General features: G+C 65.5%; 52 protein-coding genes and 1 riboswitch (1 of these 53 only partly in view). Of the genes, 20 read left to right on the top strand and 32 right to left on the bottom strand.

Annotation, left to right across the window (positions count from 1 at the left end):
• Together pnuC and aspS are read right to left on the bottom strand one after the other, a co-directional pair.
• Positions 1-294, bottom strand: the 5' portion of a protein-coding gene (gene pnuC, locus IWX62_RS11945; protein ID WP_196841643.1) for a nicotinamide riboside transporter PnuC. 390 nt of this gene lie to the left of the window's left edge; only the first 294 of its 684 coding nucleotides appear in the window; it begins with the start codon at positions 292-294; its stop codon lies beyond the left edge, outside the window.
• A gap of 103 nt (positions 295-397) precedes the next feature.
• Positions 398-541, bottom strand: a riboswitch (FMN riboswitch).
• Positions 542-682: 141 nt separating this feature from the next.
• Positions 683-2,449: an aspartate--tRNA ligase gene (aspS, locus tag IWX62_RS11940; protein ID WP_196841642.1), complete on the bottom strand. Its 1,767-nt coding sequence runs from the start codon at positions 2,447-2,449 to the stop codon at positions 683-685.
• Between the two features lie 117 nt (positions 2,450-2,566).
• On the opposite strand from aspS, the gene IWX62_RS11935 reads away from it, so the two are divergent.
• On the top strand, positions 2,567-3,850 hold the full coding sequence (locus IWX62_RS11935; RefSeq protein WP_196841641.1) for an APC family permease: 1,284 nt from the start codon (positions 2,567-2,569) through the stop codon (positions 3,848-3,850).
• A 28-nt stretch (positions 3,851-3,878) separates the two neighbouring features.
• On the opposite strand, the gene hisS is transcribed toward IWX62_RS11935, so the two are convergent.
• Positions 3,879-5,225 (bottom strand): histidine--tRNA ligase, encoded by a 1,347-nt coding sequence (gene hisS / locus IWX62_RS11930; protein ID WP_196841640.1) that lies wholly within the window; start codon positions 5,223-5,225, stop codon positions 3,879-3,881.
• 410 nt (positions 5,226-5,635) lie between these two features.
• On the opposite strand from hisS, the gene IWX62_RS11925 reads away from it, so the two are divergent.
• Both IWX62_RS11925 and IWX62_RS11920 read left to right on the top strand, forming a co-directional pair.
• Complete coding sequence (locus IWX62_RS11925; protein WP_196841639.1) at positions 5,636-7,354, top strand: DUF349 domain-containing protein; 1,719 nt, start codon at positions 5,636-5,638, stop codon at positions 7,352-7,354.
• Between the two features lie 139 nt (positions 7,355-7,493).
• Positions 7,494-8,117, top strand: coding sequence for a hypothetical protein (locus IWX62_RS11920; protein WP_196841638.1), 624 nt, complete (start codon positions 7,494-7,496; stop codon positions 8,115-8,117).
• Between the two features lie 12 nt (positions 8,118-8,129).
• Here IWX62_RS11920 and IWX62_RS11915 read toward each other — a convergent pair whose 3' ends face one another.
• From IWX62_RS11915 to pdxT, 9 genes are all read right to left on the bottom strand, one after another.
• A complete protein-coding gene (locus IWX62_RS11915; protein ID WP_333483397.1) occupies positions 8,130-10,379 on the bottom strand; it encodes a RelA/SpoT family protein in 2,250 nt (749 codons plus the stop codon).
• Between the two features lie 401 nt (positions 10,380-10,780).
• Entirely contained in the window at positions 10,781-11,791 is a 1,011-nt protein-coding gene (gene secF / locus IWX62_RS11910; RefSeq protein WP_196841636.1) for a protein translocase subunit SecF, read from the bottom strand.
• Positions 11,792-13,531 (bottom strand): protein translocase subunit SecD, encoded by a 1,740-nt coding sequence (secD, locus tag IWX62_RS11905; RefSeq protein WP_196841635.1) that lies wholly within the window; start codon positions 13,529-13,531, stop codon positions 11,792-11,794.
• 89 nt (positions 13,532-13,620) lie between these two features.
• A complete protein-coding gene (locus IWX62_RS11900; protein WP_333483389.1) occupies positions 13,621-14,157 on the bottom strand; it encodes a preprotein translocase subunit YajC in 537 nt (178 codons plus the stop codon).
• Between the two features lie 103 nt (positions 14,158-14,260).
• A complete protein-coding gene (ruvB, locus tag IWX62_RS11895; protein WP_196841634.1) occupies positions 14,261-15,388 on the bottom strand; it encodes a Holliday junction branch migration DNA helicase RuvB in 1,128 nt (375 codons plus the stop codon).
• Complete coding sequence (ruvA, locus tag IWX62_RS11890) at positions 15,388-16,014, bottom strand: Holliday junction branch migration protein RuvA (protein WP_196841633.1); 627 nt, start codon at positions 16,012-16,014, stop codon at positions 15,388-15,390. The genes ruvB and ruvA overlap by 1 nt, the downstream gene beginning before the upstream one ends.
• Positions 16,015-16,102: 88 nt before the next feature.
• The gene (gene ruvC / locus IWX62_RS11885) at positions 16,103-16,675 is read right to left on the bottom strand and encodes a crossover junction endodeoxyribonuclease RuvC (protein ID WP_196841632.1); all 573 of its coding nucleotides are present in this window, start codon (positions 16,673-16,675) and stop codon (positions 16,103-16,105) included.
• Between the two features lie 48 nt (positions 16,676-16,723).
• Positions 16,724-17,482 (bottom strand): YebC/PmpR family DNA-binding transcriptional regulator, encoded by a 759-nt coding sequence (locus tag IWX62_RS11880; RefSeq protein ID WP_196841631.1) that lies wholly within the window; start codon positions 17,480-17,482, stop codon positions 16,724-16,726.
• Positions 17,466-18,170: a pyridoxal 5'-phosphate synthase glutaminase subunit PdxT gene (pdxT, locus tag IWX62_RS11875; protein WP_196841630.1), complete on the bottom strand. Its 705-nt coding sequence runs from the start codon at positions 18,168-18,170 to the stop codon at positions 17,466-17,468. Before pdxT ends, IWX62_RS11880 begins: the two co-directional genes overlap by 17 nt.
• A gap of 69 nt (positions 18,171-18,239) precedes the next feature.
• Here pdxT and IWX62_RS11870 point away from each other — a divergent pair, with 69 nt between their 5' ends.
• On the top strand, positions 18,240-19,511 hold the full coding sequence (locus IWX62_RS11870) for a Mur ligase family protein (RefSeq protein WP_196841629.1): 1,272 nt from the start codon (positions 18,240-18,242) through the stop codon (positions 19,509-19,511).
• On the top strand, positions 19,511-20,233 hold the full coding sequence (locus IWX62_RS11865) for a type 1 glutamine amidotransferase (protein WP_196841628.1): 723 nt from the start codon (positions 19,511-19,513) through the stop codon (positions 20,231-20,233). The genes IWX62_RS11870 and IWX62_RS11865 overlap by 1 nt, the downstream gene beginning before the upstream one ends.
• Before the next feature lie 16 nt (positions 20,234-20,249).
• Here the strand turns inward: IWX62_RS11865 and IWX62_RS11860 are convergent, their stop codons facing one another.
• A complete protein-coding gene (locus IWX62_RS11860) occupies positions 20,250-21,551 on the bottom strand; it encodes a CapA family protein (protein ID WP_333483388.1) in 1,302 nt (433 codons plus the stop codon).
• Positions 21,552-21,657: 106 nt separating this feature from the next.
• Between IWX62_RS11860 and IWX62_RS11855 the strand changes: the two genes are divergently transcribed.
• Both IWX62_RS11855 and IWX62_RS11850 read left to right on the top strand, forming a co-directional pair.
• Positions 21,658-23,667, top strand: a complete 2,010-nt coding sequence (locus tag IWX62_RS11855) for a M3 family metallopeptidase (RefSeq protein ID WP_196841627.1) — start codon at positions 21,658-21,660, stop codon at positions 23,665-23,667.
• Between the two features lie 6 nt (positions 23,668-23,673).
• Positions 23,674-24,387: a GNAT family N-acetyltransferase gene (locus IWX62_RS11850; protein WP_196841626.1), complete on the top strand. Its 714-nt coding sequence runs from the start codon at positions 23,674-23,676 to the stop codon at positions 24,385-24,387.
• A gap of 41 nt (positions 24,388-24,428) precedes the next feature.
• Here IWX62_RS11850 and IWX62_RS11845 read toward each other — a convergent pair whose 3' ends face one another.
• From IWX62_RS11845 to thrS, 6 genes are all read right to left on the bottom strand, one after another.
• Positions 24,429-24,905 (bottom strand): DUF4262 domain-containing protein, encoded by a 477-nt coding sequence (locus tag IWX62_RS11845; RefSeq protein WP_196841625.1) that lies wholly within the window; start codon positions 24,903-24,905, stop codon positions 24,429-24,431.
• Between the two features lie 100 nt (positions 24,906-25,005).
• Positions 25,006-26,268 (bottom strand): CapA family protein, encoded by a 1,263-nt coding sequence (locus IWX62_RS11840; RefSeq protein WP_196841624.1) that lies wholly within the window; start codon positions 26,266-26,268, stop codon positions 25,006-25,008.
• Between the two features lie 198 nt (positions 26,269-26,466).
• Positions 26,467-27,381 carry a pyridoxal 5'-phosphate synthase lyase subunit PdxS gene (gene pdxS / locus IWX62_RS11835; protein ID WP_196841623.1) on the bottom strand — a complete coding sequence of 305 codons (915 nt, stop codon included), beginning with the start codon at positions 27,379-27,381 and terminating at the stop codon, positions 26,467-26,469.
• Between the two features lie 67 nt (positions 27,382-27,448).
• Entirely contained in the window at positions 27,449-28,069 is a 621-nt protein-coding gene (pgsA, locus tag IWX62_RS11830; protein WP_196841705.1) for a phosphatidylinositol phosphate synthase, read from the bottom strand.
• A complete protein-coding gene (locus tag IWX62_RS11825; protein ID WP_196841622.1) occupies positions 28,059-28,682 on the bottom strand; it encodes an HIT family protein in 624 nt (207 codons plus the stop codon). Before IWX62_RS11825 ends, pgsA begins: the two co-directional genes overlap by 11 nt.
• A 5-nt stretch (positions 28,683-28,687) precedes the next feature.
• Positions 28,688-30,703 carry a threonine--tRNA ligase gene (gene thrS, locus IWX62_RS11820; RefSeq protein ID WP_196841621.1) on the bottom strand — a complete coding sequence of 672 codons (2,016 nt, stop codon included), beginning with the start codon at positions 30,701-30,703 and terminating at the stop codon, positions 28,688-28,690.
• A gap of 128 nt (positions 30,704-30,831) precedes the next feature.
• Here thrS and IWX62_RS11815 point away from each other — a divergent pair, with 128 nt between their 5' ends.
• Together IWX62_RS11815 and IWX62_RS11810 are read left to right on the top strand one after the other, a co-directional pair.
• Positions 30,832-31,269 carry a VOC family protein gene (locus IWX62_RS11815; RefSeq protein ID WP_196841620.1) on the top strand — a complete coding sequence of 146 codons (438 nt, stop codon included), beginning with the start codon at positions 30,832-30,834 and terminating at the stop codon, positions 31,267-31,269.
• A 188-nt stretch (positions 31,270-31,457) separates the two neighbouring features.
• Positions 31,458-31,715 carry a mycoredoxin gene (locus tag IWX62_RS11810; protein ID WP_196841619.1) on the top strand — a complete coding sequence of 86 codons (258 nt, stop codon included), beginning with the start codon at positions 31,458-31,460 and terminating at the stop codon, positions 31,713-31,715.
• Positions 31,716-31,827: 112 nt separating this feature from the next.
• Here IWX62_RS11810 and IWX62_RS11805 read toward each other — a convergent pair whose 3' ends face one another.
• Positions 31,828-33,438, bottom strand: a complete 1,611-nt coding sequence (locus tag IWX62_RS11805) for an HNH endonuclease (protein ID WP_333483387.1) — start codon at positions 33,436-33,438, stop codon at positions 31,828-31,830.
• 252 nt (positions 33,439-33,690) lie between these two features.
• Between IWX62_RS11805 and IWX62_RS11800 the strand changes: the two genes are divergently transcribed.
• Positions 33,691-34,776 carry an S-(hydroxymethyl)mycothiol dehydrogenase gene (locus IWX62_RS11800; RefSeq protein ID WP_196841618.1) on the top strand — a complete coding sequence of 362 codons (1,086 nt, stop codon included), beginning with the start codon at positions 33,691-33,693 and terminating at the stop codon, positions 34,774-34,776.
• Complete coding sequence (locus IWX62_RS11795) at positions 34,776-35,405, top strand: MBL fold metallo-hydrolase (RefSeq protein WP_196841617.1); 630 nt, start codon at positions 34,776-34,778, stop codon at positions 35,403-35,405. The genes IWX62_RS11800 and IWX62_RS11795 overlap by 1 nt, the downstream gene beginning before the upstream one ends.
• Before the next feature lie 122 nt (positions 35,406-35,527).
• On the opposite strand, the gene IWX62_RS11790 is transcribed toward IWX62_RS11795, so the two are convergent.
• Positions 35,528-36,334: a PIG-L deacetylase family protein gene (locus tag IWX62_RS11790; RefSeq protein ID WP_333483386.1), complete on the bottom strand. Its 807-nt coding sequence runs from the start codon at positions 36,332-36,334 to the stop codon at positions 35,528-35,530.
• 45 nt (positions 36,335-36,379) lie between these two features.
• The gene (locus tag IWX62_RS11785; protein WP_196841616.1) at positions 36,380-37,123 is read right to left on the bottom strand and encodes a lipoate--protein ligase family protein; all 744 of its coding nucleotides are present in this window, start codon (positions 37,121-37,123) and stop codon (positions 36,380-36,382) included.
• 19 nt (positions 37,124-37,142) lie between these two features.
• Between IWX62_RS11785 and IWX62_RS11780 the strand changes: the two genes are divergently transcribed.
• The 4 genes from IWX62_RS11780 to IWX62_RS11765 are packed head-to-tail and all read left to right on the top strand — an operon-like array spanning position 37,143 to position 43,232.
• Entirely contained in the window at positions 37,143-37,526 is a 384-nt protein-coding gene (locus IWX62_RS11780; RefSeq protein WP_196841615.1) for a DUF2177 family protein, read from the top strand.
• Positions 37,523-37,954 (top strand): DUF2177 family protein, encoded by a 432-nt coding sequence (locus tag IWX62_RS11775; RefSeq protein ID WP_196841614.1) that lies wholly within the window; start codon positions 37,523-37,525, stop codon positions 37,952-37,954. The genes IWX62_RS11780 and IWX62_RS11775 overlap by 4 nt, the downstream gene beginning before the upstream one ends.
• A 38-nt stretch (positions 37,955-37,992) precedes the next feature.
• Positions 37,993-41,865: a Pls/PosA family non-ribosomal peptide synthetase gene (locus tag IWX62_RS11770; protein WP_196841613.1), complete on the top strand. Its 3,873-nt coding sequence runs from the start codon at positions 37,993-37,995 to the stop codon at positions 41,863-41,865.
• The gene (locus tag IWX62_RS11765) at positions 41,862-43,232 is read left to right on the top strand and encodes a M1 family metallopeptidase (RefSeq protein WP_333483385.1); all 1,371 of its coding nucleotides are present in this window, start codon (positions 41,862-41,864) and stop codon (positions 43,230-43,232) included. Before IWX62_RS11770 ends, IWX62_RS11765 begins: the two co-directional genes overlap by 4 nt.
• Here the strand turns inward: IWX62_RS11765 and IWX62_RS11760 are convergent, their stop codons facing one another.
• From IWX62_RS11760 to IWX62_RS11730, 7 genes are all read right to left on the bottom strand, one after another.
• Positions 43,233-43,517, bottom strand: coding sequence for a DUF427 domain-containing protein (locus IWX62_RS11760; protein WP_196841612.1), 285 nt, complete (start codon positions 43,515-43,517; stop codon positions 43,233-43,235).
• A gap of 94 nt (positions 43,518-43,611) precedes the next feature.
• Positions 43,612-44,643: an aldo/keto reductase gene (locus IWX62_RS11755; RefSeq protein WP_196841611.1), complete on the bottom strand. Its 1,032-nt coding sequence runs from the start codon at positions 44,641-44,643 to the stop codon at positions 43,612-43,614.
• A 57-nt stretch (positions 44,644-44,700) separates the two neighbouring features.
• Positions 44,701-45,477 (bottom strand): thioesterase family protein, encoded by a 777-nt coding sequence (locus IWX62_RS11750; RefSeq protein WP_196841610.1) that lies wholly within the window; start codon positions 45,475-45,477, stop codon positions 44,701-44,703.
• Positions 45,478-45,586: 109 nt separating this feature from the next.
• Positions 45,587-46,216, bottom strand: a complete 630-nt coding sequence (locus IWX62_RS11745; RefSeq protein ID WP_196841609.1) for a DNA alkylation repair protein — start codon at positions 46,214-46,216, stop codon at positions 45,587-45,589.
• A gap of 48 nt (positions 46,217-46,264) precedes the next feature.
• Entirely contained in the window at positions 46,265-47,086 is an 822-nt protein-coding gene (locus tag IWX62_RS11740; protein ID WP_196841608.1) for a GAF domain-containing protein, read from the bottom strand.
• Between the two features lie 29 nt (positions 47,087-47,115).
• Entirely contained in the window at positions 47,116-47,736 is a 621-nt protein-coding gene (locus tag IWX62_RS11735) for a sigma-70 family RNA polymerase sigma factor (RefSeq protein ID WP_196841607.1), read from the bottom strand.
• 147 nt (positions 47,737-47,883) lie between these two features.
• Positions 47,884-48,141, bottom strand: a complete 258-nt coding sequence (locus IWX62_RS11730) for a metal-sensitive transcriptional regulator (RefSeq protein ID WP_196841606.1) — start codon at positions 48,139-48,141, stop codon at positions 47,884-47,886.
• A gap of 125 nt (positions 48,142-48,266) precedes the next feature.
• Between IWX62_RS11730 and IWX62_RS11725 the strand changes: the two genes are divergently transcribed.
• The 3 genes from IWX62_RS11725 to IWX62_RS11715 are packed head-to-tail and all read left to right on the top strand — an operon-like array spanning position 48,267 to position 51,066.
• The gene (locus tag IWX62_RS11725) at positions 48,267-48,884 is read left to right on the top strand and encodes a rhodanese-like domain-containing protein (protein WP_196841605.1); all 618 of its coding nucleotides are present in this window, start codon (positions 48,267-48,269) and stop codon (positions 48,882-48,884) included.
• Entirely contained in the window at positions 48,881-49,654 is a 774-nt protein-coding gene (locus IWX62_RS11720) for a sulfite exporter TauE/SafE family protein (RefSeq protein WP_196841604.1), read from the top strand. Before IWX62_RS11725 ends, IWX62_RS11720 begins: the two co-directional genes overlap by 4 nt.
• A 29-nt stretch (positions 49,655-49,683) precedes the next feature.
• Positions 49,684-51,066, top strand: coding sequence for an MBL fold metallo-hydrolase (locus tag IWX62_RS11715; RefSeq protein ID WP_196841603.1), 1,383 nt, complete (start codon positions 49,684-49,686; stop codon positions 51,064-51,066).
• A 1-nt stretch (position 51,067) separates the two neighbouring features.
• On the opposite strand, the gene IWX62_RS11710 is transcribed toward IWX62_RS11715, so the two are convergent.
• From IWX62_RS11710 to IWX62_RS11700, 3 genes are read right to left on the bottom strand one after another with little or no spacing between them, the layout of a single operon-like run.
• A complete protein-coding gene (locus tag IWX62_RS11710) occupies positions 51,068-52,594 on the bottom strand; it encodes a carboxyl transferase domain-containing protein (RefSeq protein ID WP_196841602.1) in 1,527 nt (508 codons plus the stop codon).
• Between the two features lies 1 nt (position 52,595).
• Positions 52,596-53,810: a CaiB/BaiF CoA transferase family protein gene (locus IWX62_RS11705; RefSeq protein ID WP_196841601.1), complete on the bottom strand. Its 1,215-nt coding sequence runs from the start codon at positions 53,808-53,810 to the stop codon at positions 52,596-52,598.
• 47 nt (positions 53,811-53,857) lie between these two features.
• Positions 53,858-55,237 carry an SLC13 family permease gene (locus tag IWX62_RS11700; protein WP_196841600.1) on the bottom strand — a complete coding sequence of 460 codons (1,380 nt, stop codon included), beginning with the start codon at positions 55,235-55,237 and terminating at the stop codon, positions 53,858-53,860.
• 147 nt (positions 55,238-55,384) lie between these two features.
• Between IWX62_RS11700 and IWX62_RS11695 the strand changes: the two genes are divergently transcribed.
• The gene (locus IWX62_RS11695) at positions 55,385-56,086 is read left to right on the top strand and encodes a FadR/GntR family transcriptional regulator (RefSeq protein ID WP_196841599.1); all 702 of its coding nucleotides are present in this window, start codon (positions 55,385-55,387) and stop codon (positions 56,084-56,086) included.
• Between the two features lie 65 nt (positions 56,087-56,151).
• Positions 56,152-56,619, top strand: a complete 468-nt coding sequence (locus tag IWX62_RS11690; RefSeq protein ID WP_196841598.1) for a pyridoxamine 5'-phosphate oxidase family protein — start codon at positions 56,152-56,154, stop codon at positions 56,617-56,619.
• Positions 56,620-56,817: the final 198 nt, after the last annotated feature.

The raw sequence follows: 56,817 nt of genomic DNA, 5'->3' as shown, positions 1-56,817 counted from the left end.
CTGGGTGCTCGCCCGCCATTGGCCCCAGCCGTAGACGGCGACGGCGATGAACATGATTTGGCGGCCGGCCTGACCCAGGAGGTTGGCGGCGTCAGCCCCGCCGAAGAATGATCCAAGGAAGACGGTGAGGAGTAACAGGTTGCCGATGATGCCGACGGGCCAGGCCCACAGCTTCCGGCGCATCCCGCCAAGCGCGCTGAGGAGACCGAAAATGTTGCCGATCACCTCGCGGAGCAGCAGAGCGCTTCCGGCAACAGGGATCTGAGCGTCGAACAGCCACCTCAGAAAGTCCATGTCGTTCCCTTGTCTCGAGCGGTGCGCTCCGGGGGTAACGACAGGAACGGCCGGTGCCAGGTGTCGGCGCAAAGGCGCCAACAAACCAGCACAGCCAAAGCTGCACGCGCTTCTCCCATCCAGACTTTAACTGTCGGTCCCGGAATTTCACCGGCTCAACCGCCCATTCCAGCGCGGGTAGCGCTGGCACGGACGGGTCGCGGACTATAACCGCCGGTTCGGAATTACACCGACCCCGGAGCACGTTTGTGTGTATCAGTATTTCATAACCGAATTAAGTGTGTGTCCATTCCCGTGACAAACCAGTTCAGCCCCAGCACCCCTCCCCGAATGCCCCTCCCCGGACGGAACCTCTCTGCCGTCGAACGGGTGGGGTGTGAAGACCTTCCTAGTTCTTCTTCTCCGGCTTGAAGTCCACTCCGGCTTCCCTGCGCTGCTGCGCGGTGATGGGAGCGGGGGCGGCTGTCAGCGGATCAAAGCCGCCACCCGACTTCGGGAACGCGATGACGTCGCGGATCGACTCGGTTCCGGCCATCAGCGCGACGACGCGGTCCCAGCCGAAGGCGATGCCGCCGTGAGGGGGCGCGCCGAACTTGAACCCTTCGAGCAGGAAGCCGAACTTCTCCTGAGCGTCCTCCTGGCTGATGCCCATCACCGAGAACACCCGTTCCTGCACATCGCGCTGGTGAATACGGATCGAGCCGCCGCCGATTTCGTTGCCGTTGCAGACAATGTCGTAGGCATAGGCCAGTGCGGTCTCGGGATCCTTGTCGAAGGTGTCCATGTATTCGGGCTTCGGCGAGGTGAACGCGTGGTGCACCGCCGTCCAGGCTCCCCCGCCGACCGCTACGTCGCCGGCTGCAACAGCCGCCGACGCCGGTTCGAACATGGGCGCGTCGACGACCCAGACGAACGCCCAGGCCTTCGGGTCGATGAGCCCAGTGCGGTGGCCGATCTCGACGCGAGCGGCGCCGAGCAGTGCACGGGACGGTGTCTTCTCGCCGGCGGCGAAGAAGATGCAGTCGCCGGGGTTGGCGCCGACGGCGGACGGCAGGCCCTCCCGCTCGGTGTCGGTGAGGTTTTTGGCGACGGGGCCGCGGAGGCTGCCGTCGTCATCGACCAGAACATATGCGAGCCCCTTGGCGCCGCGCTGCTTGGCCCATTCCTGCCAAGCGTCAAGCTGGCGGCGCGGCTGGGAAGCCCCGCCGGGCATGACGACGGCGCCGACGTAGGGGGCCTTGAACACGCCGAAGTCGGTGTCCTTGAAGAACTCGGTCAGCTCGGTCAGCTCCAGGCCGAAGCGCAGGTCGGGCTTGTCGGAGCCGAACCGGGCCATCGCGTCGGCGTAGGTCATCCGCTGGATCGGGGTGGGGATCTCGACGTCAATCAGCTGCCAGAGGGCCTTGACCAGGCTCTCGCCGAGGGCAATGACGTCGTCCTGCTCCACGAAGCTGGCCTCGATGTCGAGCTGCGTGAACTCGGGCTGGCGGTCCGCACGGAAGTCCTCATCGCGGTAGCAGCGGGCAATCTGGTAGTACTTCTCGAAACCGCCGACCTGCAGCAACTGCTTGAACAGCTGCGGGGACTGCGGCAAGGCGTACCAGGAGCCGGGCGCCAGACGTGCGGGCACCACGAAGTCACGGGCACCCTCGGGAGTGGACCGGGTCAGGGTGGGGGTCTCGATCTCGACGAAACCGTCCTGGTGCAGCAGCTCGCGGGCCACCCGGTTCGCCTCGGAACGCAGCCGGAGGTTGGCGTTGGGTGCTGGCCGGCGCAGGTCGAGGTAGCGGTGCTTCAGGCGGGCTTCCTCGCCCACCTCCACGTGCTCGTCGATCTGGAACGGCAGCGGGTCGGAAGTGTTGAGGATGGTCACCGTCTCAGCGATGACTTCGATGCCGCCGGTGGCCAGCGCCGGGTTCTCGTTGCCCTCGGGCCGCTTCTCGACGGTCCCGGTGATCTGCAGCACGTACTCGTTGCGCAGTCCGTGGAACACTTCCTCTTCACGGACCACTACCTGGGCGAAACCCGAGGCGTCGCGCAGGTCAAGGAATGCTACCCCGCCGTGATCTCGGCGGCGGGCTACCCAGCCTGCCAGGGTGACGGTGTGTCCAATGTGCTCAGTCCGTAGCGAACCGAGGTCATGTGTGCGCAGCACAGCATTCCTTCCGGGTGGAGGTGCGGGGCAGAAAAGCGCTACCCGCGTATGAAAAGATCGTCTCGTTCGAGTTTACCGGTGATACCGGGACCTACCCGCCACGGCAGGGAATCACACATGGCAACTGCTGAACCACCAGAGACCAATCCGAAACCGACCATTCAGCCAGGACTCCGGCGGCAGCTGGGCGGCTTCGACGCCACGACCGTGGGGATCGGCTCCATGATCGGCGCCGGCGTGTTCGTGGTCTTCGCACCGGCCGCAGCGTCGGCCGGAAGCTGGCTTCCCCTCGCCGTGGCCATCGCCGGTTTTGTCGCCTACTGCAACGCGGCGGCGTCCGCACAGCTTGCCGCAGTGCACCCGCAGAGTGGCGGCACCTATGTCTACGGGCGACGCCAGCTTGGTCCCTGGCCCGGGTTCATTGCGGGCTGGAGCTTTGTCACCGGGAAGATCGCTTCCTGCGCCGCGATGGCCCTGACCTTCGGGCTGTACGCCGCCCCCGGCTTCGAAACCGCAGCAGCAGTCGCCGCCGTGGTGGGCTTGACGGCGGTGAACCTGCTGGGCGTCAGCAGGACCGCCCTGATGACCCGGATCATCGTGTCCCTGGTGGTCCCGGTGCTGGCGTTCGTGGTGGTGGCGGCCTTCGCCTCACCAGCACCGGCCGATGCCGTGGCATTGCCCACCACCTGGCTCGGCGTACTGCAGGCCGCCGGGCTGCTGTTCTTCGCGTTCGCGGGGTACGCGCGGGTGGCCACCATGGGCGAAGAGGTGCGCGAGCCGCAACGCAACATTCCGGCGGCCATCTTCGGATCTCTCGCCTTCACCCTGGTGCTGTATCTGCTCCTCTCCGTGAGCCTGCTTTCGGCGCTCGGCCCGACGGCGCTCGCCGGGTCCGCTGCGCCCTTGCTTGAGGTGTTCGCCGCCTCAACCTCAGGGATCCCGGCGACGGCGGTCACCATCGCGGCAGCCCTTGCCAGTCTCGGTGCCCTGCTGGCCCTCATCGCCGGGGTGGGCAGGACCACGCTGGCCATGGCCCGGGAGGGAGATCTGCCCAGGGCTTTGGCTGGCATCTGGCAGCGCTTTGGGGTTCCCTACGCCGCGGACCTGGCGACCGCCGCCGTCGTCATCGGCCTGCTCCTGACCACCGATGTCCTGACGGTGGTGGGGTTCTCCAGCTTTGGCGTGCTGATCTACTACGCGGTCGCCAACCTGTCGGCTTTCACCCTCACGCAACGGCCGTGGCATTCGCCGCGGGTGCTGAACGTGGTGGGGTTCGTGGGGTGCGTGCTGCTGGCGCTCACGCTGCCGGTGATTTCGGTCGTCACGATGCTGGCCGTGCTGGCGGCAGGAGTGCTGGGCCGCGCCGTCGTCGTCGGAGTACGACGACGACGGCGAGCCTAGCGAGCCGGGCAGCCGCGGGGCGCACCGCCTAGCCATCAGCGCGGAGCACGGTTGGCACCAGGTCCACTGCCGGAGGGGTCCAGGTGTCGGGATCGGCTGGTTCCTGGGCACCGGTGCGGATGTCCTTGACCTCATGGGTGCCGTCCTCGGCGGTGAACCAGACGAAGGGGATGCCGCGCCGGTCAGCGAACTTGATCTGCTTGCCAAACTTCTCGGCGGACGCCGCCACCTCGGCGGAAATGCCGCGGCCGCGGAGGGACGCGGCAATGTCCTGCGCCGCGGACCACGAGCTGTCATCGGTCAGCGAGATCAGCACCGCGGTGGGTACCTGACGGGATACCGCGGTGAAGTCCTGGCTGAGGATCCGCGACACCAGCCGGGTCACGCCAATCGAGAGTCCGACGCCGGGGAAGGTGCGGTTACCCTTGGCGGCGAGGCTGTCGTAGCGGCCGCCGGAGCAGATCGAGCCCAGCGATTCGTGCCCGTTGAGCACCGTCTCGTAGACGGTGCCGGTGTAGTAGTCCAGGCCGCGGGCGATGCTGAGGTCCGCGACCACCCGGGCGGGAGCACGCTTCGACGCCTCGGCGATGACCTGTTCCAGTTCACCGAGCCCCTCTTCGAGCAGCGGGTGGGTGACCCCGAGGGCGCGGACCTGGTCGACGAAGGACACATCTGCGGTCCGGATGGAGGCGAGGCGGAGGGCGAGTTCGGCCTGCTCCGCTGTGGCGCCGAGCTCGGTCTGGAGGAGCGCAGTCACCTTCTCGGCGCCGATTTTCTCCAGCTTGTCGATGCTGCGCAGCACCCCTGCAGTGTCCTCGATGCCGATGCCGCGATAGAACCCCTCGGCGAGTTTCCGGTTGTTGACCCGCACAGTGAAGTCGGGGATGGGCAACGCCGACAGGGCATCCACCACCACCAGGGCCAGTTCGACGTCGTACCGGAACGGGAGGACGCCGTCGCCCACCACGTCTATGTCCGCCTGGGTGAACTCACGGAACCGGCCGTCCTGGGGGCGTTCGCCGCGCCAGCACTTCTGGATCTGGTAGCGCCGGAAGGGGAAGGCGAGGTGTCCCGAGTTTTCCACCACGTAGCGGGCAAACGGGACCGTCAGGTCATAGTGGAGGGCCAGTCCGTCGTCGGCGCCTGCCGCGCGGCCGCCGTCGTCGTCGGCCTGTAACCGGGACACGGCGTAGACCTCTTTGTCGATGTCGCCTTTACGCAGCAGGTGGGACACCGTCTCGACAGCGCGGGTCTCAATGTTGGAGAATCCGTGCAGCTCGAAGGTCTTCCGCAGCGTGTCCAGCACATGCAACTCCACCAGACGCTCCTCCGGCAGCCATTCTGGAAAACCTGACAGTGAGGCCTTGCGTGCCATGCGGCTGAGCTCCTTGCAGTACGTAGCTTTCGGGTGACTGGTGCGGCACTCATTTTAGGGGTTGCGGTGGACCCTGGCGAAACGCTTTACCGCTTCCCGGTCGCTGAACCCCACCCGAGAGGGTCAACCTGGACATCGGTGGGCACCATTTCCAGCACCGCCGACGAGGTTGACCCCTGCGGTCCGGATTCCTCACCCCCGCAGTCACCCCGGGCAGACGCCACAAGATTCCGCTGCTGACCCCTTATGCGTAAAGTAGCCTCTTAGGCTGCGCAGCACCGGGATACCGGGCAAAAGCCGGTAGACGATAGAGAACGGTCCCCCGGCAAGTGCTGTGACGATAGACTCAGTAGCCCTGAACTAATTGCCGCGAGGTAGCAGGCAAACCAACGAGCGAAAGACTTCTAGCGGTGACACAAAGTCAGCAATCCGACGAAACACCCCGTAGCGACGAGACGACAGGCGACGAGGTACCCCCCACCAGCCAGGAGCAGGCGGTTGAGGCAGAGCCGGCGACGGAGCCCGCACAGGCAACGGAGCCAACCCCAGCGGAGCCCGCACAGGCACCTGCGGCTGAACTCCAGCCTGAACCGGTAGTTGAGCCTGAGCCAGCGGTCGAACCTGAGCAGGCTGCACCAGCCGAGCCAGCTGCCCCGGCAGCCGAAGCAACCCCCGAAGCCGAAGCATCCCCGGCTCCTGAGGCCCCCAAGGCAGCACCGGCTCCCGCGGCTCCTCCCGAAGCCGGCCGCCCGGCTCCCCACCCGAGCGCGGCCCCCAGCCCCGCCGCGATGGCTCCGCGTCCCGGTGCCAAGCCTGGCGGCAAGCCAGGCGCGAAGCCGGGGGCAGCAGTCGCTGCTCCCCCGGCGCACAACACCCCGCTCAGCGAAGCAGCCAAGTTTGCCCGCGTAGAGGACGACGGCCACGTCTTCCTCATCGTCAACGGCGAAGAGCACGCCGTGGGCCAGTACCCGGATGCATCGAAGGATGAGGCGCTGGCGTACTTCGTCCGGAAGTACGACGACGTCGCCAGCCAGATTGTGCTCCTTGAGCAGCGGGTGCAGGCGAAGGCACCGTCTGCCGACATGCAGAAGACTGCTGATCACCTGCGCGAACAGGTCGCCGAGAAGAAGATGGTCGGCGACGTGCTGGCTCTCGAGGCCCGATTGGATGCCCTGACCGGATCAATCTCCGAACTTGTTGCCGCCGAGAAGGCAGTCCAGGATGCGTTGAAGACCGCCGAGCTGGCGGCCCGTGAAGCGATTGTTGCCGAAGCCGAGGAAATCGCTGGCCGCGACCCGTCCACCGTTCAGTGGAAAGCCTCCAGTACCCGGATGAACGAGTTGTTCGAGACCTGGAAGGCCGCGCAGAAGAATGGCATTCGTCTGGGCCGCGGCACCGAGGATGGCCTGTGGAAGCGGTTCCGCGCAGCGCGCACCATTTTCGACCGTCATCGCCGCGCCTACTTCTCCCAGCTGGACACCGACAATGCGTCAGCCAAGCAGGCCAAGGAATCACTCATCCAGCAGGCCGAGGCGCTGTCCACATCCACCGACTGGGGCCACACCGCTGGCGAGTACCGCCGGTTGATGGACGAATGGAAGGCCTCCAAGCGGGCCAGCCGCAAGGACGACGACGCCCTCTGGGCGCGCTTCCGTGCCGCCCAGGACCGGTTCTTCACGGCGAGGAAAGCCACCAACGAGGCGATCGACGAGGAGTACGGCGCCAACCTGGTGGTCAAGGAGGCATTGCTGGTGGAAGCCCGCCAGCTGTTGCCCATCAAGAACCTTGCCGCGGCGAAGAAATCGCTGCAGTCGATCCGCGACCGCTGGGAAGAAGCTGGCAAGGTGCCGCGCGCCGATATGGGCCGCATCGAGGCTGGTATCCGTGAGGTCGAGGACGCTATCAAGTCCGCCGACGACGCCCACTGGGAGCGGACCAACCCGGAGACTCAGGCCCGCACCAACAGCGCGCTGAGCCAGCTGGAGTCCACCATCGCAGCGCTCCAGGAGGATCTGGGAGCGGCTGAGAAGGCAGGCGATGCGAAGCGTATTGCCGCTGCCAAGGAGGCGCTGGCCGCACGCGAGCAGTGGCTGGACATGCTCCGCAAGTCGGCGAAGGACTTCTCCTAGGGTCCACCCCGCCCCCTGTCTGCAGGGATGACGTTCCGAAAGCCCGGTCAGCCAGAGTCTGGTTGACCGGGCTTTTTGGTTATCCACATCCCGACGCCCGGGGCTTTCGTTTTACCGGTCAAGTAGGAATGCTTGGGCTATGTCCCAACACCTGCAGGGCGCGGAGTCCACGGTGGACAGGGCAGAGCCGGTGACCTCCACCGGCGGCGTCCTGTTCCGTGCCAATGACATTTTCAGCACCGTTGAGCTGCAGGCCATGTGCATTGATGGCCTGCTCCACCGGGTGTGCGGGGAATCGTATGCGCGTGCCGACCTTAAGCTCGATCCGGTGTCCCGCGCGCAGTCGGCCATCCTGTGCGTTCCGGAACCGCTGCGCCCCAAGGTGGCCCTGGCCCGGCAGAGCGCTGCCTGGGTGTATGGCTGCTCGAGCTTGCCCGGCTCGGTCAATCTCGTGACTGATCACCGGCGGCGCACCACAGCACTGCCGCCGTTCAGCGACGCCCTGATGCACCAGGTCACCCTCGGTCCCTGCGACGTCACGGTCCTGGGTGGTGTCGGAGTCACCTCGCCCCTCAGGACTGCCCTGGACGTGGCAGTTCACGGCCATGAATCCTGGGCACTGCCAAGCCTGATCAGGCTGGCCACCCAGCCGTCGCTGGGCTGCGACCTGGTCCTGGTGGTCAGGGCGCTTGAGGCCACCCGGCGTGTTCCCGGCAAGAACCGCGCTCTAGCTCGCCTGCAGACCGCCCTGCACTCGGGGTAAGGGCGTGACCGCTTAGAGCCGCCGCTGGGCGCCGGTGGTCCGATAGACGTCAAACACGCCGTCAATTCGACGGACGGCGTTGAGGATGTGCGTCAGATACTTCGGATCACCCATTTCGAAGGCGAACCGCGACAACGCAACCCGGTCTGTCGAGGTATTGACGCTCGCCGCAAGGATGTTGACGTGGTTCTCCGAGAGGACCCGGGTGACGTCGGAGAGCAGACTCTTCCGGTCAAGTGCCTCCACCTGGATTTCGACCAAGAACACACTCGACTGGGTGGGAGCCCATTCGACGTCCACAATCCGGTCCGGCTGGTCGCGCAGTTCCTCGACGTTGCGGCAGTCGTTGCGGTGCACGGAAACACCCGACCCGCGGGTGACGAAACCAATGATCGGGTCCGGTGGGACCGGGGTACAGCAGCGGGCAATCTTCACCCAGACGTCCCCCACGCCGCGCACCGTCACCCCGGAATCGGAGAATTTGGGCCGCCGGGGGGTGGTGGCAACCGTTGACTCGGCGATGCTCTCTTCGGCACCCTCGTTGCCGCCCATCAGCGCCACCAGGTGTTCGATCACGTTCTGCGCTGATGAATGCCCGTCCCCGACGGCCGCGTACAGCGCCGCGATGTCCGCGTGCCTGAGCTCCTGGGCGACGGCCATCAGCGCGTCGTGGGTCATCATGCGCTGCAACGGCAGGTTCTGCTTGCGCATCGCGCGCGTCAGCAGTTCCTTGCCCTTCTCAATCGCCTCTTCACGGCGTTCCTTGGTGAACCACTGCCGGATCTTGTTGCGTGCCCGGGGGCTCTTGACGAATCCCTGCCAGTCCTGGCTTGGCCCGGCGCCCTCGGCCTTGGAGGTGAAGATCTCCACCCAGTCGCCGTGGTTGAGTTCGCTGTTCAAGGGGATCAGCTTGCCGTTCACCCGTGCGCCGATGGTCCGGTGGCCCACCTCGGTGTGCACGGCGTAGGCGAAGTCGACCGGCGTCGACCCGAACGGCAACGCCATCACCTCGCCCTTGGGGGTGAAGACGAAGACCTCGCGTGCATTGATTTCGAAGCGCAGCGAATCCAGGAACTCATCAGGGTCGGAGGTTTCCTGCTGCCAGTCGACCAGGCTCCGCAGCCACCCCATGTCGCTGTTGTCGGGTCCATCCCCGACCCTCGCGCCCGTGCCCTTGTACTTCCAGTGCGCGGCCACACCGTATTCGGCGCGGCGGTGCATGTCGTGGGTCCGGATCTGGATTTCCACCGGACGACCGCCCGGCCCGATCACCGTGGTGTGCAGGGACTGGTACATGTTGAACTTGGGCATCGCGATGTAATCTTTGAACCGCCCGGGGAGCGGATTCCAGCGGGCGTGCAGCTGACCGAGGGTGGCGTAGCAGTCCCTGACACTATCCACCAGGACCCGGATCCCCATCAGGTCGTGGATGTCATCGAAGTCCTTGCCGCGGACAATCATCTTCTGGTAGATCGAGTAGTAGTGCTTCGGGCGGCCGGTGATGGTCGCCTTGATCTTCACCGACCGGAGGTCCTCACCGATCTGGGTGCGCACCACTGACAGATGCTTCTCGCGTTCGGGGGTGCGGTCCCCCACCATCCGCACAATCTCTTCGTAGACCTTCGGGTGCAGCGCAGCGAAGGATAAATCCTCAAGCTCCCACTTGATCGTGTTCATGCCCAGCCGGTGGGCGAGGGGGGCGAAGATCTCGAGTGTTTCCCGCGCTTTCCTGGCTGACGATTCGGGTGAGACGAACCGCCAGGTCCGCGCATTGTGGAGCCGGTCGGCGAGCTTGATCACCAGCACCCTGATGTCCTTGGCCATGGCGACCACCATCTTGCGGACCGTCTCAGCCTGGGCTGCGTCACCGAAGGACACCTTGTCCAGTTTGGTGACACCGTCCACCAGCATCGCCACCTCGGGACCGAAGTCCCGCTTGATGTCGTCGAGGGTACACGCGGTGTCTTCGACGGTGTCGTGCAGCAGTGCGGCGGCGAGAGTGGTCCCGGTCATCCCCAGTTCGGCAAGGATGGTTGCGACGGCGACCGGGTGGGTGATGTACGGGTCCCCACTTTTTCGCTTCTGGCCCTCATGGCTGCGCTCGGCTACCAGGTACGCCCGCTGGATGAGGTCCAGGTCCTCTTTGGGGTTGTTGGCCCTGACGGTCCTCAGCAAGGGTTCGAGCACAGGCGAGTAGCCCGGCGCTCCCCTGCCCGTCAGCCGCGCCAACCGGGAGCGGGTCCGGACCTTCCGCTCGGGCAGCGCGCTGTGGTCGGCACTGCCCGCTGAGGGTGCCGACGACGACGACGCGGCGTCACTGCGAACGGGTGGAGTGGCAGCCGGGGGCGCCGGAACCTGTTCGAGCTGGGCGGTCGACGGGCGCGAGACTGCCCCACGGCGCTCCTCACGGCTGTCCGTGTCTGGCCGCTCTGCTGGACCACTGGCTTCTGCCACGTACCACTCCGATTCCTCACCCGTCAGACGGCTGAAAAGAATTACACCACGCCACTTCTCCGGCGCGCATATTTAAGTCTAGACGTGCAAACCAAACCGTGCGGCACAGTTTCCCGGCGGCGGACGGATTGCGGCAATAAACAGCCGTGTCCTGGACCCCCGATGGGGCCCAGGACACGGTCGGTCACACTCGAAGACGGTCGGGGCGCCTAGCTGGCAGCGACGGCCTCCGCCGCCTCCACCGACCGGCGCTGCAGGACCCGCTTCTCCTGCCGCTTGATGTCAGGTTCCCGCATCCGCAGCCACGCGTACATGGGTGCAGCCACGAACAGGGTGGTGATGGTACCCATGATGATGCCGATGAAGAGAGCCAGGGAGAGGTCCCGCAGGGTGCCCGCTCCGAGGAGCAGCGCCCCGATGAACAGGATCGAGGCGACCGGCAGCACCGCGACCACCGAGGTGTTGATGGAACGGACCAGGGTCTGGTTGACCGCGAGGTTTACCTGCTCGGCGAAGGTCCGCTTTGTTGAGACATCAAGGTCTGCCGTGTTTTCCCTGACCTTGTCGAAGACCACCACCGTGTCGTAGAGCGAGTAACTGAGCACCGTGAGGAACCCGATCACCGCTGACGGGGTGACCTCGAAGTCACTGAGCGAATACAGCCCGGCGGTCACGGTCATCACCACCACCAGCGCCGTGAGTGCCGCGACGGACATCTTCCAGGTCCTGAAGTAGATAGCCATCAACACGGCAGCCAGGGCCACAAAGACCACCAGGCCGATTAGCGCCTGCCGGCTGACGTCCTCACCCCAGGTGGGTCCCACGAACGTTGAGGTGACTTCCTCAGCCGTGACGTCATACGCGCTGATCAGTGAATCCCTGACGCTGAGGGTCTCATCGTCGGAGAGCCGTTCGGTCTGGATGCGCATGGTTTGCGGGGCGATGTTTGTGACGCTGGGAACGGCGTCGGCGACGACGTCGGTCACTGCCTGCTCGCCCACCGCAACGTCGGTGTTCTCCACGCTGGAGACGGTAAACTCCGATCCGCCCCGGAAGTCGATCCCGAGATTGAATCCGCCTTTGACCACGGGGATCAGGATGGACACCAGGACTGCTACCGCGGCAATGGTGAACCACAGCTTGCGCTTCCCCACGAAGGGGTAGGACCGTTTGCCCGAGTAGAGGTCGTTGCCAAACTTGGCAAAGCTAAAGCCCCGCATTTACTTGTCCTTCTCGTCGGTGCCATTGCTGCGCGCGGCAAGGGCTTTTTGTTCAGCCAGCCGCCGCTCTGCGATGGTGGTGCGTCGGGCGATTTCGCCTGACACTGCCTTGTTCTTGGTGCGGCCGGCGGCAGCCGTCTCGGGGGTAGCGGAAGGCATCCGGATCCTGCCGGCACCCCGGTACAACGGCATGACGCCGAGCTTCTTCGGATCGAGCCCCGAGAACCGGTGTCCCTCGCCGAAGAACTTGGTCTTGGCCAGCAGCCGCATGACCGGCTGAGTGAACAGGAAGACCACAATCAGGTCGGCCACAGCCGTCAGGCCGAGGGTGAAAGCGAATCCTCGCACGTTGCCCACTGCCACGAAGTACAGGACGACGGCGGCCAGCAGGTTGACTGCCTTGGAGGCCAGGACCGTCCGTTTGGCCCTGCGCCAGCCGTTCTCGACCGCTGACACCAGGCCGCGACCGTCCCTGAGCTCATCGCGGATTCGTTCGAAGTACACGATGAAGGAGTCGGCGGTCTGCCCGATGGCGACAATCAGGCCCGCAACACCCGCCAGGGACAGACGGTAGTTCTCGGTCCAGCCGAGGATGCAGATGGCCAGGTAAGTGAGCAGACCGGCGACGACGAGGGAGGCGATGGTGACCAGCCCCAGCATCCGGTACTGGAAGATCGAGTAGACGGCCACCAGGATGAGGCCGATGATGCCGGCGATCAGGCCAAGCCTCAGCTGGTCGGCGCCCAAGGTTGCCGAAATCTGCTGTTCGCTCTGGATTTCGAAGCTGATGGGAAGAGCGCCGTACTTCAGCTGTTCGGCGAGTGCTGCTGCCGACTCTTCGGTGAAGCTGCCACTGATGGAAGGCCGGCCGTCCGGGATCACAGCGTTGGTGGTGGGAGCGGAGATGATGGTGCCGTCCAGCACAATGGCGAACTGGTTCCGCGGATCGCCCTGCCCGAAGGCGAAGAGGCGCTCAGTGACTTCGCGGAAGGTCTCGCTGCCTTCGGCGTTGAACTGAATGTTGACGGCCCAGGTGTTCAGCGACTGACCCTGTGCGCTGCGCTGCATCCCAAAGTCCGCTGTGTCGATGTCAGTGCCCGGCACCTCGACCGGCCCGAGGATGTACTTGCCCTGGGTGCCCGGCTCGCAGGCAACCATCGGCTCGTCGGCTGGTACTGCCTCTTCTGCAGGCTCCAGGGCTTCAGGGGAGGTGCAGTCCAGTGCCTCGAATGCTGAGAGAACCTCGCCGGTAATCCAGTTGGGGTCGCTCGCGTCGGTCGGTTCGGCAGTGGGAACGGGCAGTTCCTCTTCGGGGGTCGGTGTCTCGGCTGCGGGCGCCTGGCCCGGGCCGCCGAACAGTACCGGACGGAATTCCATCTGCGCCGAAGCCTGGATCAGCTCACGGGTCTCGGCATCCGGGATACCGGGGAGGGACACGATGACGTTGCGGCCCGACTGGGTGTTGATCTCGGCCTCGGCCACACCACTGCCGTCGACGCGCTGCCGGATAATTTCGACCGCCTGGTCGAGCTGCTCCTCGGTGATCTCTTCACTGCCGCCCTGGACCTGCGGCGCCAGGATCATCTGGGTTCCGCCCTCAAGGTCGAGTGCCAGTTTGGGGCTCCAGCTCGCGGTGCCCCAGATGGACCCGCTGCCCAGGAGAACTGCGAGTAATGCAAACATAACGCCGAGCCATACGAGGGTCCGTTTGGCTGCCGTGCCTGGGCCGGTACGAGGCATGTGGAATTTCCTTTTATCGAGAGAGCGCGCTGGGGTGGTGCTGGTGGCAGTGGGGCCAGCACCGTCACGGTGCTGGCCCCACCCGGGCGCTAGTTGTCTTTGTTATCCCGCTTGTTGTCATAGTCCAGACGCATCTCGTCGTCCGGGCGGGCGACGGGGCGCTCGGCGTCCGTGCCGGGAAGTGCGTCATCCCGACGATTCTGGTCCGGGCCGTCGACGGCGGTGGTCCGGGTGTTGGTGACTGGGGTATCGGCAACCGGGCTGGTCAGCGAGGAGGCGTCGTCGGGAACGGCCGGCGTCTCCTCGTCGTCGTCCGCGGGCTCTGGCTGGACCACCTTGGTGAGGGTCTGCATGTGGACCGTGGCAGTGGCACCGGGGCCGAGCTGCAGGAGGGCCTTGTTGGCCTCTTCGTCAAGCGAGATGACAGTACCGAACAGGCCGAAGTTGGTCATCACTTCGGTGCCGGGAACCATCTGGGTGCGCTGCTCCTTGATGGTCTTCTGGGTCTTCCGCTGCCTCCGGAACATCATGAAGATCAATACACCGAGTGCTACCGGGAGGAGCAGGCTGAAAATGTCAAAGCCTGGTTCTTGGGCTGCAGTCTGGGCTATAAGAGAGGGGAACACAGAGTAATTCCGTTTCTATATCTGGGGATCCGCACGCACCTGACGTGCCGCACGTCATATCAGTGTAAAGGGAAACGGGATTCGGCGCGTGCCTCCGGCCCACCTATCGCTCGGTGTTGACCCAATCCGTTACCCCGCCGTTGCCGCTCAGGTTGTCCTCCTCCAAGAGCACAGCGAACAGATCTTCCGGCATGGCTGCTGCAACAGTGGCGGGCATCACCAGGCCAAGATGATCCCAGGCAGCCCGGGTGGCGATCCGGCCGCGGGGGGTCCGTCCCAGCATTCCTTCCCGCACCAGGTAGGGTTCGGCGACCGTCTCGACCGTCTCGGGTTCCTCGCCGACGGCGATGGCCAGGGTGGACAGGCCCACGGGGCCGCCGTTGAACTTGGTGATCAGCGCGGTCAGGACCGCCCGGTCGAGCCGGTCGAGGCCCTTGGTGTCCACCTCATACATGTCCAAGGCCGCCCCGGCGCAGCGCGCGTCGATCAGGTCGACGCCGTGCACCAGCGCCCAGTCCCGGACCCGGCGCAGCAGCCGGTTGGCGATGCGGGGCGTGCCGCGGGACCGGCCAGCCACCTCCGAGAAGGCTGCCGAGTTGACCTTCATATCCATCAGCATCGCCGACCGCCGCAGCACCAGCTCAAGCTCCGCCGTCGAATAGAACTCAAGGTGACCGGTGAACCCGAACCGGTCACGCAGCGGGCCAGGAAGCAGCCCGGCGCGGGTGGTGGCACCGACCAGGGTGAACGGCGGCAGGTCGAGCGGGATGGCCGTTGCCCCGGGCCCCTTGCCGACGATGATGTCCACCCGGAAGTCTTCCATCGCCATGTACAGCATTTCCTCGGCGGGCCGGGACATGCGGTGGATTTCGTCGAGGAACAGCACCTCACCGTCGGTGAGGGACGAAAGAATTGCGGCAAGATCACCGGCGTGCTGGATGGCCGGTCCGGAGCTGATCCGCAGCGGTGCGTTCATCTCGGCGGCAATAATCATGGCCAGCGTGGTCTTGCCGAGCCCCGGGGGGCCGGACAACAGCACATGGTCGGCAGTCCTGCCGCGCAGCCGTGAGGCCTCCAACACCAGCGAGAGCTGCCGGCGGACCCGCTGCTGCCCCACAAAGTCGTCGAGGTTCTTGGGGCGCAGCGCCGCCTCGACCGCACGGTCTTCAGGATCGCCCGAGGGTGAGACCACCGGGGTCTCCTCCCCCGCTGCAGCGTCGTCGACGGCCATCAGCTGACCCGGCTACGTGCTGACGCCCGGGCACCGTCCTGGCCGAGCCTGCGCAGGGTGAGCTTGAGGATGGCTCCGACGTCGCCCGTCGCGGCCACCTCGGGTGCTTCGGCAGTCGCGGCATCGATCGCGGCTGTGGCATCCTTTTCCGACCAGCCGAGGCCCATCATCGCCGTCAGGACCTGCCCCTGCCAGGTGTTCTTCGGCGTCGTACCGGCGGTGCCGAGGGGAACCAGCTTGTCGGCCAGCTCAAGCACAATCCGTCGGGCACCCTTCGGTCCGATGCCGGGCACCTTGCTGAACGCCTTGTCGTCGCCGGATGACGCGGCCACCCGGATGGCTTCCGGCGTGTGCACGGCCAGCACCGCCAGGGCGAGCCGGGGCCCGACGCCGCTGACACCAAGCAGCGTCTCGAACACCTCGCGCTGGTCGGCTTCCTCGAACCCGAACAGCGTCATGGAATCCTCGCGGACAATCATTGCCGTGAAGACCTGGGCTTCCTGCCCGGTGCGGAGGGTGGCAAGGGTCTGAGGGGTGGCAAGGATCTGCATGCCAAACCCGTTGACGTCCAGCACGGCCGAGTTGAGGCCAACGTGGCTAACGGTGCCGCGGAGGGAACTGATCATGCGCGCTACTCCAAAATTTCTATCCGAACATATCTACGAACAGCGTACTGGTGTTCACTGACTTTTTCCGGAGCGCCACACCGTCGGGTTACCGGCGTCGTCGGGCTTTCGCCTCGGCCTCAGCCCAGATGCGCTGGGCTGAGGTCGCTGTGCCGCCGCTGGCCGACGCCCGGTTGGCGGCGACCCCCTGCCGCCAGGCATGGGTGATGGCCAGCGCCAGAGCATCGGCGGCGTCGGCTGGTTTCGGTGCCGCGTCGAGGCGGAGGATCTTCGTCACCATCTTGGTGACCGCCGCCTTGTCCGACTGCCCGTTGCCGGTCACCGCCGCCTTTACCTCGGTGGGTGTGTGGAGCGCCACCGGGATGCCCCGCCTGGCCGCTGCGACCATGACGACGCCGGAGGCCTGGGCCGTGCCCATCACCGTGCTGACGTTGAGTTGGCTGAACACGCGTTCGACGGCGAGCACGTCCGGCGAGTGGGCCTCGAGCCATTCATCGACGGCATCGGAGATGACGAGGAGCCGGCGGTCCAGCAGCTGGTCGGCGGGCGTACCCACCACCCCCACAGCAACGAGGGTTGACCGCCGGTTGGGTTCAATATCGACCACGGCCAGCCCACACCGGGTCAGGCCCGGGTCCACACCCATCACGCGCAGGGTCATGCGGTGACCCGGCGGTGACACGGCAGGGCTGGAGGGGTAGGCACTGGGTTAGTCGTCGCCGTCCAGCTCAGCCAGAACCTCATCGGAGAGATCGGCGTTGGAGTACACATTCTGGACGTCGTCGAGGTCTTCCAGCGCGTCGACCAGGCGGATGAACTTGCGGGCGCCGTCGGCGTCCAGCTCCACCTGCATGGACGGGACAAACTCGGCCTCGTCGGTGTCATACTCAATACCGGCTTCTTCAAGGCCCGACACCACGGCACGCAGATCCTGAGGTTCGGAAATGACCTCGAAGCGACCTGCCGTCTCCTTGACTTCCTCGGCGCCGGCGTCGAGGACGGCCAGCAGCAGGTCATCCTCGGTGAGCTCGTTGGCGGGCAGCGTCACCACACCCTTGCGGGTGAAGAGGTAGGCCACGGAACCGGGATCGGCCATTGATCCGCCGTTGCGGGTGACCCCCAGCCGGACTTCCGAGGCGGCGCGGTTCTTGTTGTCGGTGAGGCACTCGATCAGCAGGGCTGATCCCTGCGGTCCGCGGGCCTCGTACATGATCGTCTGGTACTCGACGGCGTCGCCCAGCAGACCGGCGCCGCGCTTCACTGCGCGGTTGATGTTGTCGATCGGTACCGAAGTCTTCTTCGCCTTCTGTACCGCGAGCTCCAGGCCCGGGTTTCCCGCCAGATCGGCGCCGCCCGCACGGGCGGCCACCTCAATGTTTTTGATCAGCTTGGCAAAGGATTTGGCACGCTTCGCATCAATCGCGGCCTTCTTGTGTTTGGTGGTTGCCCATTTAGAGTGCCCCGACATGATCTACCGTTCTCCTTAGGATCATCTGCATAAACAATTGGTGAATCCGCCGCTCCCCGGTTACCTCGGGATGAAAGCTGGTGGCGAGAAGGTTTCCCGACCGCACCGCAACAATCCTAGCGACCCGGTGGGTTTCCGGATGCTGCGTGTCTGCTGCGGGCACCTGGGCCAGCACCTCGACCGAGTCCCCCACCCGTTCAACCCAGGGTGCGCGGATGAAGACGGCGCGGACCGGCGTCACGTTGCCGGAGCAGTCAGGGGCCAGCCCGGAAAACTCCAGATCGGTCTCGAAGGAATCCCGTTGCCTGCCGAACGCGTTGCGTCTCACCACGATGTCGAGCCCGCCCAAGGTCTGCTGGGGGCGGCCCTGCAGGTCTGTCGCCGGGTCCGCGATGGCGTCGGCGAGCATGATCATGCCGGCGCAGGACCCGTAGACGGGCAGCCCGGACCTGATCAGGTCGCGGAGCGGTTCGGCCAGGTCGAAGGCCCGGGTGAGCTTGTCCATGGCGGTGGATTCGCCGCCGGGGATGATCAGGCCATCAAGCCCAGCCAGTTCCGTCGGCCGACGGATGGCGCTGGCACGGCCCCCCAGGGACTCGATCGTACTGATGTGTTCTCGCACGTCACCCTGGACGGCCAACACGCCTACGTGCACGCCGGATGAGTCCGGTGCGGGGAAAGAGGTCATCAGACCATTCTAGGTTGGGGCACCCCACTGGGGATAAACAGCAGGCCCGACTGCGATAAGTTAGGTGTCATGTTTCCCTTTAGTGTGCTGGTCGGCAAGGCCGTGCGTCGCGTCTCGCGGCTGCGCGGCGGAGGCTCGGCCTTGCCGGGCCTCGTCGTCGAAAAAATTGATCCAGGTTTCATGGGACGGGCGCTCACCGGCCTGCCGCATGGCGTGGTGGTGATCAGCGGCACCAACGGGAAAACCACCACCACCAAGATGGTGGTCGAACTGCTGCAGGGTCAGGGCCTGACGGTCTTCACCAACCGCACCGGCAGCAACTTCACCCGCGGCGTGGCCGCCGCCCTCTTGGGCGAGGTGAACTGGCGGGGCAGGCTCAAAGCCGACATTGCCGTCCTGGAACTGGATGAGGCGCACGCCGTCCACTTCGTGAAACTGGTCCCGCCCACCCACAGCCTGCTGTTGAACGTCCTCCGCGACCAGCTGGACCGGTTCGGCGAGATTGACCAGACCACGCGCCTGCTGGAGCAGATCGCCGCGAAAACCACCGGCACCGTGGTGCTGAACCGTGAGGACCCCCGGGTGGCAGGGATTGCCGCAACGGTGCGTCACGCGGAGATCGCCTACTTCGGTCTTGACTCCTCGCTGCGCAGCACCTTCCCCAACGACGACGAGCTGCGCGGCGATATCGGCGTGGCTCCCCCGTCGAGCATTCCTGCCGACGTCATCCTGGAGCACGTCGACGGGAACTCGGCGTCGTTCCTGACCGACGGCGAGTCGACCAGCGTCGACCTGCGGCTGCGCGGCGTCTACAACATTTTCAACGCGGCGGCAGCGCTGGCCACCGCCAGGGTGGTCCTCGGTGACACCATCAACCGTGCGGCGCTGTTCGCGTCACTCGCGACCGTGGAACCGGCCTTCGGACGCGGCGAGTCGCTGGTGGTAGACGGCAAACCGCTGGAACTGGTGCTGGTGAAGAACCCCAGTGGGTTCCGGTTGGGGCTGAAGTCGTTCGACGCCGCCGGCTACGCCACGATGATCGCCATCAACGACAACTACGCCGACGGCCGTGACATGTCCTGGCTCTGGGACGTCGACTTCGATTCCCTCGGGCTCGCTGGCGTCGACATGGTGAGCGGGGTCCGCGCCTACGACATGGCCCTGCGGCTGAAGTACGACGACGTTGAGGTGCGCGCCGTCGAACCCGATACCACTGCGGCGCTGCGATCCTTCATCAGCGCGACAACGGACCAGCCCAAACGCATTTTCTGTACCTATACGGCCATGCTCGCTGTCCGGCGCGACCTCTCCAAGATCACAACCGTCGAGGTGGTTTCCTGATGTCCAAAGGCACGCTGAACATCCTGCAGCTCTACCCCAGGGAAATGAACATCTACGGCGACTGGGGCAACGTCCTGGTGCTGAAGCAGCGGCTCGCCTGGCACGGGTACACCGCCTACATCCTCGAGCATTCCGCCGGGGACGAGTTCCCGGCGGACGTTGACCTGATTATCGGCGGCGGTGGGCAGGACAGTGGGCAGCTGGTCATCCAGGAGGATCTGCAGGCCATCGCGCCGAGACTGAGGGAACTCGCCGAGGATGGACTGCCCATGCTGGTCATCTGCGGGCTATACCAGCTGTTCGGCAAGTTCTTCAAGACCCACGACGGGACGGTCATCCCCGGCATCGGGATCCTCGACCTCGAAACCCACGGCACCAACGAGCGTCTCATCGGCAACGTGGTGGCTGACAGCGAAGAGTTCGGTGAGATCCACGGGTATGAGAACCACAGCGGACAGACCCGGCTGGGACCCGGTGTCAGGCCGCTGGGCACGGTCACCAAGGGTGCTGGCAACAACTCCCAGGACGGCCATGAGGGTGCCCGCCATCTGAACGTCGTCGCGAGCTACCTGCATGGGTCGCTGCTGCCGAAGAACCCGGCAATTGCCGATTTCCTGCTCCGGAAGGCCGCGGAACGGAAGTTCGGGTTCTTCGAGCCGGGCGTCCTCGATGACAGTCTCGCTGACCTCGCCCGCCGCCACGCCGGAGCGCGTCCACGCTAACGCCAGCCCGCCGGCGTCACCTGTCGGCGGCGAGATCCCAGAGGTGGGCGCCGTCGTCGACCGCCCCATAGGTGTCGACCGTTGCCCGGATGCGGGAACTCACTTCGGCCTCCCGCTCGGGTGAGGTGCAGGTGCCGGGCGCCTGGTCCGGCGCGAGCGGGCACCAGCGGTACGGGTCGCTGACGATAATCGACGGCACCCAGGCCAGATCGCTGACACTCCAGTCGCCGTCCACGTGCGCGAACTGGGCCCTGATCATCAGCCCTTCGTTGTTGACGGCATGCACCAGTGAGAGCTCGCTGACCCCGTTGCCGAGGCCGTAGACAATCCAGGTGCCGTTGTACTTCTCGAGCGGGAGCACCGAGTGGGTGTGGTGGCCGTAAATGAAGTCGACCTCCCCGCTGTCGGCCAGGGCATGGGCCACCCCGACCTGTTGTGCGTTGGGCACCGACGCATACTCCTCCCCGGCGTGCAGGGCGGCAATGACGACGTCGGCCCCCTCGTCCCTGGCCTGCCGTGCTTTGGCGATCATCACGTTGGCGTCGATCAGGTCCACCTGCCAGGGCTGCTCGGGGATCAGCCCGTTGAGACCGTAGGTGGCCCCGATGACCGCCACCCGTGCGGCAGGGGTCTCGAGGATCAACACCTCCCGGGATGATGCCTCGTCGGCGTAGGAACCGGTGTACTCAAGACCAAGGCCGTCGAGGACGTCCAGTGTTCTGACCAACCCCTCAGTGCCGGCGTCGATGGTGTGGTTGCTTGCCGTGGTGCACGCGTCGTAGCCGACGGCTTTGGCGGCGTCGAGGATCTGCGGCGGCACATTGAACTGGGGATACCCGGTGAATGGTCCTTCGGGCACCGCCACCGGGGTTTCCATATGACAGAGTCCCAGATCGCTGTGATCAAGGTAGTCACGTTGCCTGGCCAGCAGGGGCTCGAAGTCGAAGGCTGCGACGGGATCGGAGGTGGCGGGGTTGACCTGCGCGTCCGCAGCTGCCTGTTCCCAGAGACCCGGGTGAACCAGGAGGTCGCCGGTGGCTGCCACAGTGAAGCAACGGTCCGCCGCACACGGTGGCCCTTCGCCAGGGATCGGTTCGGGGGTCGGTTCAGGGGTCGGTTCGGGGATCGCTTCGGGCGCAGGAGCTGGTTCGGTTGATTCGGCTGGCCCAGTTGGATCGCTCGTCGCAGGGCCGGACACGGTGGCCGACGCCGTCGTTCCTTCTCCTGCGGTGGGCGTGCCGCCCTCCCCTCCTGAGCAGCCGCACAGAATCCCGAAGGCCAGCGCCATCGCTGCCACCCTGTTCAGCCTTGCTGCCACAGCAGACTCCTTCAACGGACGTACCCCATGATAGGCCCCGCCGCGTCACCGCCGGGGTATGCCGCGTGCTGGAGAGCGGGTCCCCGGTGTGTAAGGGTTAGTGGTTATGAGCAACCCCTTCCTTGCACCCAGTACCCTGCCGTATCAGCTCCCCCCCTTCGGGCTGATCAAGGACGACCACTATCTGCCGGCCTTCGAAACGGGCTTCGCCGAGCATCTCGGGGAGATCGACGCCATCGTCTCCTCGCGGGAGCCAGCGGACTTCGACAACACGATTGTCGCCCTGGAACGCGCCGGAGACACCCTGCGCCGGGTGGCACTGGCCTTCTACAACAGCTCTTCTTCCCATTCCACCCCAGCGATTCAGAAGCTGGAGACCGAAGTTGCCCCCCGGTACGCAGCCCACGAAGACAACATTTTCCTGAACCGGGCGCTCTTCGAGCGGGTCAACGCGGTATCGGCTGACGGCCTGGACGCTGAGGCAACCCGCCTGGCCGAGGAATACGTCAAACGGTTCATCCGGGCAGGTGCCCAGCTGGACCACGAAGCCCAGGGCCGGCTGCGGGAGTTGAACACCGAGCTGTCCCAGCTGAGCACCGATTTCCAGCAGCGGCTCCTGAAGGACACGAACCGTTCAGCCCTCCTCGTTGATACTGCCGATGAACTGGCTGGCATGTCAGCCGATGACATCGGCTCGGCTGCCGCGGCGGCCGAGTCGGCCGGTCAGCCGGGCAAATACCTGCTCACCCTGATCCTGCCGACCGCTCAGCCGGCGTTGGAGACCCTGACCAACCGCGCCACCCGCCAGCGGCTCTACGAGGCGTCGGTCAACCGGGGCTTCACCGACAACGAGTTCAACACCCTGGGCATTGCGGCCCGGATGGCCGAGCTGCGGGCCGAACGGGCGGCCCTCCTTGGCTTCGACAGCCACGCTGCCGCAGCCACCGATGACCAGACAGCACCCTCGCTCGACGCCATCCACCGGATGCTGGGGCAGCTCGCACCGGCGGCAGTCCGCAACGCTCGGGCCGAAGCGGCCGAGCTGGAGGCCGCTGCTGGCCACCCGATCGAGGCCTGGGACTGGGCCTACTACTCGGAGCAGGTTCGCACCTCCAAGTTCGACGTCGACCTCGCGTCGCTGCGTCAGTACTTCGAACTGGAGCGGGTGCTGCAGGACGGGATCTTCTTCGCCGCCAACCGGTTGTATGGGCTGACCTTCACCGAGCGGGACGATCTTGAGGGTTACCACCCCGAGGTGCGGGTCTGGGAGGTCAAGGACGCCGACGGCGAAGGGCTGGGGCTGTTCCTCGGCGACTACTACACCCGGGACACCAAGAACGGTGGGGCCTGGATGAACTCCTTCGTGGAGCAGTCAGGCTTGAACGGGACCCGCGCCGTCGTCGTCAATAACCTGAACGTCCCCAAGCCGCCGGCGGGCGAGCCGACCCTGCTGACCTTCGATCAGGTGGTGACCACCTTCCACGAGTTCGGACACGCGCTGCACGGGCTGTTCTCCTCGGTCACGTACCCCACGTTCTCGGGGACCAGTGTGCCTCGGGACTTCGTGGAGTACCCGTCACAGGTGAACGAGATGTGGATCCTGTGGCCCGAGGTGGTGGCCAACTACGCCAAGCACTACCAGACCGGCGAGGCGCTCCCCACCGAGACCATCGACAAGCTGCTCGCAGCCCAGACCTGGGGTGAGGGATTCGCCACCACCGAGTACCTCGGTGCCGCGCTGCTGGACCTCGCCTGGCATGCCCTCCCGTCGGGAACCACGGTGGCCGACCCAGCGGCGTTCGAACGGGAGGCACTCGCTGCCGCAGGGCTGGACTTCTCCCCCGTCCCGCCGCGCTACCGTACCGGCTACTTCAAGCACATTTTCGCTGGCGGGTACTCGGCGGCGTATTACGCGTATATCTGGAGTGAAGTGCTGGACGCTGACACCGTTGAGTGGTTCAAGGCGTCCGGTGGGTTGACCCGCGAGAACGGCGACCACTTTAGGACCGAGCTGCTCTCCCGCGGCAACAGCATTGATCCCCTGCAGGCGTTCCGCAACTTCCGTGGCCGCGACGCCCTGATCGATCCCCTGCTCACCCGCCGCGGGCTGGCCTAGGCCACCATGGTGACCATCGCGGCGTGCCAGCGCCTGCAACGATCCTGGTTTGCGGCGGTGTCCTCGGCCACCGGCGGCCGCACCTTCACGACCCACGGGTCCGACTGGGTGTGGCTGCCGGCGCGCCGCGAACTGATTCTGCTCTTCCCGCAGGAGATTTCCCCCGCCGGGATCCGGCCCGCCCTGGCGGAGGGCGTCCGGCTGGGCGCGCAGAGCGTAGGCGCGTGGCTTGGCGGCGGAGTGAAAGGGTCTCAGCTAACGGGGCTGGGGTTCAGCCCCGGCTGGCAGCCCTGGTGGATGGCCGCTCCGGTGGAGGAGCCATCAGCGTACGACGCCGCCGGCATCTCCTTATCGACCGAGGTCCCCGAATATGGAGGTCCCCTGGCGCAGGAGCTGCGTGTGGTGCGGTCCCAGCCCCGTCAGGCGTGGCATGCGGAGGCGCGGTTGGATGGCAGCGTTGTCGGCGCCGGGTATTCGTTCTACCCGTCAGGCGTTTCCGGCCTTAAAGGGTTGGGCGGGATCTTCAACATGGAGGTGCTGCCGGAGTATCAGCGGCGCGGCCTGGGGACTGCACTGCTCAGCAGGCTTTCCGCGGCTGCTGCCGCGTCGGGCGCGGAGCATCTGGCGTTGAACGCCACACCGCAGGGCTATGAGCTGTACGCGAAGCGCGGCTTCGAGCTGATCGGTAGAGGGCAGACCTACTGGCTGCGGCTCACCTAGAAACGGATTGGACACACGGGCCAGCTGGGGCAAACCCGCCGTCAACCCGTGTTGACGCTCTCCCATCCGCGGGCGCGGGCCGCCTCGGAAGGTGTTCCCCAGACGGGTTGCGTCAGGGAGTCAGGGACATCCTGCTCCCAGGGCAGATGGTCCGAATCATCCGCCCACACCGCCTGGAGCGCCCGAAGTTTCGTACCGTACACAGAATGTCCAATGAGGAGAATACCCCGGGGACTCTCGAGCGGCGCGAGGTGGATCCTCCGCTGTCGAAGCCGTAACTCCGTGCCTGGTTCAAGGATATGACCGTGGCCAACCACCATCGAGGCCATTTCCGAGAGCAACCCGTAGGTTTCCTGCTCGTCCCGGCCAGCGACCAGAATTTCGGGATGGCGCAGTTCGGTGAGACCAACCGTGTAGCCGATAGCGGGCTGGGTGAAGTCACCTTCCACGATGATGGCCTCCCAGCCGTGCCTGACTATGTTGAGCCTGGTTTTCTCGACCAGCTGACGCTTGGACATCCCCCCGCATTGATTGCACATGGTGATCACTCCCTGGTGAAATTACCCGGCGGAATTACCTGGTGTGATGAGTCTGGACCCGACCACTGACATTCTCGGTTCAGGGCTCCGGCCATTCGACCGCACCGTCTGCCGCCGCTCCCATGGATTCCACAACAGTCATGGTTCTGGCGCGGCTGGCGGCGTCTGCCTCTGGAGAAACGCACACCACACCCGTCCGGGATATCTTCTCCAGCGCAGCGATGGACACCGGGCACCAACGGTGCTCCGGCCCGTTCCACGTAGCGGGCAGCCAGGCGAGTTCCGAAACGTCCCAGCTTTCGCCGTCGTCGTCCCGGCTGAAGCGGGCCCGCACCATCAGGCCCTCGGTATTGCGAATATCAGGTGTTGCGTGTGCGGCTATGGTGTTACCCAGACCATAGATAATCCAGGTGTCCCGGTATTTTTCAATGGGCAGAACTGAATGGCTGTGGTGACCGTAGATCAGGTCAAATTCCCCGCTGTCCACCAGGGCATGGGCTACTGACTGTTGCTGGTTGTTGGCGTAATCGGCGTACTCATCACCTGCATGGACTGCACCGATGACAATCTCGGCGCCCTGCGCACGCGCCTGCCGTGCCTTGCCAATCATTACGGCGGTGTCCAGCGTGTCCACCTGCCAGGGCTGCTCCGGAACCAATCCATTCAATGCGTAGGTGCCGGTGACCAGTGCTACCGCGGCAGCACCGGCGGGGGCGATCAAGATATCGGCAGCGTCGGCAGATGTCTTGTAGGAACCGGTGTGCCCTAGTCCGGCGGCATCCAGCGCGTCAAGGGTCCGGTTGAGCCCAGTGGTTCCTGCATCAAGGGTGTGATTGCTCGCTGTCGTGCAGGCGTCATAGCCGGTGTCTTTGACCGCCGTCAGGATTTGGGGAGGGACATTGAACGCAGGATAAGTGGAGAATGGTCCATCCGGCGATGCAACAGGAGTTTCCAGGTGGCAGATCGCCAGATCGCTTGGCGCAACATACTCTTTCTGGGCCGCAAGCATGGGCCTGAAATCAAGCTCACCGGGTACTTCTGCGTCCAAAGCTGCCTGGTCCCACAATGCGCCATGAAGCAGCAGGTCCCCCGTCATCACCACCGTGGCGCATGCGCCACCTGGGCAGTCCGGATCGGTTTCCCCGGTGGGTCCGGATTCAGCAGGCGGCGACGGGACGGCGGACGCGGTCACCGTCGCTGGTGCTGACGGCGCTGAGTCAGAGCCCTCAGACCGGTCGGGAGAATGAGGAGCCGCTGAGCACGCCACAATGACCAGTGATGACATCATCGACAGCAAACCCGGGAGTAATCGCGACCGGGTTGTGCGGGACGGCTGCACCATGTGGACAGTGTAGCCGCAGGGTGTGTCCGGCGGTGATGAGCCCATTCCAGGTTCTACGTTGCGCGCCCCCCGTTGGTGTCGGAGACGGAGCAGATCAGAAACACAGTTGCAGCCGTTTCGAGCATGCCCGGATGATGAAATGCACAGGCAACCGCCGTTAAGAGGTTGCCTGTGCGTTTCTCCTGGGGTGCTGCGAACTTACCAGCCGCGCTCGGCGAGGCGGTGAGGCTCAGGGATTTCGTCGACGTTGATGCCCACCATGGCTTCGCCGAGGCCTCGGGAGACCTTGGCGATCATGTCGGGATCGTCGTGGAAGGTGGTCGCCTTCACGATGGCTGCTGCGCGTTCCGCCGGGTTGCCCGACTTGAAGATACCGGAGCCAACAAACACGCCGTCTGCTCCGAGCTGCATCATCATTGCTGCATCGGACGGGGTGGCAATACCGCCGGCGGTGAAGAGTACGACGGGGAGCTTGCCGGTCCGCGCTACTTCCTTGACCAGGTCAAACGGTGCCTGCAGCTCTTTGGCTGCAACGTACAGTTCGTCCTCGGCCATCGATGACAGCCGCAGGATCTCCGACCGGATCTTCCGCATGTGCATGGTGGCGTTCGAGACGTCGCCGGTGCCGGCCTCGCCTTTGGACCGGATCATCGCGGCACCCTCGTTGAGGCGACGCAGCGCCTCGCCCAGGTTGGTTGCACCGCAGACGAAGGGAACGGTGAACTTCCACTTGTCGATGTGGTTGGCGTAGTCGGCTGGGGTCAGTACCTCGGACTCGTCGATGTAATCGACGCCGAGGGACTGCAGAACCTGCGCCTCTACGAAGTGACCGATCCTGGCCTTGGCCATCACCGGAATGGAGACAGCTGCAATGATGCTGTCAATCATGTCGGGATCGCTCATCCGGGACACGCCACCCTGCGCGCGGATGTCGGCGGGTACACGCTCGAGCGCCATGACGGCGACGGCGCCCGCGTCTTCAGCGATGCGTGCCTGCTCCGCAGTGACCACGTCCATGATGACGCCGCCCTTGAGCATTTCAGCCATGCCCCGCTTGACCCGGCTGCTGCCGGTCACGGGCGCGGTTGTCGAAGTTTCTTCAACGGTGGACACAATTCGCCCCTAAGTTAGGTAAAAGATAACAATTAATAATACGCCCGCAGGTGGACGGGTTTTGCCGCTAGTGGGTGCCGCTGGATGCCATGGCTTGTTTGTGGACCGCGACAACGCGTTGCACCACTGTTGCGGTGCTGGCCAGGGCCAACAGGACCAGGACCGTCAGCAGGAACACCTGGGGCAGTCCCAACCCGGTCAGACCGGTCACCACCAGGACGGACACGAGCCGTTCGGCGCGTTCGGCGATGCCGACATTTGCCGTGAACCCCAGCGACTCAGCTTTCGCGCGGGCGTAGGAGACCAGCATGCCCAGCACCAGACAGGCCAGCGCAGCGATAGCGATGGGAGTGTTGTCTCCGCCGCCGAAGAACCAGATCGCTACCCCGGCGAACAGGGCGCCGTCGGCAACCCGGTCCAAAGTCGAGTCGAGGAAGTTCCCCCAGGTGCCGCTGGCCCCCTTGATGCGGGCCATGATGCCGTCGATCAGGTCGGAGAACACGAAGAAGGTGATGAAGACCGTGCCCCAGAAGAGTTCGCCCATCGGGTAGAAGACCAGGGCGCCAACCGCCACACCCAGGGTTCCGACGATGGTCACCGCGTCCGGTGAGACGCCCCCTCTAAGCAGAAGCTTGGCGATCGGGCTGAAAAGCCTGGTAAAGAAGCTGCGTGCGTACTTATTGAGCACCTGCATCACCGGCCTGTGAGGTCTGCGGCCAGGCGGTCGCCATCTGGGTCCGCACCTCGTCGAGGGTCTGGGTGATTGCCTTGGTTTGGGCGATAATCGGCAGGAAGTTACCGTCCCCGCCCCAGCGCGGCACCACATGCTGGTGCAGGTGCGCAGCAATGCCTGCTCCACCGGTGACGCCCTGGTTCATGCCGAGATTGAAGCCCGTCGGTTTGGCTACGTCCCGCAGTACCCGCATCGCCGTCTGGGTGAGTTCGGCGATCTCGACCGTCTCACGGGCGTCAACGTCGGTGTAGTCGGGTACGTGCCGGTAGGGGCAGACCAGCAGGTGCCCCGGGTTGTAGGGGAAAAGGTTGAGGATCACAAAGGCGTGGGTCCCCCGGTGCACAATCAGTGATTCCTCGTCGCTGCGGGACGGAGCGACGCAGAACGGACAGTCGTTCTTGTCCTTGAACTGGGACTGTCCGCCCTTGATGTATGCCAACCGGTGGGGAGTCCACAGCCGCTGGAAGGCATCCGGAACGCCGGCGATCTCGAAGTCATCGGTCACACCGTCGTCGCCGGGATAACGCCCATCAGCGTGTTTCCCGTCAGCCCCCGTAGCACTCTCCATACGTTTTACTTGTCCCGATTCCGGACGGCCTCGACAATGCGCCGCACTGCCTCATCGATGGGCACCTGGTTGTCCTGGCTGCCGTCGCGGAACCTGAAGGACACGGCTCCGGCGTCCTGGTCGTCTCCGCCGGCGATCAGCACGAAGGGGACCTTCTCCTTGCTCGCAGTGCGGATCTTCTTCGGGAAACGGTCGGTGCCGATGTCTACCTGGGCACGGATTCCTTCGGCCTTCAACTTGTCGACGACGTCGAACAGGTACTCGTTGAACGCTTCCGCCACGGGGATGGCCAGAACCTGGACCGGCGCCAGCCAGGCCGGGAACGCCCCGGCGTAGTGCTCGGTGAGCACACCCATGAACCGTTCGATGGAGCCGAACAGGGCGCGGTGGATCATCACCGGGCGTTGCCGGGTGCCGTCGGCGGCCTGGTACTCGAGTTCGAACCGCTCCGGCAGGTTGAAGTCCAACTGGATGGTGGACATCTGCCAGGTACGGCCGATCGCGTCGCGGGCCTGGACCGAAATCTTGGGACCGTAGAACGCGGCTCCGCCTGGATCGGGACGCAGTTCGAGGCCTGAGGCTTCGCCCACCTCGGCGAGGGTCCGGGTGGCTTCGTCCCAGATCTCGTCCGAGCCAACCGACTTTTCGGGATTCTTGGTGGACAGTTCAAGGTAGAAGTCGTCCAGACCGTAGTCCTTGAGCAGTCCGAGCACGAAGTTGAGAGTCTCGGTGAGCTCGTCCTTCATTTGCTCGCGGGTGCAGTAGATGTGGGCGTCGTCCTGGGTCATGCCGCGGACGCGGGTCAGCCCATGCACCACTCCCGACTTTTCGTACCGGTACACGGATCCGAACTCGAACATGCGCAGCGGCAGTTCGCGGTACGACCGGCCCCGCGATTTGAAGATCAGGTTGTGCATGGGGCAGTTCATCGGCTTGAGGTAGTAATCCTGGCCCGGCTTGCGCACGGTGCCGTCCTCGTTGAGTTCTTCATCGACGTGCATGGCCGGGAACATGCCATCCCGGTACCAGTCCAGGTGGCCGGACACCTCGTACAGGTGGCCCTTGGTGATGTGGGGGGTGTACACAAACTCGTAGCCAGCGTCGACGTGGCGCTGCCGGGAGTAGTCCTCCATCGCCTTCCTGATGATGCCACCCTTCGGGTGGAACACGGGCAGGCCGGAACCCAGCTCGTCGGGGAAGGAAAACAGGTCCAGTTCGGTGCCGAGTTTGCGGTGGTCGCGACGCTCAGCTTCGGCGATGCGTTCCTGGTAGGCCTTCAGCTCGTCCTTGGTAGGCCAGGCGGTTCCGTAGATACGCTGCAGCTGCTGGTTCTTTTCGCTGCCTCGCCAGTACGCGGCGGCAGAGCGGGTCAGGGCGTAGGCATTGGAGATCAGTTTGGTGTTGGGCAGGTGCGGCCCACGGCACAGATCCTTCCAGACCACGTCGCCGGTTTTACGGTCAATGTTGTCGTAGATGGTCAGCTCGCCGGCACCCACTTCGACGGAGGCGCCGTCGTCGTCGGAGATGTCACCCGCCCCGCCCTTAAGGCCGATCAGTTCCAGCTTGTAAGGCTCATTGGCCATCGCCTCGCGGGCCTCGGCGTCGGTGGCGACCCGGCGGACAAACAACTGGTTATTGTTGACGATCTTCAGCATCATTTTTTCGAGCTGCTTGAGATCTTCGGGGGTGAAGGGGGTTTCGACGTCGAAGTCGAAATAGAAGCCGTCGGTGATGTACGGGCCGATGCCGAGCTTGGCATCGGGGCGCAACTGCTGGACCGCCTGTGCCATCACGTGGGCAGTGGAATGGCGCAGCACTTCCAGGCCTTCAGTCGAACTGATGGTGATGGGCTCAACGCGGGCACCTGCCGGGATCGGCTGGTCGAGATCAACCAGTTCACCGTCCACCCGGACGACGACGACGTCGCGACGTTCGGCGAACAGGTCAACGCCGGTTGTGCCCGTAGTCACCTGGTGCTCTTCGCCGTCGACGAGGAGGGTGATAAGGGAGGGCGCTGACACAGTGGTCTCCTAGCTAAGGTGGTGTGGCGGGTTAACTCTCTGATGGTATCCGTTGTGCTTGGACGCGACCAACAACCCGGTCAGCGCGCGCCGGCGCTGAAGCGCCAAAGTATCAGTAGGATCAACCCATGAAACCTCAGGTCACAGTCATTACGCTGGGCGTCCGCAACCTTGATACGTCCTACAGGTTCTACGCTCAAGCTCTTGGCTGGGAGCCGTTGGTCTACGTTCCTGACGAAGTGGCGTTCTTCCAGGTCGGCCATGGTTTGGTGCTGTCTCTCTTCCGAGGGGACCATCTGGCCGCCGAGGCGGGGAACATCGGGCATGGTCCGATTGCTCCGCCACTCACCCTGGGGCACAACGTGGATTCTCCCGATGAGGTGGATGTGATCCTTCAGACCGTGGTGAACGCCGGTGCTGAATTGATTGCCGAAGGGACAGCGATGAGCTGGGGCGGCTACTCGGGATACTTCGCCGATCCGGACGGATTCCATTGGGAGGTCTGCCACAATCCGGGACTGGTTGTTACCGAGGACGGCACTGTGTCGTTGCGGGAAATCGTCTGATCAGTCTGCGCGAAATGGTCTGATCACAGTTATTGTCCGACCAGAAGCTCCGGCCAGGCTGCAGGACCCGAGCTCAGCTCAGGAATCTAACGGCAGTCACGCGTGTTGAAGACTATGTACCACCAAGTCTGAGTGAGCGCTTCCCAGCGCTTCCATCAATTCAAGCTATCAAGTCAAGAAGGAGCACCGTGGACTTCACCCCCGATGCCGGCACAATCACCATGTTTTCGACAAGTTGGTGCGGCTACTGCCGCCGGCTGAAGAAGCAACTCGATGCCAAGGGGGTCGGCTACACCGAGATCAACATCGAAGAGGTGGAGGGCACCGCTGCACTGGTGGAGTCCCTCAACGGTGGTAACCAGACGGTCCCGACGGTGCTGTTCCCCGACGGCACCGCAGCTACCAACCCGTCGGTGTCGGACGTCATGGCTCGTTTGGGTAGCTAGCCCTGCATTCTTCAGCCGGGTAGTCCCTGTCTTCGGACCAGGCTTACGCGAGTCTTTGCCGTGCCGTGTGCTGTGATCACTTGTCGCTGCCTTGGTGCGCTCGCGATGCCCTTTAGAAGGGTGGTGGTTGGGGCAGGGTGGTGTAGCTTTTGCCGGTCAGTGAGGTCGCGGTGATGGTGCCCGGTTCGGGTTGTTCGTAGCGCCAGTAGCCTTCGGTTTTGAGCATGTGGTGACGTTTACAGAGCGCTGCGAGGTTGTCGTAGCTGGTGGTCCCGCCCTGGTGCCAGGGGATGGTGTGGTCGATGTCGCAGACCGGTGCGGGCCGGTTACAGCCGGGATGGCGGCAGGTTTTATCTCTGACGAGGATGGTGTTGCGCAGGTCCTTCGGGACCCGGTAGCGGTCCCGTCCGACGCTCAGGACGGTCCCGGTCTCGGGGTGGGTGAGGATCCTGATGAAACCTGGTGCGTGGGCGGCAAGTCGACGGGCCGTGTCCGGGTCGATCGGCCCGTAACCATCGAGTTCGCCCGGACCATCACCGCCGAGCAGGGTCAGCACCGGAACGGTCACGAACACCACCGGCTGCACCCCCTTCACCGACGCCAAATCAACCAACCCACCCCCACCAGCAGCACCAGTAGCACCAGCGGTCCCGGCTTCCGGGTCGTCGCGGTGTGTACTTTCGGTGGGTGGGCAGTGGTGGGTGAGGAGGTCGCTGAACATGTCGGCCTTGAGTTGGGTGAGGGTCCGGGATTCGGACGGGTTCTGCAGGGCCCGGGCGGTGAAGCTCAGACGGTGTTCGATGCCACAGGCCTGCTCGGCGGGCAGATACGCGGACAACCAGGCCATCCCGTCCTGGGCTGGGCTCACTTCCACGTGCCGGTCCCGGGCCGCGGCAGCCTTGCGGGTGGCAACAGATTCGGGATGAATTTTCTCCCGGACCCGGTGACAGATCGCTTTCAACCGTGGTGGGGTCAGATGCGCGCCGCGCGCCAGGACCTGGTCCTCGAACCCGGGTAACACCTCCGCCGGGACGAAGAGAGCTTCATCGGCGATCAGCTGGGCTTGCCGGACCGAGATCATCCCCCAACCCAGGCAGTGCAGGGTCTTCGGGAGGTCCAGGACCAGGGTCAGGCTTTGTCCCAGCAACCGGTGCGCCGCCCGCCCGGAAATATTGAGCAAAGGAGCCAGTTCCTCAGCCGAGAGAGTGAAGCCAAGTCCGCTACCGACCTGCCCCGATCCCGGCCGGGACGCAGCCAGCGCGGCGGCCGCGGCCTGCACCTCATCATGGAGCGCAGCAACCAACTCGGCTTCCCGGGCAGCAACCCACGACCCCAGCCGACCCACCGCCACCAACAACTCAGCCGTATCAGGTGCGTCGCCGGACGGCCCTGGCACGTCGCCAGCCGCATTGTCAGCTGAACTGTTCGCCGGTTCCTTCGCCGGGTCCTTGGCCGGTTCCTGAGCAGTCGCTCGACCGGGATCCTGGGGCAGCAGCATCCCCACCAGCGAGGCTGGGTCGGCCAGTTCTACCTCGGTGGCCAGGCTGTTGCCGGCAAACCGATGGCTCCGGGCGGACCTACCCGGTTGCCGCAACACCCCCGCAACCTCACCGGGACTCCATGACGGATCAGTCTCCGCCCACGGGACCGCCGATCCACCAAGGCTGGCCGAAAAAACCTCAGCAATGCTGCGGCCTCCACCTGCCTTTTCCTGCTGCTTCATACCCCCATCACATCATCGGGCTCTGACATTTTTAGCCGGGATGTGGGAGAGGCCAGAAAGAATGTTGAAAAGTTTTATCACGCAGAAAACAGGGCGCAAGGGCTGCGCTCGTTGCCGTGCTTTCCGCCCTAACGTTAACCAGCACTCACCGCAGCCGATATGGGTCACGGATCACCTGATTGAACCGCTGTCGGTGTCCGTGCCTATGCTGGGGTTAACCGCCCGGTACCCAAGTGAAAGGACCGTGTAGAAATGGTTCACAGAGTCCAAGCCGTAGTTGTCAAGGAAAAAAACGCCCCAGCCAGCATCGAGACCATCCTCGTGCCTGATCCGGGACCGGGTGAAGCGCTGGTGGATATTCTCACCTGCGGCGTCTGCCACACCGATCTGCACTACAAGCAGGGTGGCATCAGCGACGATTACCCGTTCCTCCTCGGCCACGAAGCCACCGGTGTAGTCAGCGCTGTCGGACCCGATGTCACCGAGGTGAAGGCCGGCGACCGGGTCATCCTCAACTGGCGCGCTGTGTGCGGCGAATGCCGTGCCTGCCGCCGCGGCGAAGCCCAGTACTGCTTCAACACCCACAACGCCACCCAGAAGATGACCCTTGAGGATGGCACCGAGCTGTCCCCCGCCCTGGGCATTGGCGCCTTCGCTGAGAAGACCCTGGTTGCTGCCGGCCAGTGCACCAAGGTGGATCCCGCTGCGGATGCCGCCGCCGTCGGCCTGTTGGGCTGCGGCATCATGGCAGGCATTGGCGCCGCCATCAACACCGGAAACGTCCGCCGCGGCGACTCGGTGGCTGTGATCGGCTGTGGTGGAGTGGGCAGCGCTGCCATCGCTGGCGCCAAGCTTGCGGGCGCGACGACGATCATCGCCGTCGATATCGACGACCGGAAGCTCGAAGCCACCAGGAAGCTCGGGGCCACCCACACGGTCAACTCCAAGAGCCAGGACGCCGTCGAGGCCATCCAGGCCCTCACCGAGGGCAACGGGGCCAACGTGGTGATCGACGCCGTCGGCCGCCCCGAAACCTACAAGCAGGCGTTCTACGCCCGCGACCTGGCCGGCACCGTGGTGCTGGTAGGCGTCCCCACCCCGGATATGGTGCTGGAACTGCCACTCCTCGACGTCTTCGGCCGCGGCGGCTCACTGAAGTCGTCCTGGTACGGCGATTGCCTGCCATCCCGGGATTTCCCCATGCTGGTCAGCCACTACCAGCAGGGCAACCTGGACCTCGACGCCTTCGTCACTGAGCGCATCACCCTGGACCAGGTTGAAGCAGCCTTCGACAAAATGCACGATGGTTCAGTGCTCCGTTCGGTGGTGGTGCTCTGATGGCAGTCCGCGTTGAGCGCCTCGTCACCTCCGGCACCTTCTCCCTCGACGGCGGCACCTGGGACGTTGACAATAACGTCTGGATCATCGGCGATGACACGGAGTGCATCGTCATTGACCCCGCCCATAGTGCTGAAGCGGTTGTCGAACAGATCAAGGGTCGGCAGGTGCGAGCCATCCTGCTGACCCACGGGCACGATGACCACATCCGCGCCGTCGGCGCCGTGTACGACGCCGTCCGGGCCCCCATCCATCTCCACTCCGCCGACCGGATGCTGTGGGACCAGGTGTACCCCGGCACCGCACCGGACCACGAGATCAGCGACGGCGACGAGTTCGCCGTCGCTGGCGTCACCCTCAAGGCGCTGCACACCCCCGGGCACTCCCCCGGATCGGTGAGCTTCTACCTTGAGGAGGCGGGCACCGTCTTCACCGGCGACACCCTGTTCCAGGGCGGCCCAGGCGCCACCGGCCGGTCCTTCAGCGACTTCCCCACCATCATCGAATCCATCCGCGATCGCCTGCTCAGCCTCCCGGCTGACACGGTGGTGCGCCCCGGACACGGCGATTCGACCACGGTCGGCGACGAAGCACCATCCCTTGATGAGTGGATTAAGCGCGGCCACTAAAGCCCGCCAGCACGACGACGACCGCCCCGTGGCACTTCTGGCTGCAGGGCGGTCGCCGTTTAAGCTCCAAACCCCAAGCTCCAAGCTCCAAGCTCCAAGCCCCAAGCTCCAAGCCCCAAGCCCTAGAGCCCCTCGAAAATGTCACACAACACCGGGTCCGCAGAGTCCCGGGGTGGCCAGGCAACAACGAAAAACTCCCGGCCCACCGTTCGCCGCCAATCGCCAGCGCTCCTGGTCGGGTCGGAGATCAGATGGAGCTGGCTGCGATGCTGAGACAGGCCGGCGACGATCCGGTCGGCCACCGCTGTGGTGTCCACCTCCATCCCAATCGACTCATCAGGCACACCCCGCAGGTGATACACCCGGGACGGATCCCAGGCTTCCTTTCCCGCACGCACCCGCGCAGCATTCCACCGCTCAAACGTCGACGCCTTCATGGCCCCGTGGAGCAGCCTGCGCAGCCCGGGTCCAGCTGCCGCCCGGCACCGATGGAATGCCTCATCGGTGGCCCTCCCCACCGTGATGTGATCTGGATGCCCGGTGATCCCGTCCGGACCAAACGTGGCCACCACATCGGGGTGTTCCTCCTCCAACAGCGCAGCGATCCCGCCCACCAGTTCCTCGAAGGGCACCTCGGCCACCGCACCATCCGGATAGTCCAGCCAGATGTGCCGGTCGGGAACCCGTCCCAGCGCACTCCAGGCGTTGCGGCACTCACCCCTGCGCACCGCCCCCAGGGACTCACGGGTAGCAGGAAAGCCCGGCGGAATCTCGCCCGCGGCCCCGTCGGTCGCGTGGACCAGAATGAACCGGAATCCTGGGTCACCCGAGTGCAAGGCGACGCTCCCCGCCAGCCCGTAGGCGTCGTCGTCGGGGTGTGCGACCACTAGCATTGCTGAGAGCAGCCGAGGATGTTCAGTTGCTGCCATTCAACGCCTCCCGGCTTGATCAGCTCCGAACGGTCATTCTGGCAGTCAGGATACGCCGGGCAGGAGGGCTGCGGAAGCCTCCGACGGCTTGAGTGTGTAGCCCGCTCGCATGTAGGCAGCCAGGATGGCGCGCTCGACGTCGTCGACACTAATCCCGAGAACAAGATCGTTGGCGGAGCCCGCCGTCGAGGGATCCCAGTCCAGTCCCATTGCCGCGTACGACGACGTCAGTACCTCCCGGATCGGCGCCGAGTTTTCCACCACCACCACCGAGGAAAAAAGCCACGCACCGGACACCACCCGCTGGGCCGTCCCAACCAGCTTCACGCGCTGTCCGTCGTCGCCGGTACCGTGCACGCTGTACTCCCCAGGACAGTACTCGCCAGGAATTTCGCCCACCGCCGCGGCCACACCCACCGAGCGCAGCGCTGACGCAAGGAGTTCACCGAACCCGGCGAACCGTTTCCGCGACCCGGCCACCGCATCGGTCTGCGGCTCAACATGATCGATGACCAGGCACCCGCGGTGATACGCAGCCGCCCGGCCGCCCGCACGGCGGACCAACGGCTCAAACTGGTGCAACCGCGCAGCGGCTTCGGCTGACGTAAACCCGGCCAGCCGGGTATCCCGCTGCCCAAAGGCAAGAGTGGGCTCGGGACGGTACAGCCGCAGCGTGGCGGGCCGCTCCCCCGCAGCCACGGCACGCAGCAGCGCGATGCCCGCCGCCAGGTCAGCTGCGGCGCCAGCCGAGACGCCGTCGCGCACCACCACCAGGTCTGTCCCGGTCATCTAGGTTAGGCTCCTGTCCATGGTCTTCCTGCAGTTTCTGGTTGCCGCAGCAACATTCCTGCTGCTCGACGCAATCTGGCTCAAATCAATGAGCACGTTCTACCGTCGGCACCTGGGCGACCAGCTCGCCGACAAACCCAATTTTCTCTACGCGGCAGCGTTCTACCTAATCTATATAGCCGGCATCGTGCTGTTCGCTGTCCAGCCTGCCCTCGCCGCCGACTCCTGGCTGGCCGCAGCAGGCTACGGCGGGGCCCTGGGCTTCTTCGCCTATGCGACCTACGACCTCACCAACGCCTCAACGCTGAAGCGGTGGCCTGCTGTCCTGATCGCTGTCGACCTCGCCTGGGGCACCGCTCTGACCGGCCTCATCACCCTGGTCACGTATCTGGTGTTCGCATGATCCGGTTCGCCCGCGACACAGCGGTGGTGGCGGCATTTTTCCTGCTCTTCGACATCCCCTGGCTGCTCGCCATGGCGGGGACCTACCGGGGCTGGATCGGTCCGCTGATGGCCGAGCAAGCTTCACTCGGGTATGCGGTGGTGTTCTATCTTGCCTACGCCGCGGCTGCTTGCTGGCTCGCCGTCAGACCCGCCCTGGAAAAGGGCAGCCTGAAGACGGCAGCAATTTCCGGCGCGGTCCTCGGCTTCGCCGCCTACGGCACCTACGGTTTCACCAACGCAGCAACCCTCCGCGACTGGCCAGCCCAGATGCTGCTGATCGACACCATCTGGGGCACCGTCCTGACCGCCGGGATTTGTGCGGCCGCGTACTCGACCATCAGCCGTCTCAACCGGCGCGGCAAACCCCGGCCCGACGACGGCGTGTAGCCGCGCCGGGCAGTGTTCCCGGGTGGGACACTTAGCAGGTGACACCGCATACCCCGCAACTGTCCCGCCGGTCAGCGGCCCCGCAGCCGCGCACCCTGATCGACATCCTCACCGCCACCGCAGATGCCTATCCTGACGCCTCGGCGCTCGACGACGGCACCACCAGCCTCAGCTACGCCGAGCTGCTGTCGAGTGTCCGCGCGATGGGCAAGGAGCTTCACCTGGCAGGGCTGGGCGTGGGCGACAGAATCGGTATCCGGATCCCATCCGGAACTGCCGAGCTGTACATCGCCATCCTCGCTACCCTCATGATTGGTGCCGCCTACGTCCCCGTCGACGCTGACGACCCCGACGAGCGTGCCAAACTCGTCTTCTCCGAAGCCGGTGTCGCGGGAATGATCAGGGCCGGACGCGCACCCGTGGTGAAGAAGGGAAGAGAGGCACCGTTCCCTGCTCCACGCATGCCACGCCCCGACGACGACGCCTGGATCATCTTCACCTCCGGATCCACCGGAACCCCCAAGGGGGTTGCGGTCACCCACCGCTCGGCGGCAGCGTTTGTCGACGCCGAAGCCCGACTGTTCCTGCAGGCCGAACCGGCGGGCCCCACCGACCGCGTGCTCGCCGGGCTGTCGGTGGCCTTCGACGCTTCCTGCGAGGAAATGTGGCTCGCCTGGCGTCATGGTGCGTGCCTGGTTCCCGCACCCCGCGCGCTGGTGCGTTCCGGGATGGACCTGGGTCCATGGTTGATCACCCACGGCATCACCATGGTCTCGACTGTTCCCACCCTCGCCGCTCTCTGGCCGGTGGAGTCGCTTGAAGCGGTCAGGCTGCTCATTTTCGGCGGCGAAGCCTGCCCTCCCGAACTGGCGGCACGGCTGGCCACCGAGGACCGGGAACTGTGGAACACGTACGGCCCCACCGAGGCGACGGTGGTCGCCTGTGCCGCGCTGCTGGGCGGGCCGGGCCCGGTGCGCATCGGCCTTCCGCTGGATGGTTGGGACCTGGCCGTCGTCGACGGCGAGGGCGTCCCGGTGGCCGCCGGCGAGATCGGCGAGCTGATCATCGGCGGCGTTGGCCTGGCCCGCTACCTCGATCCGCACAAGGACAAGGAAAAGTATGCCGCCATGCCATCGCTGGGCTGGGACCGTGCCTACCGCAGCGGTGACCTGGTCCGGTTCGACCCTGCCGGCCTCGAGTTCATGGGACGCGCCGACGAGCAGATCAAGCTTGGCGGCAGGCGCATCGAACTCGGCGAGGTGGATGCCGCCCTCCAGTCCCTACCGGGAGTCGCCGGCGCCGCTGCAGCCGTGCAGACCACCGCCGCCGGCAATCAGGTGCTGGTGGGCTATCTGGTAGCGGCGGGTGCGCCGCTCGACCTGCCGGAGCTCCGCTCCCAACTCGTCGGCTCCCTGCCCGCAGCACTCATTCCGATGCTCAGCGAGACCGCTTCCCTCCCCACCAAAACCAGTGGGAAAGTGGACCGCGCTGCCTTGCCGTGGCCGCTGGCCCAGACAGACCCGGCCGACGTGCCGCAACTCGACGACGAAGCCCAGTGGGTGGTGGACCAGTGGACAGCGGTGCTCGGCCTCCCGGCGTCGGGACTGGATGCCGACTTCTTCGCCCAGGGTGGCGGCAGCCTGTCAGCGGCGCAGCTGGTCTCCGCCCTGCGGCAGCGGTATCCGACGGTGACAGTGGCCGACATCTACGCTCATCCCCGGGTGGGTGCACTGATCGACATGGTCCGCCACTCGGAACCCGTCGGTGGAACCATCAGGGTTGAACGGAACGTTGCCCGCACCACCCGCAAAGCCCAGGTCTTCCAGACCCTGATGGGGCTCCCGCTGCACCTGCTCGTGGGTATGCGGTGGCTGACCTACCTGATGATCATCAACGAGGTGCTCGCCGTGGCCGGCGTCACGGCGGCTCCCACCCTGTCCTGGTGGTGGATCCTGGCCAGCTGGACGGTCTTCGTCAGCCCGCTGGGCCGGATGGGCATCTCCGTGGCCGCCGCCCGGATCCTGCTCCGCGGCGTCCGGCCGGGAAGCTACCCCCGCAGCGGCAGGGTGCACCTGAAGCTGTGGCTTGCCGAGCAGATAGCCGACATGGCCGCCGCCGTGAGCCTGGCCAGCGCCCCCTGGGTCACCTACTACGCCAGGGCGCTGGGTGCGAAAATCGGGCGCGACGTCGACCTCCACTCAGTCCCGCCGGTCACCGGAATGCTCCACCTGGGCAGCGGAAGCTCGGTGGAACCCGAGGTTGACCTCTCCGGCTGGTGGGTTGACGGCGACCTGGTCCACATTGGCCGGATCAGCATCGGCGAACGGGCAGTCATCGGCACCAGAAGTACGCTCATGCCGGGTGCCCGAATCGGCGCCGACTCACAGGTGGCACCCGGTTCGGCGGTGCTGGGGAAGGTCCGCTCCGGCCAGCACTACGCCGGATCGCCCGCCACCCGGGTCGGAAAAGCCAAACCCATCTGGCCCGACGCCCCTCCGGCGTCATCCCGGACCATCAGCTTCCCGGCGTTCGCCGCCGCCTCGGGGGTGCTCGCCGGAATCCCCTACCTGGCCGCAGCCATCGCCGCCCTGCCCATTCTTGCCGCCCTGCGCGGCTCCCCCGCCCTGTCCGGCGCGCTGCCCCAGCTTGCCTGGTCCGTACCGCTCGCCGGCCTGCTCTGGTTTGTGGCAGCCATGCTGCTCATCCTCGTCACCGTCCGGCTGCTCGGCGTCGGGATGCGGGAGGGATACCACCGGGTCCGCAGTCGTGTCGGCTGGCAGGTGTGGGCCACCGAACGGGTCCTCGACCTGGCGCGCGACCTGCTGTTCCCGTTGTACGCCAGTCTCTTCACACCGGTGTGGCTGAGACTATTGGGCGCCGCGGTCGGCAAGAACGTGGAGATTTCGACTGTGCTGCTGGTCCCGAAAATGACAACGATTGGCGACGGCGCCTTCCTCGCCGATGACACCATGGTGGCCTCCTACGAACTCGGCGGGGGCTGGATGAAGGTGGCCCCGGCGAAGATCGGGAAACGGGCCTTCCTCGGCAATTCGGGGATGACCGCGGCGGGCCGCCGGGTGCCGAAGAACTCCCTCGTCGCGGTGCTCTCAGCTACCCCCGCCAAAGCAAAAGCCGGGACGTCCTGGCTGGGCAGCCCACCCGTCCGGTTGCGCCGCACCCAGATGGACGCCGACCAGACCCGGACCTTCGACCCACCCCGGCGGCTGAAGGTGGCCCGGGGCGCCTGGGAAGTGTGCCGGCTCGCCGCGACCCTGCTCACCGTGGCCATCGCGGTGCTGGTGCTCGTGGGGCTCGACGCGATGGCCCTCGCCTGGGGGTACCCCGTGGCCGCGCTGCTCAGCGGGGTGGTCATGCTGGCTGCCGGCACGGTGGCGGCCTTCAGCGCCGTCGTCGTGAAGTGGCTGCTGGTGGGCCGGATCCGCGCGGGCGAACATCCGCTGTGGAGCTCCTTCATCTGGCGCAACGAGGTGGTCGACTCCTTCATCGAAACGGTGACCGCCCCGTGGTTCGCCCGCGCCGCCAGCGGCAGCCCGTCGCTGGTGTGGTGGCTCAGGGCGCTGGGGGCGAAGATCGGTCATGGCGTGTGGTGTGAAAGCTATTGGTTGCCGGAGGCCGATCTGGTGACCCTCGGCGACAGCGCCACGGTGAACCGGGGCTGCGTCATCCAGACGCACCTGTTTCATGACCGGGTGATGTCCATGGACACCGTAACCTTGATGGATGGCGCAACCATGGGACCGCACGGAGTGATACTTCCCGCTGCCCGTCTGGACCAGGGGTCAACCGTCGGACCGGCGTCGCTGGTGATGCGCGGTGAGACGGTCCCCGCCGGCAGTTACTGGATCGGCAACCCGGTCAGCCCCTGGAAACGACCGGCGGCCTCACCATGACTCAGGCTGTCGACGGCATGCGGGCGAACAGCTCCGGCGGCGTTGATCCCTACACGCCAGGGCACGGCTCCGGGGACTGGACCGCGCTGCACTACGATCTCGACCTTGACTACCGGTTGGCCAGCAACCGGTTGGCGGGCCGCGCCGTCATCACCGGCCGGGCCGCCGGGCCGGCGTCCCGTCTGCTGCACCGGATTGAACTGGACGTGGCCGGCTTGAAGGTCACCAGGGTGAACCTTGACGCGGGACGGGTGCTCCGGTTCAGTCTGAGGGGTTCCCGACTGGTGGTGACAGTGGCTGAACCGCTGACGGGTGGCCAGGAGTTCACTCTCCACATCAAATACGGTGGGTATCCGCTTCCCCTGAAGAGCGTCTGGGGTGAGTTGGGCTGGGAGGAACTGACCGACGGCGTCCTTGTCGCGGGTCAGCCCACCGGCAGCCCGTCCTGGTTCCCTTGCAACGACCACCCCAGCCAGAAAGCCACTTACCGCATCGCGGTGACCACCGACGCGAATTACCGGGCCATCTGCAACGGTCAGCTGATCTCCCACACTCCCCGTGCCAGTCGCGGCACCTGGGTGTATAACCAGCCAGAGCCGATGGCCACCTATCTTGCGACGGTCCAGATCGGGCGCTACCAGCTGGACCGCTCCAGCACCTCACCGGTCCCCCAGTTCATTGCCGCACCGGCCGGATTACGCGAGGCCGCACGCCGGGCGCTGGTCAGGCAGCCGGAGATGATGGCTTTGTTCATCGAACTTTTCGGACCGTATCCCTTTGGGGCGTACACGGTGGTGGTGGCCGATGATGTCCTGGAGATTCCGTTGGAAGCGCAGTCACTGTCGATCCTCGGCCGCAACCATCTGACCATCGGGTGGGAATCCCAGCGGCTCATCGCCCACGAACTGTCCCACCAGTGGTTCGGCAACTCGCTGACCGCCGATTCCTGGCGGGACATCTGGTTGCATGAGGGATTTGCCTGCTACGCCGAGTGGCTGTGGTCCGAACAATCGGGGAGCCTGACGACTGAACAGCGCGCGACGAACGCCTGGCGCGGCCTGGCAGCCGAGCCCGAAGATCTGCTGATTGGCAATCCCGGCGCGGTGAACATGTTCGACGACCGGGTCTACAAGCGGGGCGCTCTCGCCCTGCATGCCCTGAGAACTTCAGTCGGCGATCAGCTGTTCTTCACCCTGCTCCGCGCCTGGACCACCCAGTTCGGGCATCGCAACGTCGCCACAGCGGATCTGGTGACCGTGGCAGACGACGTCTGCGCCGGGGTGACAGGTTTTGACGCTGCGGAACTGCTGAAACCCTGGTTGTATCAGACCCGGCTTCCATTGTTGCCCCGACCCCGGCGCGACTAGTCAGCCGGTGACTGTCACACCGCGCCAAAACGCCACATGGTCACGGATGTTCTCCGCTTTGGCTTTCGGGTCGGGATAGGTCCAGGCGGCGTCGTCGTTCACATCGCCGTCGACCGTCAGCGAAAAGTAGCTCGCTGTACCCTTCCACGGGCAGACAGTGGTCATGCTGCTGTCGGTGAGGTACTCGGCCTTCACCGAATCCCTGGGAAAGTAGTGATTCCCCTCCACCATCACCGTGTTGTCTGACTCCGCGATGACCACGTTGTTCCACATTGCCTTTGCCATGGTGCTGGCCTTTCTCTGAAGATCCCTGAACGGGTTGGTAATCATTACCAACCGCGGAGGGGGCGTCAGCATTCCGCTGGCGCCCCTCCCAGGTTCAGCGCCCGCCGTCGATGATCCGGCTGCGCTGCTCCTGGCCCGGCACACCGTAGGGGTAATCGGAGACCTCGGGGGCGCTCACAGTGCTGAGCCGGTCAACTTCCCCGGCGGTGAGCTTCACGGCGTCGGCGCCCAGATTGTCGGCGAGCTGGGCGGTGTTCCGCGCACCGAGGATCACCGAGGTGACGGCCGGCTGCTGCGCAACCCAGGCCAGGGCCACCTGTGACGCTGTCACCGCGCGCTCGGCGGCGATCTCCACGACGGTGTCAATGATGCGCCAGGTCCGTTCCTGGGAGTTGCGTTCCTTCCAGGCTTCCATCCCGCGCTCAGGGTTCTCGCCGAGCCTGGTCTCCCCGGTGGGTGAGGTGTCGCGCTGGTACTTGCCGGTCAGCCAGCCGCCGCCGAGAGGCGACCAGGGCAGCAGGCCGATGCCGGCGTCGAGCGCCGCCGGGACAATTTCCGATTCGATCTCGCGGACCAGGAGACTGTACTGGGGCTGGAGGGTAACCGGTGCGTTCCAACCCTGGGCCTTCGCCATCATGGCGGCCTTGGTCAACTGCCAGCCCGAGTAGTTGGAGAACCCGTAGTACCCGATCTTGCCGTTGCGGATCGAGTCCTCGAGGAAACTGAGGGTCTCCTCGAGCGGGGTCAGCGGATCCCAGGAGTGAACCTGGTACAGATCGATGTGGTCCACGCCCAACCGGGTCAGCGAGTCATCGAGCGCACGACGGAGGTGGCGGCGGGACAAACCCAGGTCGTTGACGCCGTCGCCCATGGGGAAGCGGCCCTTCGACGCCACGACCATCTGGTCCCGGTCGGCGGGATTCCTGGCCAGCCAGGAACCGATGATCGACTCGGACGCACCTGCCGTGTACACGTCGGCGGTGTCGATGAAGTTACCGCCCGCCGCCGTGTAGGCGCTCATGATCTGGTGCGAGGTGGCCTCATCCGCTTCAGCTCCGAACGTCATGGTGCCGAGGGCATACGCCGAGACGGCAGTGCCGCTATTTCCAAGTTTCCGGTATTCCATGGTGCTGCTCCTTTGGATCAACTGGTTGTGCTTCCCGTCTCCACCCTAGTTGCAGGACTAGATTTTCCTGATGGTCAGGATCTGCTCGGCACGGCCAAACGGGCCCGTCGTGTCGTGCAGGACCGCGGAGGTCAGCCCTATGCCGTCAGTGCCAAAGCTGACGCTGGTCTCCAGTCCAAGCCATTCCCCGGCCGGTTCCCGGTACAAGTGGACCTGCAGGTCAAGGTTCGGGAACATCCAGCTCCCCGGCCCCGGTGCGACGCGGGCTGACACGCCGTTGGCGGTATCGATCAGGCCGATGAGCCGGACCAGATCCGGGGTGGGAAGGTCCTCCACCATTTGGTGAGGCGTCCTCAGCCACACCCGGCCGCGGCCGGGACGGTGCCCCTCCACTACCCGAAATTCAAGCGACTCGATGTACCCGCCGGGCCAGGCGGTCATCTCGGCAAACGGGCCCGCAGCGTCGGGCCCGGGCATCGGCGGGTCCTCGATCGCCGCTACTGCAGCGCTGTCGGCCTTTGCGAGCCGCCAGGCCTTCGCCCGGATCACGGTGCGTCCGCCGGAGATCATCTCGGCTTCCAACAGTTCGATAGTCTTGCCGGGCCTGATCACCTTCACGATCACGTCAAACGCCCCGCCGGGGATCATCCCGAGGATGTCGAAGCTGAGGCGTGCCATCCGGAGGTCCGGCCGGGGGCTGTGCTGCTCCAGGCAGTGGGCCAGCAGGCCGGCCGCCGGTGCCATGTGCTGTTCCTCGGGGTTCCAGGCGCCCTGGGCGTGGATGGTCGACTCGAAGCTCCCGTCGCCCAGGGAGCGATAGTAGGAATCTGACATAGAAGAAGCACCTTTGCTGGATCGGGTTTGCTGGTGGGGCCGCGGCGCCGCCGTCGCGGCCGCCGAAGGACCAGTCTATGACGCGTTGCCAGCTTGAGCCCGGGCCGGCCTAGAGCCGAGGGAGCGTTAGCTCCGGCCTGATCCCCGCCATCTCCCCCAGAACCAGCGCAACAGCGTCGCTGACGACGTCGGACATGGCATGATTCTCAGCCAGCGCCGCCCGGGCCCGTCGGATGAACCCGTCCCAGTCACCGCCGCCGGCGCGCAGGGGACGCAGGGGTGACAGCAGGGCCGCCCGGCTGAGCCACGGGTCGACGTCGCCCGCCCACCGGTCCAGCACGCCGGCGGCTCGTTTCCCGTCCCGTGGGAGCAGCCGATCGATCAGCGGACCTACCACGTCGATGGCGAGTGGGTCAGTGAGCTCCGGTCCGCCCGCCTGGCGCAGAAACCCCTCGATGCGGGTCAGATCGGTGACCTGGAGCAGCGAAAGCTTCGATTGCAGCACCACCACCGCGGCAAGCCGACGCTCAAAAACCGGGACGGCCCACAGCTCGGAACACAGCGAGAGCACGGGGTCGTGATCCATCCCCCGGTGGCGGCGGAAGGCATCGCGGACTGTCCCGCGGATGGCACCCACCGAGGATCCGTAGGCCCGGAGACCGTTAGCCTGGTCCGCCGCACGCTCCCCTGAGGCCTCCCGCTGCATCCCGGCATCGATGAACTCCCCGGCGTCGCTCACTGTGTTTCCTGCGTCACTTCCGGTACACCAGGTGGGTCACGCCAGCGGCTAGGCCGGTGCGGACTCCACTTGTTCCTGGGCTTGGGCGGTGAGCTGCTTGAGCGCCAGTTCGTCGGCGTCCGAAAAGCCCCGCGGACGGTCGTCGATGACGCACAGGGTGCCGATGGGCCAGTTGTCAGGACCGCGCAGCGTGTGCCCCGCATAAAACCTGATGTGCGGCTTCAGCTGCACCAGCGGGTTGTTGCGGAACGTCCGGTCCGTCAGGGCGTCGTGCACCACGAGCACACGGTTGCTGCGGATGGTCTGGTTGCAGAAGGAAATCCGGCGCGGGACGTTCGCGCCGATGGGTCCGGCCACAGATTTAATGAACTGGCGGTGCTGGCCGATCAGCGCGATCGAGGCAGAGCTGACGCCAAACACTGCCTGGGCCTCGCGGGTAATCCTGTCAAACCGCTCCTCACGCACCGATCCCATCAGGCCGGTTCGGTGCAGGGACCGCAGACGGTGGGATTCGCTGGGATCCAGGGGGAACAGCGCGGCCGACGTCGTCGTGAGCCGCCGCAATGCCGGGTCGGTCCAACCTTCGAAGCTGCTTTCAGTGGGAACCCCTGTGGCGAGGGAAACGTCGTCGGTGGTGTAGGCGGCACGCCGCACCGGTGAGTTCCCGTCGTCGAGCATCTCGTTGATGGCGTGCGACACCATGTCCCGCTGAAAGTCGTCAAGCTGCACCAGGCCGTGAACGTATGCCGTGAACTCGACCAGGTCGCATGAACCGCCGAGGCCGGTGTAGGTAGCCCAGGCAGCGTCAAGGTCAAGACCGGACTTCACCGCGGCCAGGCGCGCAAACCATTGCTGTAGGTAGGGATCCATGAGTTACCTCTCTTCCTGTTTCCCCATGCTCATCGTGAGTGGGCGTCGTAACCGTCGGCTTCCATCGCGTCGCGCAGGCGGATCAGTCCGGCCTGGATCCGCGACTTCGCGGTGGGAAGCTTGATCTGGAGCGTTTCGGCCACCTGCACATACGTGAGTCCCCGATAATAGGCAAGGTTGATGGCCTCTGCCTGGCGGGGAGTCAGGGCCGCAAGGCATTTCCTGACGCTCTCGGACATCATCGTGTGGTAGACCGTATCCTCGACGGAGACCTGCCGCACGGCGGTCGCACGGCGGATGTACGCGGCATCCCGTCCCACCGCGCTCTGCTCGCTACGCACCCTGTCGACGGCGCGGCGGTGCGCAAGGGTGAAGATCCAGCTTTGTGGCGACCCCCGATCGGCGTCGAACTGTCCGGCCGAGGTCCAGAGCAGGAGGTAAACCTCCTGAACTACTTCTGCAGCGATCGCCGGGTTCTTGATGACCCTCAGCACCAGCCCATACACCCGTTTGCAGGTGGCCTCGTACAGGGAGGAAAACGCTGGCTGGTCCCCATCAGCGGTACGGAGGAGAAGCTCGACCAGTGGAGGAATTCCCTCCGGATAATCCAATGGCGAATCGGAAGGACCGAGAGTAGTGCTGTATGACATGAGACCTCGCCGTTAAGTGAAGCGTGCAGTTCGAGACCAGCGACGCGGATGCGTCGTCGGGGCCCACACCGTCCGAACTATGCCATCCCGGCAGGCCACCCGCAAGAGCGGCGCGCAGCCAGGGTGGCGGAGCGGCACTCCAGGGGCTCAGGCGAGCGAGAGAAACAGCTTTTCCAGTTCCTTCTTGTCCATGGTCGCGTCCTCACTGGTGAGGCACTGCTCCAGCCCGGTGGCGATGATCGCGAACCCGGCACGGTCCAGCGCCTTGGACACGGCAGCCAACTGGGTAATGACGTCCTTGCAGTCCTTGCCCTCCTCGAGCATCCGGGTGACAGCGACCAGTTGGCCTTGCGCGCGCTTCAGGCGGTTGATCACGGGGGTCAGCTCTGAGGTATCGAGTTGCATGGGTCTCTCCAGGTTGTGGTGGTCTACGAAGTATACCCAGCGGGGTGTTTTGTATACCCCCTTGGGTATCTGTAATACTCAGTGGGGTATCCACCTTTACCGCTTCATCCGAGAGGAACCCCACGATGGCCCATGACTCCCCCACCCTGACCGCGCTCACCCCCCAGCAACTGCGAGCCTGGCAGCAGGACCACGAGGACGTCGTGGTGATCGACGTCCGCTCGGCGGCCGAGTTCGCTTCCCTGCACATCCGCGGCGCCTACAACGTCCCGCTGCCGCTCCTGTCCGAGCACACCGAGGAGTTCGCCTCTCGGCTCCACAGCCGCGTGGTCCTGGTCTGCCAGTCGGGTGCCCGCGCCGAACAGGCACGGCAGCGCTTGAACGGTGCCGGCCTTGACTCCGCCTATGTGCTGACCGGCGGGACCGCAGGGTATGCCGCCGACGGCGGCGCCGTGGTCAAGGGAAAGACCACCTGGGACCTGGAGCGCCAGGTCCGTCTCACCGCCGGATCCCTGGTCCTACTCGGGCTCACCGGCGGCCGCTTCGTCTCGCCGAAAATCCGGGGTATCGCCGGAGTCATCGGCGCCGGGCTCACGTTCTCGGCCGCAACCAACACCTGCGCCATGGGCAACGCCCTGTCCGCACTGCCCTGGAACCGCGCACAGACGGAACACACCCGCGAATCAGCAATAGCGCAGCTCCCCCTCCCCCAGGACGGGGAAAGCACGGCCCTGGCCTCATGATCGCTGCGCTCAGCCTGGGGCTCGCCGTCGGGATCATCCTGGGACTCGTCGGAGCCGGCGGATCAATCATCGCCGTTCCGGCACTGGTCTACGGCGTCGGTATGAGCACCGGCGAGGCCATCCCCACCTCCCTGCTGGTGGTCGGGGCGGCCTCAGTGGCGGCTTTGCTGCCCCGGCTGAGCGCCGGCATCAACTGGCCGGTGGTCGGGCTCGTCGGGGCGGCGGGCATCCCCGCCGCCTGGGGCGGCGCCGCCGTCGGTGAGCTGTTAAACCCAGACCTGCTGATGCTGATTTTCGCAGCAATCATGGTGGTGGCCGGGATCCGCATGCTCGGCTCGGTCGCCGAAGCCACCGGGTCCTGCAGCACCGGTCCCGGGCGGTCCTTCCGATCGTGCGCACCGAAGGCCCTCGCCGTCGGGGTGCTGGTCGGGTTCCTCACCGGACTGTTAGGAGTCGGCGGCGGGTTCCTCCTGACCCCCGCGCTCACCCTGTTCCTTGGGCTGGGGCTGAAACAGGCGGTCGGCTCTTCCCTGGCCATCATCGCCATCAACTCTGCCGCCGGATTCAGCGCCCACGCTGTCGGTTTCAGCATCGACTGGCCGTTGACGCTGGCCTTCGCTCTCCCCGCGATTCTTGGATCGCTCGTCGCCGGCCGTCTCGCACGGCTGGTGCAGGACCGCCATATCCGGGTGGCGTTCGCCATCCTCATCTTCACCGTCGCGGCGTGGGTGGCGGCCAGCACCGCCGTCGCACTGCTCGTCGCTCCCTGACCACCCCACCCATCCAGAAGGAGAACCCCATGCTTATTGAACGTATCTATGACGAGGATCTTGCCCAGGCCAGCTATTTCATCGGCTGCCAACGCCAAGGCGAGGCAGTGGTCGTCGACCCGCGCCGGGATATCGGCGTCTATCAGGCGATGGCCGCGGCCAACGGCATGAGGATTGTTGCGGTCACCGAAACGCACATCCACGCCGATTACCTATCAGGATCACGGGAGCTGGCCGCCGCTACCGGAGCCGCACTGTATGTGTCGGGAGAGGGCGGCGTGGACTGGCAGTACGGGTTTACCGCCGAGCGGCTGTACGACGGCAGCACCATCACCATCGGGAACATCACCGTCAAGGCACTGCACACGCCCGGCCACACCCCCGAGCACCTGTCCTTCCTCATCACCGACGGGGCATTCACCGACCAGCCCGGGTATCTACTCTCCGGCGACTTTGTCTTCGCCGGAGATCTGGGGCGCCCGGACCTCCTGGATGAGGCGGCAGGCGGTGTCGACACCCGGTTCGCCGGAGCGAAGCATCTTTTCGCCAGCCTGCGCGACGTCTTCCTGTCGTTGCCGGACCATGTGCAGGTCCATCCCGGGCACGGATCCGGGAGTGCCTGCGGCAAGGCGCTCGGCGCCGTCCCGTCCACCACGGTGGGCTATGAGAGGTTGTACGCCTGGTGGGGACCGTACCTCGCCGCCGACGACGAACAGGGGTTCATCGACGAGTTGCTCGACGGCCAGCCCGATGCCCACGCCTATTTCGCCCGGATGAAAAAGGAAAACCGTGAGGGACCGGCCCTGCTGGGTTCCCGTGCTCCGCTGCAGGAACTCAGCGCGGCCGACGTCGTTCGGGGACTGGACGCCAATGAACTGACCTTCGTCGATACCCGCCCCAACACCGCGGTCCACGAGGGCACTGTAGCGGGAGCACTGAACATCCCGGCAGGCAAGAGCACCGCCAGCTTTGGTTCCTGGGCCGTGGATCCGGCCCGGGATCTGCGTCCGCTGGTCCTGCTGGCGTCGGACCAGGAGCAGGCACATGACCTGTGGGACCACCTGGTCCGGGTGGGAATCGACCGGGTTGCCGGGTATGTCACCGGGCTGGAGGGGCTGCCGACCAGTGTTCCCCGGACCGTGGCACCGGAGGACCTTGCCTCGCTGGAGCGGGCGCTGCTGCTGGACGTGCGCGCCAAGGGCGAGCACGCAGCGGGGCACATCCCCGGCTCCCAGCAACTGAGCGGGGGCCGGGTGCTGTGGAACCTCGACCAGCTACCCACTGAGGGCACCATCGTCACCTACTGCCAGAGCGGGGTCCGCAGCTCAGTGGCAGCGAATGCGCTCCGACACGAAGGGTACGACGTCGTCGAACTCGAGGGCAGCTACGCCGCCTGGGCCGCGGCGAACTGACTCAGTCGGTCGCCGCTGCCAGGCGTGGCCCCAGGTCCCGGTACTTGGCGGTGCGCTGGGACAGCAGCTCGTCGATGGGGGCCCCGGCCAGCGCCGAGAGCTCGTACTCGATGGCAGCGCCCATCCGCAGGCAGAACGCCTTGGCTTCGTCGGCGGCGTCGTCGCGCTCGTCCACGATGTGGTCCACCAGGCCGTTCCCGTGCAGCGAAGCCACGTTGACGCCCTGCGCCTCGGACAGCGCCGGGGCGAATTCGGTGCTGCGATGGATGATCGCGCTCGCACCTTCGGGAGGCAGCGGCGACAGCCAGGCGTGATGGGCGGCGATGGTGCGGTCGGCGGGGAGGAGTGCCAGCGCTCCCCCGCCGGCGCCCTGCCCCAGCAGCACCGACACGGTCGGCGACTGCAGGCCGATGAGCTCATAGAGTGACCGGGCAATTTCGCCGGCCAGGCCGCCTTCTTCGGCGTCCTTGGACAGTGCCGCGCCGGCCGTGTCGATCACGGTCAGCAAGGGCAGGCCGAGCTCCTCAGCCAGCTTCATGCCACGACGGGCCTCGCGGAGGGACGCGGGGCCCATCGCGCTTTCGGGAGTGGACCGGGACCGGTTGTGCCCCAACACCACGCAGGACTGGTTCCCGAAGCGGGCCAGCGCAAGCTGCAGCCCGGGGTCCTTCTCGCCCTGCCCGGTGCCATTGAGCGGCAGCACATCCTGGGCGGCCCAACTGAGCAGGCGGCGCAGATCGGGACGGCGCCGGTTGCGGGAGATCTCGATGGAAGTCCAGGCGGCCACCGGGGAGGGGCCGACGTCGAGGGTTGCCGGCGGCGCCACGGGTTCGCTGACCTGCTGGGTCAGGACGTTCAGCGCACGGTCGACAATCTCGGAGAGCAGTTCTGGGGGTACGACGGCGTCGATCAGGCCCTTGTCGTACAGGTTTTCGGAGACCTGCACGTGCTCCGGGAACGGGGTGCCGTACAGCGCCTCGTAGACCCGGGGGCCGAGGAAGCCGAGCAGCGCCCCCGGTTCAGCCACTGTGACATGGCCCAGTGAGCCCCAGGAGGCCATGACGCCGCCGGTGGTCGGGTGCCGCAGATACACCAGGTACGGCAACCTGGCCCGCCGATGGGTGCGGACAGCAGCCGAAATCTTCACCATCGAGAGGAACGCGAGCGTGCCCTCCTGCATTCGGGTCCCACCGGACGCTGGCCCCGCCAGCAGCGGCAGCTTCTCCCGGGTTGCGCGTTCAATCGCTTCAACAATCCGGTTGGCGGCAGCCAGCCCGATGGACCCCGCGAGGAACCGGAACTCCGAGACGATCACCGCCACCCGCCGACCCCGGATGAGGCCCTCCCCGGTGAGCACCGACTCGTCCACCCCGCTCCTGTCCCGCGCGGCCTGCAGCTCCCGCTCGTACTTTTCGTCGGGGTGCGGCCCTGCCACGGGTGCATCCCAGGACGTGAACGTGCCCGGGTCGAGGACCACATCGATCAGCTCCGCCGCCGTCAGGTGGCGCACCGGCTGGGCCGCAGTCACGCTAGGAGTCCTTTGCCAGGGCGTCGTCCAGCCAGCGCCGGATGTCGGCGCCATCCTGATCCAGCAGCGGAGGCGCCGAATGGGTGATGTTGGTGGTCTCCTGCTCGGCGCCGTCGAAGAACCGCAGTGGCGGGCCAGGGAGGCTGACCTTGCCCAGCAACTGGTGCTCGACGTCGATCAGCAGGCCCTGCGATTTCACCTGTTCCCACTCGTACACCTCATCGAGGGACCTGACCTTGCCCGCCGGGATGCCGGCTTCGTTGAGTTTCGCCAGCAGGGGTACCGACTCGTAGGCGGCGAAGGCCTTCTCGATCTCGCCGATCAGGAGGTCGCGGTTCCGGACGCGGTCGCCGTTGCTGGCAAACTCGGCGCGGCCGGCGTCGAGCCCGAAGGTGGAGGCGAACTTCTGCCACAGCTTCTCGCTACCGACGCTGATCTGGACCTTGCCGGCGTCACAGCTAAACAGACCGTACGGCGCGATGGACGGGTGATGGTTGCCCTGCGCCTTCGGCACCTCCCCGGCGACGGTGGTCCTGGTGCCCTGGAAGGCGTGGACACCGATCAGCGCGGCGAGCAGCGAGGTGCGGACCACCTGGCCCTTGCCGGTCTTCTCCCGTTCCAGGAGCGCCGCCAGCGCTCCGTAGGCGCCGTACATTCCGGAGAGCAGGTCAGCGATCGGTACGCCGACACGCTGCGGGTCATCCGGGCTGGGCCCGGTGAGCGACATCAGCCCGGCCTCGCCTTGCAAGATCTGGTCGTACCCGCTCCTGCTGGACTCGGGACCGTCGTGCCCAAACCCGGTGATCGACAGGATCACCAGGCGGGGGTTGAGCTGGTGCATGGCCTCGGTGGAGAACCCCAGACGGTCCAGGACGCCCGGCCGGAAGTTCTCCACGACGACGTCGGCCCGTTCCAGCAGGGCGGTCAGGATCTTCTTGCCGTCGTCGCTCTTCAGATCCAGGGCGATGGATTCCTTGTTCCTGTTGCAGGACAGGAAATAGGTGGCCTGAGGGTTATCGTCGGGGCCCACGAAGGGTGGGCCCCAACCGCGGGTGTCATCGCCGGAACCGGGGTTCTCCACCTTGATCACACGGGCGCCGAGATCGGCCAGCATCATTCCGGCGTGCGGGCCTGCCAGCGCGCGGCTCAGGTCCACCACGAGGGTGCCGGCGAGTGGGCCGGAACGCTCTGCGGGGCCGGGGGTAGCTGTGGTCATGGTGATCTTTCCTCTCGGTGGGGGTGTCCGGTTCCGGCGTTCAGGGCTTAGAGCCACCCCGGAACCACGAGGACCAGCCAGGCGACCAGCGGTCCGACGACGACGACGATGCCGCCGTAGGCGAGGATCTGCTTGTAGAAGCGGTCCCTGTCAGTGCCTTCGGGGGCGTTGGCGAGCACGAGCGCGCCGTTGGTGGAGAACGGTGACACGTCGACCACCGTTGAGGCGATGGAGAGGGCGGCGATGACGCCGATCGCCCCGATTTCACCCGATTCGAGGAACGGGATGGCCAGTGGAATCAGTGCGGCAAGAATCGCTGTGGAGGAAGCGAACGCTGAGACGACTGCGCCGATGTAGCAGATCAGCAGGGCTGCAAGCAGCGGCATACCGAGGCTGGCGACGCCGTCGGAGACGTATTCGATGGTGCCGGCTTCCTGCAGGACGCCGACGAAGGTGAGCATGCCGCAGATCAGGAGCACCGTTGACCAGCTGATCTTCTCGACCGCTCCCTTTTGGGACCGCGGGGAGATGAGCGCCAGGGCGACGGCGACCGTGATGGCGACGAAGCCGACGTCGACCTTGAAGCCCAGTGCCACGACGGCGAGGATGACCAGGCCGGCGATGGTGGCGTACTGCGCGAGAGTCTGCTTGCCTTCGGTGGCGACAGCGCCGTCGTCGGTCTTGGTGCTGGTCTTGCCCTTGAGGGAGTCCGTACCAGATCCGGTGCCGCGGAAGTCGACGTCGGCACCTGAGGCGCGGGCTCCGACGCTGGCGCGCATCCGGGCGTCAGCGGCGCCTTCGACGAACTGCTCAACCCGAGCTGAGAACAGTTTCCGGCCGCCGAGGACCATGAACAGGACGACGGCGATGAGGAAGTTGAAGATCAGGCTGGAAAGGAAGAGAGCCATGGGGCTGTACTCGAAGCCGGTGTCGGCGACGATGCCGTTGACGATGACGCCGTAGACGGCGATGGGCGAGAAACCGCCAGCCTGCGCACCGTGGACCACCATCATGCCCATCAGGAGGGGGCTGATTTTGTGCTTGGCAGCGAAGCCGAGGGCGACGGGCGCCATAATGGCGACAGCCGCGGGGCCGAGGGCGCCCACTGCGGTGATGACGCCGGTGATGATGAACATGATCCAGGGGATGAGTGCTACCCGGCTGCGGACCAGCTTGACGGCGCCGTTGACCAGGAGGTCAATGGTCCCGTTGTTCTGAGCTATCGCGAACAGGTACGTGACGCCAACCAGAGTGAGGAACAGCCCACCCGGGAAGTTGGCGATGATGTCATCGGTTTCCATGCCGAGGAACACCGCGCCCAGCAGGAAGGCGCCCACAAAGGCGAGGGCGCCCATGTTGACGGGCAGCAGAGTAGCGATGAGGAACATCGCTGCCAGGATGATGATGGAGAGGAGTTGGACGGACATGGGTCTTCTTTCGCCAGTGAAAGTGTGATGTGACGCACGTTACCGGCGCACTGGACTAGACTGTTAGACACTGATCCATTTGTCAATTGTGACCTGCCCGACCCCTACACTGGCATGACATCTCCCCGCTGACGTTGAGGACCGCTGATGAACGCACTGCCCGACCCACGGCGGCTCGCCCGCGCACCGCGGCCCCGGCTGTACGAGCAGCTGGTGGAGCAGATCCTGGTGTACATCGAAGAATCCCAGCTGGGCCCAGGCGACCTGTTGCCGGCTGAGCGGATCCTCGCGGAACAGTTGGGGGTGTCGCGGGCTACGCTGGCGCAGGCCTTGGTGGCCCTTGAAGTGTTGGGGATTATCGACGTCCAGCACGGCACCGGCGCAGTGCTGGTGTATCGGCCGAGCCTGGCCACCGTGATCCGGAAACTGCGTGAGCACCAGAACCGGTTGCCTGAGATTGCTGAGGCGCGCAGCACCCTCGAAGTGAAGCTCGCCTCGCTGGCTGCTGGCCGCCGGACCGATGCGGATCTTGGTGCGATCGACCGTGCGCTGGATGCGATGGCCGGGGAGATCGCCGCCGGAGATCGTGGCACCCATGGTGATGAGCTGTTCCATCAGGCGGTCACCTCTGCCGCCCACTCCCCCGTGCTGGCACAGCTGATGGGGTTCATCGCGGAGATGGTGTTGGAGACCCGGATTGAGTCGCTGGGCCAGCCGGGTCGACCCGAACAGTCGCTGAAGTCGCATCGGATCATTGCCGAGGCGATCCGTTCGCAGGACTCCGTCGCGGCCGCGGCGGCGATGCAAGCGCACATCGATCTGGTCTCTGACGTGGCGCTGCTGAAGTAGCCGGGGGCTTGGTGTGGGTCTTTTGGCCCTAGGAGCCATTTTGCTGCTGCCCTAGGCTCGGGCGCATGACTACTGACGCACCCGTGCCACAAACCGAAATCCTTTCATCCGACGAGTGCTGGGATCTTTTGCGGTTGACGTCGTTTGGGCGCCTCGCGGTGTGGGCCAATGCTCAACCCGAGATCTTTCCGCTTAACTACAAGGTCGATCACGACAAGGTGGTTTTCCGGACCAGCCATGGCACCAAGTTGGCCTCTGCTTTGGGAAGCCGCGTTGCTCTGGAAATTGACGGCACCAATGATCATGGTGGTGTCGCCTGGAGCGTCATCGTCAAGGGTCCGGCCAACAGGCTTGAGCGGACACCCGAGGTGCTCAACTCCGTAGGTCGGCTACTTGTGCCGTGGGAAGCCGGCAAAAAGGACCATTTCGTTGGCATTACTCCCGAGGCCGTTACCGGACGCCGGTTCCGGATAGCTGCACCCCTCACGTGGGGCGGCCGATTGGATGATGCTCTGCGCGCCGGGCTGGAGTAGCGCCAGAGTTAGTGGGCAGTCCTGAGGTTCGGATGGAGAACGCCCGAGTGCTGGGCGTTCGTTGACGCGCTCCTTCAGCGCCTCGGATCTTCGCTGCGCTGTCTGAGGTGTGTCAAGTAAGTGAGACACGGGATAGTCGTTTTTCGGGTTAAGCGGCAGTCTTTTGCTGCAGCTGGTTTTGACGGTAGTTGGCCAGTG

The sequence above is a fragment of the Arthrobacter sp. CAN_A1 genome, assembly GCF_015751665.1.
Lineage (GTDB): Bacteria > Actinomycetota > Actinomycetes > Actinomycetales > Micrococcaceae > Arthrobacter_D.
Note: the sequence above shows the minus strand (reverse complement) of the source record. Positions and strands in the feature narration are given on the sequence as shown.

Coding starts and splice junctions, on each gene's coding strand:
- IWX62_RS11865 (WP_196841628.1), top strand. CDS start 19,511: ATGTCCAAAGGCACGCTGAACATCCTGCAGCTCTACCCCAGGGAAATG.
- IWX62_RS11720 (WP_196841604.1), top strand. CDS start 48,881: ATGATCGCTGCGCTCAGCCTGGGGCTCGCCGTCGGGATCATCCTGGGA.
- IWX62_RS11700 (WP_196841600.1), bottom strand. CDS start 55,237: ATGTCCGTCCAACTCCTCTCCATCATCATCCTGGCAGCGATGTTCCTC.
- IWX62_RS11750 (WP_196841610.1), bottom strand. CDS start 45,477: ATGTCAGATTCCTACTATCGCTCCCTGGGCGACGGGAGCTTCGAGTCG.
- secF (WP_196841636.1), bottom strand. CDS start 11,791: ATGCGGGGCTTTAGCTTTGCCAAGTTTGGCAACGACCTCTACTCGGGC.
- IWX62_RS11715 (WP_196841603.1), top strand. CDS start 49,684: ATGCTTATTGAACGTATCTATGACGAGGATCTTGCCCAGGCCAGCTAT.
- IWX62_RS11785 (WP_196841616.1), bottom strand. CDS start 37,123: ATGACCGGGACAGACCTGGTGGTGGTGCGCGACGGCGTCTCGGCTGGC.
- IWX62_RS11825 (WP_196841622.1), bottom strand. CDS start 28,682: ATGGAGAGTGCTACGGGGGCTGACGGGAAACACGCTGATGGGCGTTAT.
- IWX62_RS11795 (WP_196841617.1), top strand. CDS start 34,776: ATGGCAGTCCGCGTTGAGCGCCTCGTCACCTCCGGCACCTTCTCCCTC.
- IWX62_RS11780 (WP_196841615.1), top strand. CDS start 37,143: ATGGTCTTCCTGCAGTTTCTGGTTGCCGCAGCAACATTCCTGCTGCTC.
- IWX62_RS11850 (WP_196841626.1), top strand. CDS start 23,674: ATGGTGACCATCGCGGCGTGCCAGCGCCTGCAACGATCCTGGTTTGCG.
- IWX62_RS11695 (WP_196841599.1), top strand. CDS start 55,385: ATGAACGCACTGCCCGACCCACGGCGGCTCGCCCGCGCACCGCGGCCC.
- IWX62_RS11735 (WP_196841607.1), bottom strand. CDS start 47,736: ATGTCATACAGCACTACTCTCGGTCCTTCCGATTCGCCATTGGATTAT.
- IWX62_RS11740 (WP_196841608.1), bottom strand. CDS start 47,086: ATGGATCCCTACCTACAGCAATGGTTTGCGCGCCTGGCCGCGGTGAAG.
- ruvA (WP_196841633.1), bottom strand. CDS start 16,014: ATGATCAGTTCCCTCCGCGGCACCGTTAGCCACGTTGGCCTCAACTCG.
- IWX62_RS11870 (WP_196841629.1), top strand. CDS start 18,240: ATGTTTCCCTTTAGTGTGCTGGTCGGCAAGGCCGTGCGTCGCGTCTCG.
- secD (WP_196841635.1), bottom strand. CDS start 13,531: ATGCCTCGTACCGGCCCAGGCACGGCAGCCAAACGGACCCTCGTATGG.
- IWX62_RS11730 (WP_196841606.1), bottom strand. CDS start 48,141: ATGCAACTCGATACCTCAGAGCTGACCCCCGTGATCAACCGCCTGAAG.
- IWX62_RS11765 (WP_333483385.1), top strand. CDS start 41,862: ATGACTCAGGCTGTCGACGGCATGCGGGCGAACAGCTCCGGCGGCGTT.
- IWX62_RS11840 (WP_196841624.1), bottom strand. CDS start 26,268: ATGGTGCAGCCGTCCCGCACAACCCGGTCGCGATTACTCCCGGGTTTG.
- ruvC (WP_196841632.1), bottom strand. CDS start 16,675: ATGACCCTGCGCGTGATGGGTGTGGACCCGGGCCTGACCCGGTGTGGG.
- IWX62_RS11805 (WP_333483387.1), bottom strand. CDS start 33,438: ATGAAGCAGCAGGAAAAGGCAGGTGGAGGCCGCAGCATTGCTGAGGTT.
- IWX62_RS11800 (WP_196841618.1), top strand. CDS start 33,691: ATGGTTCACAGAGTCCAAGCCGTAGTTGTCAAGGAAAAAAACGCCCCA.
- pdxT (WP_196841630.1), bottom strand. CDS start 18,170: ATGACCTCTTTCCCCGCACCGGACTCATCCGGCGTGCACGTAGGCGTG.
- IWX62_RS11935 (WP_196841641.1), top strand. CDS start 2,567: ATGGCAACTGCTGAACCACCAGAGACCAATCCGAAACCGACCATTCAG.
- IWX62_RS11920 (WP_196841638.1), top strand. CDS start 7,494: ATGTCCCAACACCTGCAGGGCGCGGAGTCCACGGTGGACAGGGCAGAG.
- IWX62_RS11855 (WP_196841627.1), top strand. CDS start 21,658: ATGAGCAACCCCTTCCTTGCACCCAGTACCCTGCCGTATCAGCTCCCC.
- IWX62_RS11790 (WP_333483386.1), bottom strand. CDS start 36,334: ATGGCAGCAACTGAACATCCTCGGCTGCTCTCAGCAATGCTAGTGGTC.
- hisS (WP_196841640.1), bottom strand. CDS start 5,225: ATGGCACGCAAGGCCTCACTGTCAGGTTTTCCAGAATGGCTGCCGGAG.
- IWX62_RS11880 (WP_196841631.1), bottom strand. CDS start 17,482: ATGTCGGGGCACTCTAAATGGGCAACCACCAAACACAAGAAGGCCGCG.
- ruvB (WP_196841634.1), bottom strand. CDS start 15,388: ATGGCCGTCGACGACGCTGCAGCGGGGGAGGAGACCCCGGTGGTCTCA.
- IWX62_RS11755 (WP_196841611.1), bottom strand. CDS start 44,643: ATGGAATACCGGAAACTTGGAAATAGCGGCACTGCCGTCTCGGCGTAT.
- IWX62_RS11690 (WP_196841598.1), top strand. CDS start 56,152: ATGACTACTGACGCACCCGTGCCACAAACCGAAATCCTTTCATCCGAC.
- IWX62_RS11815 (WP_196841620.1), top strand. CDS start 30,832: ATGAAACCTCAGGTCACAGTCATTACGCTGGGCGTCCGCAACCTTGAT.
- IWX62_RS11845 (WP_196841625.1), bottom strand. CDS start 24,905: ATGTCCAAGCGTCAGCTGGTCGAGAAAACCAGGCTCAACATAGTCAGG.
- IWX62_RS11760 (WP_196841612.1), bottom strand. CDS start 43,517: ATGGCAAAGGCAATGTGGAACAACGTGGTCATCGCGGAGTCAGACAAC.
- IWX62_RS11775 (WP_196841614.1), top strand. CDS start 37,523: ATGATCCGGTTCGCCCGCGACACAGCGGTGGTGGCGGCATTTTTCCTG.
- IWX62_RS11725 (WP_196841605.1), top strand. CDS start 48,267: ATGGCCCATGACTCCCCCACCCTGACCGCGCTCACCCCCCAGCAACTG.
- IWX62_RS11705 (WP_196841601.1), bottom strand. CDS start 53,810: ATGACCACAGCTACCCCCGGCCCCGCAGAGCGTTCCGGCCCACTCGCC.